This is a genomic window from Bacteroides sp. RTP31139st1_H2_RTP31139_211217 (assembly GCF_040227615.1).
In the GTDB taxonomy this organism is placed as follows: Bacteria; Bacteroidota; Bacteroidia; order Bacteroidales; family Bacteroidaceae; genus Bacteroides; species Bacteroides uniformis.
Map to the genome: position 1 here is coordinate 1 of NZ_JBCNZM010000004.1, position 57,671 is coordinate 57,671.

The 57,671-nt window shown below is 47.4% G+C and carries 33 protein-coding genes (1 of these 33 running past the window's edge); 14 read left to right on the plus strand and 19 right to left on the minus strand.

Annotated features, from left to right (window positions below; all coding sequences use genetic code 11):
- The 3 genes from ABUA47_RS01195 to ABUA47_RS01205 form a co-directional block, all read right to left on the minus strand.
- Nucleotides 1–2,198, minus strand: a 2,198-nt coding sequence (locus tag ABUA47_RS01195) for a glycoside hydrolase family 2 TIM barrel-domain containing protein (protein ID WP_349831385.1), incomplete at its 3' end; no start/stop codon positions are given.
- 22 nt (nt 2,199–2,220) lie between these two features.
- Entirely contained in the window at nt 2,221–6,288 is a 4,068-nt protein-coding gene (locus tag ABUA47_RS01200) for a hybrid sensor histidine kinase/response regulator transcription factor (protein ID WP_005833940.1), read from the minus strand.
- Nucleotides 6,289–6,448: 160 nt separating this feature from the next.
- Nucleotides 6,449–8,398, minus strand: a complete 1,950-nt coding sequence (locus ABUA47_RS01205; protein WP_005824831.1) for a glycoside hydrolase family 97 protein — start codon at nt 8,396–8,398, stop codon at nt 6,449–6,451.
- 331 nt (nt 8,399–8,729) lie between these two features.
- On the opposite strand from ABUA47_RS01205, the gene ABUA47_RS01210 reads away from it, so the two are divergent.
- The 10 genes from ABUA47_RS01210 to ABUA47_RS01255 all read left to right on the plus strand — a co-directional run bounded on the left by ABUA47_RS01210 (nt 8,730) and on the right by ABUA47_RS01255 (nt 29,722).
- Complete coding sequence (locus tag ABUA47_RS01210) at nt 8,730–12,359, plus strand: glycoside hydrolase family 38 C-terminal domain-containing protein (RefSeq protein ID WP_035447502.1); 3,630 nt, start codon at nt 8,730–8,732, stop codon at nt 12,357–12,359.
- 147 nt (nt 12,360–12,506) lie between these two features.
- On the plus strand, nt 12,507–14,573 hold the full coding sequence (locus ABUA47_RS01215) for a beta-L-arabinofuranosidase domain-containing protein (RefSeq protein WP_005824835.1): 2,067 nt from the start codon (nt 12,507–12,509) through the stop codon (nt 14,571–14,573).
- 225 nt (nt 14,574–14,798) lie between these two features.
- Nucleotides 14,799–16,028, plus strand: coding sequence for a glycoside hydrolase family 76 protein (locus ABUA47_RS01220; RefSeq protein ID WP_034529194.1), 1,230 nt, complete (start codon nt 14,799–14,801; stop codon nt 16,026–16,028).
- 19 nt (nt 16,029–16,047) lie between these two features.
- Nucleotides 16,048–17,511, plus strand: a complete 1,464-nt coding sequence (locus tag ABUA47_RS01225; protein WP_005824841.1) for a glycoside hydrolase family 125 protein — start codon at nt 16,048–16,050, stop codon at nt 17,509–17,511.
- A 142-nt stretch (nt 17,512–17,653) separates the two neighbouring features.
- Nucleotides 17,654–20,830, plus strand: coding sequence for a SusC/RagA family TonB-linked outer membrane protein (locus tag ABUA47_RS01230; protein WP_005824843.1), 3,177 nt, complete (start codon nt 17,654–17,656; stop codon nt 20,828–20,830).
- 15 nt (nt 20,831–20,845) lie between these two features.
- Nucleotides 20,846–22,456 (plus strand): RagB/SusD family nutrient uptake outer membrane protein, encoded by a 1,611-nt coding sequence (locus tag ABUA47_RS01235; protein WP_005824845.1) that lies wholly within the window; start codon nt 20,846–20,848, stop codon nt 22,454–22,456.
- A gap of 33 nt (nt 22,457–22,489) precedes the next feature.
- Nucleotides 22,490–23,638, plus strand: a complete 1,149-nt coding sequence (locus ABUA47_RS01240; RefSeq protein ID WP_347774426.1) for a SusE domain-containing protein — start codon at nt 22,490–22,492, stop codon at nt 23,636–23,638.
- Between the two features lie 14 nt (nt 23,639–23,652).
- Entirely contained in the window at nt 23,653–24,786 is a 1,134-nt protein-coding gene (locus ABUA47_RS01245; protein WP_005824849.1) for a glycoside hydrolase family 76 protein, read from the plus strand.
- A 142-nt stretch (nt 24,787–24,928) separates the two neighbouring features.
- Nucleotides 24,929–27,079 (plus strand): GH92 family glycosyl hydrolase, encoded by a 2,151-nt coding sequence (locus ABUA47_RS01250; protein ID WP_005833933.1) that lies wholly within the window; start codon nt 24,929–24,931, stop codon nt 27,077–27,079.
- 15 nt (nt 27,080–27,094) lie between these two features.
- The gene (locus ABUA47_RS01255) at nt 27,095–29,722 is read left to right on the plus strand and encodes a glycoside hydrolase family 78 protein (protein ID WP_117959165.1); all 2,628 of its coding nucleotides are present in this window, start codon (nt 27,095–27,097) and stop codon (nt 29,720–29,722) included.
- 111 nt (nt 29,723–29,833) lie between these two features.
- On the opposite strand, the gene ABUA47_RS01260 is transcribed toward ABUA47_RS01255, so the two are convergent.
- From ABUA47_RS01260 to ychF, 6 genes are all read right to left on the minus strand, one after another.
- Entirely contained in the window at nt 29,834–32,011 is a 2,178-nt protein-coding gene (locus tag ABUA47_RS01260; protein WP_118274253.1) for a glycoside hydrolase family 3 C-terminal domain-containing protein, read from the minus strand.
- 34 nt (nt 32,012–32,045) lie between these two features.
- Nucleotides 32,046–34,382 carry an alpha-xylosidase gene (locus ABUA47_RS01265; RefSeq protein WP_347774420.1) on the minus strand — a complete coding sequence of 779 codons (2,337 nt, stop codon included), beginning with the start codon at nt 34,380–34,382 and terminating at the stop codon, nt 32,046–32,048.
- A 101-nt stretch (nt 34,383–34,483) separates the two neighbouring features.
- Nucleotides 34,484–35,389, minus strand: coding sequence for a prolipoprotein diacylglyceryl transferase (gene lgt / locus ABUA47_RS01270; protein WP_009037471.1), 906 nt, complete (start codon nt 35,387–35,389; stop codon nt 34,484–34,486).
- Nucleotides 35,390–35,476: 87 nt separating this feature from the next.
- The gene (locus tag ABUA47_RS01275; RefSeq protein ID WP_211475566.1) at nt 35,477–36,397 is read right to left on the minus strand and encodes a ketopantoate reductase family protein; all 921 of its coding nucleotides are present in this window, start codon (nt 36,395–36,397) and stop codon (nt 35,477–35,479) included.
- Nucleotides 36,398–36,411: 14 nt separating this feature from the next.
- Entirely contained in the window at nt 36,412–37,224 is an 813-nt protein-coding gene (locus tag ABUA47_RS01280; RefSeq protein WP_005824864.1) for a carboxypeptidase-like regulatory domain-containing protein, read from the minus strand.
- 77 nt (nt 37,225–37,301) lie between these two features.
- Complete coding sequence (gene ychF / locus ABUA47_RS01285) at nt 37,302–38,405, minus strand: redox-regulated ATPase YchF (protein WP_008662190.1); 1,104 nt, start codon at nt 38,403–38,405, stop codon at nt 37,302–37,304.
- 252 nt (nt 38,406–38,657) lie between these two features.
- Between ychF and ABUA47_RS01290 the strand changes: the two genes are divergently transcribed.
- Nucleotides 38,658–40,274: a family 43 glycosylhydrolase gene (locus ABUA47_RS01290; protein WP_118274247.1), complete on the plus strand. Its 1,617-nt coding sequence runs from the start codon at nt 38,658–38,660 to the stop codon at nt 40,272–40,274.
- Between the two features lie 270 nt (nt 40,275–40,544).
- Here the strand turns inward: ABUA47_RS01290 and ABUA47_RS01295 are convergent, their stop codons facing one another.
- Together ABUA47_RS01295 and ABUA47_RS01300 are read right to left on the minus strand one after the other, a co-directional pair.
- Complete coding sequence (locus ABUA47_RS01295; protein ID WP_211475567.1) at nt 40,545–41,168, minus strand: HD domain-containing protein; 624 nt, start codon at nt 41,166–41,168, stop codon at nt 40,545–40,547.
- 106 nt (nt 41,169–41,274) lie between these two features.
- A complete protein-coding gene (locus tag ABUA47_RS01300; protein WP_349831386.1) occupies nt 41,275–42,690 on the minus strand; it encodes a calcineurin-like phosphoesterase family protein in 1,416 nt (471 codons plus the stop codon).
- A gap of 215 nt (nt 42,691–42,905) precedes the next feature.
- Here ABUA47_RS01300 and ABUA47_RS01305 point away from each other — a divergent pair, with 215 nt between their 5' ends.
- Together ABUA47_RS01305 and ABUA47_RS01310 are read left to right on the plus strand one after the other, a co-directional pair.
- Complete coding sequence (locus tag ABUA47_RS01305; RefSeq protein ID WP_005833923.1) at nt 42,906–45,956, plus strand: SusC/RagA family TonB-linked outer membrane protein; 3,051 nt, start codon at nt 42,906–42,908, stop codon at nt 45,954–45,956.
- Between the two features lie 56 nt (nt 45,957–46,012).
- A complete protein-coding gene (locus ABUA47_RS01310; protein WP_005833922.1) occupies nt 46,013–47,800 on the plus strand; it encodes a RagB/SusD family nutrient uptake outer membrane protein in 1,788 nt (595 codons plus the stop codon).
- Nucleotides 47,801–47,953: 153 nt separating this feature from the next.
- Here ABUA47_RS01310 and ABUA47_RS01315 read toward each other — a convergent pair whose 3' ends face one another.
- Nucleotides 47,954–48,346: a DUF3836 domain-containing protein gene (locus ABUA47_RS01315; RefSeq protein WP_005826180.1), complete on the minus strand. Its 393-nt coding sequence runs from the start codon at nt 48,344–48,346 to the stop codon at nt 47,954–47,956.
- 278 nt (nt 48,347–48,624) lie between these two features.
- Nucleotides 48,625–51,480, minus strand: coding sequence for a DNA polymerase I (polA, locus tag ABUA47_RS01320; protein WP_347774418.1), 2,856 nt, complete (start codon nt 51,478–51,480; stop codon nt 48,625–48,627).
- A gap of 87 nt (nt 51,481–51,567) precedes the next feature.
- Here polA and ABUA47_RS01325 point away from each other — a divergent pair, with 87 nt between their 5' ends.
- A complete protein-coding gene (locus ABUA47_RS01325; RefSeq protein ID WP_008662178.1) occupies nt 51,568–52,542 on the plus strand; it encodes a polyprenyl synthetase family protein in 975 nt (324 codons plus the stop codon).
- Between the two features lie 84 nt (nt 52,543–52,626).
- On the opposite strand, the gene deoC is transcribed toward ABUA47_RS01325, so the two are convergent.
- The 6 genes from deoC to mnmG all read right to left on the minus strand — a co-directional run.
- Nucleotides 52,627–53,529 carry a deoxyribose-phosphate aldolase gene (gene deoC, locus ABUA47_RS01330; protein WP_009037467.1) on the minus strand — a complete coding sequence of 301 codons (903 nt, stop codon included), beginning with the start codon at nt 53,527–53,529 and terminating at the stop codon, nt 52,627–52,629.
- Nucleotides 53,516–53,854, minus strand: a complete 339-nt coding sequence (locus ABUA47_RS01335; RefSeq protein WP_009037466.1) for a nucleotide pyrophosphohydrolase — start codon at nt 53,852–53,854, stop codon at nt 53,516–53,518. Before ABUA47_RS01335 ends, deoC begins: the two co-directional genes overlap by 14 nt.
- Nucleotides 53,854–54,306, minus strand: a complete 453-nt coding sequence (dtd, locus tag ABUA47_RS01340) for a D-aminoacyl-tRNA deacylase (protein WP_005826171.1) — start codon at nt 54,304–54,306, stop codon at nt 53,854–53,856. The genes ABUA47_RS01335 and dtd overlap by 1 nt, the downstream gene beginning before the upstream one ends.
- 80 nt (nt 54,307–54,386) lie before the next feature.
- On the minus strand, nt 54,387–56,207 hold the full coding sequence (uvrC, locus tag ABUA47_RS01345) for an excinuclease ABC subunit UvrC (protein ID WP_117703750.1): 1,821 nt from the start codon (nt 56,205–56,207) through the stop codon (nt 54,387–54,389).
- Nucleotides 56,208–56,329: 122 nt separating this feature from the next.
- On the minus strand, nt 56,330–56,854 hold the full coding sequence (locus ABUA47_RS01350; protein ID WP_005826167.1) for an adenine phosphoribosyltransferase: 525 nt from the start codon (nt 56,852–56,854) through the stop codon (nt 56,330–56,332).
- A 56-nt stretch (nt 56,855–56,910) separates the two neighbouring features.
- Nucleotides 56,911–57,671 carry the 3' end of a tRNA uridine-5-carboxymethylaminomethyl(34) synthesis enzyme MnmG gene (mnmG, locus tag ABUA47_RS01355; RefSeq protein WP_117945471.1) on the minus strand. Its footprint extends 1,114 nt past the window's final position, so the window shows 761 of its 1,875 coding nt (coding positions 1,115–1,875); the start codon falls outside the window, past its right edge — the gene reads right to left on this strand; the stop codon is at nt 56,911–56,913.

Genomic DNA, 57,671 nt, shown 5'->3' on the forward strand with positions numbered 1-57,671 from the left:
GCTTTTGCCCATTCGGTATCTCTTTTTTGGCAGAAACTGAAATTGATAAAGTATTCTGCTCCGGGTACCTTCGTTGCGGGTATGTCTGGCAGGGTGATGACTTTGCTTGCCTGTGCTTCCAGCTTCAAATCTTCCAGATTGCCTGAGCAGACGGTCCTTCCATCTTCCGTTATTTCGTATCTCCCGTAGAGGTCTTCCATATTGGCATGGAATCGCTTGTTGCTGATTCTATATTTGCCATTCCCTAATGCTTCTATGCGGATGGGTTGATGTATCTTCTTCATTTCATAGGATTTGGCAGATAATGTACGGTCGGAGAAGATGACGCCGTTGGTACAGAAGTTACCGTCGTTGGGCTTGTCACCAAAGTCACCGCCTACGGCCATGTAGAAGCCTTTGCCGTCGGGAGTGGGCATACGCAGGCTTTGGTCCACCCAATCCCAAATGAAACCTCCGATGAGTGCCGGATAGCGTTCGTAGGTTTCCCAGTATTCCTTGAAGTTTCCTATGGAATTTCCCATGGCATGGGCATACTCGCATACTACGTGAGGTTTCACGATCTCGCCCTTTTGTATTTTCTCCAATCGTTCACGGCCTACGTTTTCCAGCCAGTCCACACTTGGGTACATGCAACTGGTCACGTCGCAGAAGGAACTGTTTCCCTCGTAGTGGGTGGGGCGGGTAGTATCCAAACGTTTGATGGCCTTTTCAGCAGTGGAGAAGTTGTTTCCGTTTCCCGATTCGTTGCCCATGGACCACATTACGATGGAAGCGTGGTTACGGAAACGTTTCACTTGGTTCTCGTTGCGCTCGGTGAATGATTTTTCCCACTGTGGCTCGTGTGAGAGACGCATTTCGCCGTGGCACTCTACATTGGCTTCTGCCAATACATAGATGCCATAGCGGTCGCATAGGTCGTAAAAGTAAGGGTTGTTGGGGTAATGGGAGGTACGGACAGCATTTACGTTCAGCGCTTTCATTAGTTGTACGTCCTTTTCCATCTCTTCTTTGGAGACGGTACGGCCATTCAATGGGCTGTGATCGTGGCGGTTGACACCTTTGAAAAGAGTGGGTTTGCCGTTAATCAGCAGTTGTCCGTTTTTGGCAAACTCTATTTCGCGGAAGCCTACCTTTACACTACGTAGGTCTGTCACTTTTCCTTTCTGTTTTAGGGTCAGGGTCAGGTTGTAGAGGCTGGGTGTTTCGGCTGTCCATTTCAGTGGGTTCTTCACATCGAATTCCAGATGGGTACTACCTATTTTTGTGGCGTGGATAGTGCGTGATAGCACTTCCTTTCCTTCTGTGTCGGAGAGCTTCACTATGAGTTCGGCAGAACTTTTCTTACCGGTGATTTCCACGTCCAAAAAAACTGTAGCATTACGATAATCTCCGTCCAAGTCGGTTCGGAAGAAGAAGTCCCTAATTTGCGTGCGTGGTGCTGACCATAGGAATACATCGCGGAAGATACCGCTGAACCGCCAGAAATCTTGACATTCAAGAAAACTTCCATCGGTGAAACGGTACACTTCAACTGCCAATGTGTTTTTTCCTTCTTGTAAATAGGGAGTCAGATTGAACTCGGCAGGTAAGTAGCTGTCTTCTGAATAGCCCACTTTTTTACCGTTCAACCAAAGATAGAAACCTGCTTCCACTCCATTGAAGCGAATAAATACATCTCTGTCCTTCCAAGATGTGGGCAAAGTGAATTCACGTCGGTAACTGCCTACGGGATTGGGCATGTTGGCAAAAGTATAGTCTGCCGGGCGAGGTTGGATGACGTTGGGCCATTGTACTCCTTTACTGTAATCACAGAAAGGGTAAATGGTATTACAATACAAAGGCTTGTCCCAGGGCTTATTATGGCGTACAGCCTCTATCTGCCATGTGGCGGGCACTTTGATGTTATCCCAGCCACTTACGTCGTAGTTGGGCTTGAAGAAATCCTTCGGCCGTTTTTCGGGATCGGCCACCCAATGGAATTTCCATGTACCGTTCAGAGTTTGATAATAGGGGGATTCCTCGATGCTCAGGCGTAGGGCTTGTCCTTCGTCGGCAAAGGGAATAGCGGTTTGGCATGCCGTTTCTTTGTTCACTCCCGAAATGTTCAGGTCATTCCATTCGGGTTGTTCGTGAGTTTGTGCTGTTGCGGTAGCAAGCAGCCCGGTGAATGCGATACTCAAAAAAGAGCTTCTTTTCATAAATACAGATGGTATAAGATGATTAAGTATTAGTGATTTCCTGTCCTTCCTTCACGTTCTTCTTTTGCTGTTCGCAGTATTGACGGGGTGGCATTCCGTAACGTTGTGAAAAAGCTTTATAGAAAGTGCTTCGGTTGGTGAATCCCGTGCGGTCCATCAGCTCTTCGATGGTGAAGTTGCTGGAGACTAACAAGCGTTCCGCCGTGGAGAGGCGGTATTCTTTGATGATGTCGGCAGGCGATTTGTCAGTAAGTGGTTTCAGTTTGCGGTAGAACTGCCGGCTGCTGTAGCCCATTTCCTTACTCAAAAGTTCTACTTGCAGGTCTGGATTGGCTAAGTTCTTTTCAATGACTTCTGTCATTTTCTCTAAGAATTCTTGTTCTTCTTTGTGCAAGCAGCTTCCTTCTTTCCAGGTAAAGGTGCTGAGTGCCGAACTATAATATTCCTTCAGGTTTTCTTCGCGGCGGATGAGATGATAGACCATCTTTTCCAAATATTTCACATTGAAAGGCTTGGTGACATAGGCATCCGCCCCCGATTCCAGTCCTTTTACTTGGTCGTCTTCGTGATGCAGTGCTGAGAGCAGGATTAGGGGAATATGGCTCCACAGCTTGTGTTGCTTGATGGTGGAGGTGAAGGATAACCCATCTATATCGGGCATCATCACGTCTGAGATGATGAGATCTGGCTGTCGTTGCTCCAGGCTGTCTAATGCCTTTTGGGCATTATTGAAAGAGAGTACGTTGTATTTCTCTGTGAATATTTCGGATACGAACCACAGCATGGAAGGGTCATCATCTATCACCATGACCGTCTGCTTGTTTGCGTCGAATTCTTGGGTGTATTTTTCGGGCAATTCTTGCACTTCTTCGGTGGGAATGCTTGGAGAAGCCGCTTCGTATGCAGTTTGCGGTACTTCTTGTCCGTTTGGGGGGAGCGAGGGAAGGCTTACAGTGAAGGTGGTCAGTTCGCCCGGTGTGCTTTCGATGTTTATGTCTCCTTCCAACAGGGTCACCATGTTTTTGCAGATGGCCAACCCCAGTCCGTTTCTTGAGTTTTTGCCGTTCATCTCCACGGAGTCGAGAATCTTATAGCGGTCGAATATCTTTCCGAGATTTTCCGGTGTGATGCCTTTGCCGGTATTGGCTATCTTCAAAATAAGACGTTCGTTTTTCGTGTACAATGTTACGCTGATGTTCCCCTTGTCGGGTGTGTACTTGAAAGCGTTGGATATGAGGTTTCCGGCTATTTTGTTGAAGCAGCTCAGGTCGGTGTTCCATGTCAGTTCGGGGGCTATGTCAAGGCAGTAGTTCATTTCTCTGTTTTCCGCCATGTCACCGAAGGATTCGGCGATGTCCCTTAACTTTTCGGAAACAGGTTGCGGCTGTATGGAGAGCATTTTGTTTTCCGTTTCCAGTCTTCTGAACTCCAGCAATTCCACAATGAGACCATTCAGCTTTTCCACATTTTGCTGAATCATCTTGGCGTAGCGGTGCGTGTAGATATCTGTCTCCTTGTGGGTGAGTATCTTCTCGCACGGTCCCTGAATCAGGGTGAGGGGGGTGCAAAACTCGTGGGTGATGTTGGTGAAGAAGCGTAGTTTTGATTCATAGACTTCCTCTTTTTTCTGTCGTTCCATTTTCTTCATCATGTGCTGCCGCTTCAGGCGGTAGGTATAGAATGCATAGGCGACTATGCCTGTACATAATAGTAACCCTAACAAAAAGTAGCCCACATAGGCCCAGGTACTGAGATACCAGGGAGGAACGATGTAAATGGTGAAGGCTTGCGGATGGCTTTCTTTACCGTTGATGTTGTTGCGGTATTTCACAAACAGAGTATATTCTCCGGGGGAAAGGTTGGAGAAGATGGCATTGGGTGAAACTCCGTTTTCTATCCATTGGTCGCTTGCTTCCTTTAGTTTATAGGAGTAGAAATAGTCGTTTCCGTTAATGTAGTCTGTTATCCGGAAGTTGAGCTGGAAGAAGTTGTGTTTGTAGTCCAGTTGTAGCACGGGCTTCCCGTTTTTGTAATGTAAAAAGTCATGCAGGTTGTATTCCTTACCGAAGATGGAAAGTCCTTTCAGGCTGATTTCGGGCATATAGTCCGTGGTGATGTAAGAATCGGGCTTCACGGTGACGAAGCCGTTTACACCTCCAAAGAAAAGGATTCCCGTAGCATTGTCTTTGTAGAAGGCTCCATCACTAAATTCGGTCACGGCCAGTCCGTTTCCGTTGTTGTAGGTCTGCTTGGTCTGTTCTTGGGGATTGAGTCTCATTAATCCTTGATTGGTACTCACCCAGAGATTGCCTCGGTTGTCCTCCAAGATACCATGTACGGTGCTGTTGGTGTAGAGCTTTGCACTGATGCTGTCTGGGTTTCCGTCTTCGTTTGAGTAGAAGCGGAGAAGCCCTGATCCAGTGCCCAGCCAGTAGCCTTGCTCGTTTTTGTGTATGGCGAACACATCGTTGGCGGTTTGGCTGTTTACCAAGTTGTTGAAGCGGAACTGTGCCATTTCTCCAGTACGTACATCAATGCGGTAGGCTCCGAGCCCTCTGTTCCCGAACCACAGCGTAGAGCTGCTTTCACGGTAGGAGGTGAAAAAATAGTTTGATGCCATATGTCCGTTACTCACCAAAGTCCGTGTAGCATGCTTCACAATAGGATCTTTTCTCTGATTTTCTAGTGTCACCTTTACGATTCCTTCGCCCACGGTGGAAATCCAAAGTGTACTGTCATTGGTTTGATCAATGGAGTGCACATATTTCACTTTGGTTCCATTGGCTTGTACCGCCAGTTCTTTCAATTGGTGGGTAGAGTAGGAATAATAATTGATTCCGTTTTCCGTACCTATCCAAAGTCGGTCTTTTCCACCGGGTGCAAAACAGTAGACGGAGTTGTCGGTCAATGTGCTGTTACCGGTGATGAGACGATCATGTTTTTCGGGTGTATTGTTGACAAGATAATTCGGTATACGCAATATGCCACTGCCTTTGGTTCCTATCCATAAGGTTTGCTGTGGGTCGAGGTAAAGGCTGCGTACCGGGTTGTTCACCTGATATGCGGGAGTGTTGAGCAGGGTGTTGGTCATGGTGAATGTGTCATTGTAAAGCATGTATAACCCTTCTCCGTCGGTAGCTACCCATACGATATCTTGAAATTTGTCTTTCATCAGACAGAAGATGCCCGACTGTATTTCAGTGTATTCTATACGGTATTTAATCTTTTGGTTTGCTTCATATTTCAGTACTATCAAGCCGCTGCTTTTGAAACCGATACAGAAGTCATTTTCTCGTTTGATGATGGAAGATACTTCACCTCGTTTTTCTATTTCGTCTTTCAGGTCGGCAATGTAGTAACACTGTCGGTTGCTGAAACTATATTCGTAGAGGGCATAGGTTTCATCAATGAAGTAGGCTGAATCTTCTCCGATGAAGGCATGCTTCAAGCCGTGATGTCCAAATGGCTTTTCCGGAATCAGTGTCACGCTTTTTCCCGTGTGGTTCAGACGATAGCAACGAGTGTTGTTTCCAGTTGCGAATATCCAAAGCAGGTTGTTGGAATCAATGGTCATGGACAGTACTTTATTAAAATCCATGGAAGAGATGTTTAACTGGAGAAATTTCTGGTTCTCTTGTTGGTAGTGATACAGATTTCCGTCATCTTTCAGCACTAACATGCACTTGTTTTTGCTTCGTGCCAAGAAGATGTTGTCCTTGAATTCGGTAAAGGTCCGGCAGGTCTGTCGGTATGTATCCAATCTGTCTAACCCGTAGTTGGTTTGTAACCACAGTATGCCTGGCTCTGATTCTACGATCTGGCTGATAATGTTGCCTGACAATAGGTTGCGTGACACATCAACGGGCGTATATAGGTGGATATTGTTGCCGTCAAACACGTTCAGTCCGTCGCATGTTCCTATCCATAGTACACCTTGGCTATCTTGGTAAAGGGATTGGATGGCACTATTGGAAAGACCGTTTTTATTGGAGAATTGCCGTAGGCTGTAAGCGTACACAAAATCCGGAAAACAGCATAAGAGGCTGATAAGCAATAAAATCGTATGGCCTTTCCAGTATATGTCTTTCATGTGGCTTGTTGTATTGATTTTAAGTTGCAAAGATATATTTTAAGGTGGAAACAGTCAATATTTGCAATATATTTCTTTAGTTGTAGGCTTACAGTTTGCTTTGTATCTGCTCCGTATCCTTAGAAATGTATTTGTACGGAGCAGATAGGTATGGATATGATTAGCGAATGACCGCAGCGAATCCACCGTTGCGTGCCAAACGGACTGTGATATGGTTGCCTTTCTTCAAGGATTGTTCTTGCTTGCGATAGTCCATGGCTTGGTGGTCAGCGTTGATGCCGTCTTCAAAAGAGGTCATGAGATAATTTTTTCCTTCTTGCAGGAAATCAAGGGAGATGTTAAAGACCCGTTCACGTTCGCGGTTGTTGGTCATGCCTCCTATATACCATTGTTCTCCTTTGCGTTTGGCCACGATGGCATATTCTCCTGCTTTGGCTTCGAGAGCGATGGTTTCGTCCCATGTTTGGGGTACTTGGGTGATGAAACGTGTACACTCGTCGTTGCGATAATAGAGGGTAGGATTGTCTGCCATCATCTGCAGGCCGGTTTCAAAAAGAACAAAGAGTGCCATCTGATAGGCACGTGTGCCGATGCTGGCAGAATTGGGACGTTCGGAATGGTAGACTTCAGGCTGCATGCTAAGCATGGCGCCGGGAGTATAGTCCATGGCTCCTACTGCGTTGCGTATGAAGGGGAAATAGACACTGTTGTCGGGACGGCATCCGCCCATTTGCTCCATACCTCTTACGCCTTCGTAGGAGAGTACGTTTGGGTATTTGTATTCTAATCCGGCAGGTTTGAAAGCACCGTGAAAGTCAACGAAGAGATGGTGTTTGGCGGCTTCATGTGCTACGCGTTCATAGAAGTTTACCATCCATTGGTCGCTACGATCCATGAAATCTATCTTTACGCCTTTCACACCCCACTTTTCGAAAGTTTCGAATAGGTCAAAGTGGTTTTCTACCGTAAGCCAAGTGAGCCATAACACAATGCCTACGTTTTTTTCTTTGCCGTAGCGGATGAGTTCGTGTATGTCTACCGAGGGATTGGGTTTATAGGGGTTGCGGGTGTTCATGGCCCAGCCTTCGTCCATTACTATATATTCTACGCCGTAGTGGGATGCGAAGTCGATGAAGTATTTGTAGGTGTCAAGGTTGCAACCTGCTTTGAAGTCCACGTCGGGGCCGTAGGGTGTGGCTCCGTTCCACCATTCCCAGCTGGCTAGTCCTGGTTTAATCCAAGAGGTGTTTTCTATGACATTCTTTTCAGCGAGGCGATAGGATAGAGTGTTTTCTATAAGTTTGCGGTCATCGTCGGTAATGACGAAGTAACGCCATGGATAACTGCGCTTGCCTGCGGTACGGGCTATGCAGTTGGCTTCTTTCAGAATCTTGAGACTGCGGTCACCGTCTTCTCCGAATTCAAGAGGCAGACGGGGGAAGACGGCGGTAATGCCGCCTTGTCCATCGTTTTTCAGAAACATGGCGGGATAGTCTGTCAGATTGGTTTCACTCATGAGGATTTTGTCACCTTTGGGTGTGCTGGCTAAAAGGGGAAGCAGAGCCATGCGATTGGAGTTTTTCCACTCGCTGCTTGTTTGGTGGCGATATTCTTCTTCATAGGAAGTCTTAAAGCCGTCAGGTTGCTGAAGATGTAGCAGGCAATCATCCACAAAGTTCAGGCGGAGGATTTCATTCATTATTTCTTGCTCGCCTTTCAGGTCAGTAAGGAAGCGGTAGGCGAATCCGTCATCAAAGGCACGGAACTCTACTGAATAGCCTCCTTTAAACTTCAGTAGCAATTGGTTGTAGCGGTTGGTTATAGTAGAGAATTTCAGGGGTACGATGGGAGTCAGTTCCTCGTTTACATTTTGGCGTACTACTTTGTTTAGTTTAGGATGGATGCCCAGCTGGTGGTTGGCAGTTTCCAGACCAATGACACAGTTGTCCATCAGTGTTTGATTTCCTTGGGTTACATCATATTGGATTTGATCGGTCAGCTCCACCGAGATGCGGATGTTTCCGCTGGGTGAGGCCAGTTGATGTACTTTCTGTCCGAAAGCGGTCAGTGAGAGGCAGAGAACTGCCGAGAGTAGGAATTGTTTTTTCATGTTCTTAGCTTTTGGATTTTTACAATATACAAAAGTAGTTTGTATTCTGTAGGAAATGTATGCTATTTATGACATAAATATATAAAATCATGCCACAGACGACTTTTTACATATCTATGTCGCGAATCTGTACAGTATGAGAGTGAAGGATGGGCTATTTTTGTTACCAACATTCCACATGTCAGAAAACTATTGTTGCCGGATGGAGGCTAAAGAGAGAAGGTGAAAGAGCGGTTTGCGGTTAGAGGAGGCAGCACATTTATAACAAAGAATGCGGTGGTTTATATCGAATTGACATTATCTTTTACGAAAAAACAATAATAACAAAACCATGAAAAAGAGACGAATACTGATGGGGAAGACCCATCTGATAGCGGGAGCCGTGATGTTGGCCGTTGCAGGAGGACAATTATCGGCTCAGACCGTTGCACCGAAGAAAGCAAAAGCGTACATGGTGGCAGATGCCCACTTGGACACGCAGTGGAACTGGGACATTCAGACTACTATTAAGGATTATGTTTGGAATACCTTGAATCAGAACCTTTTCCTTTTGAACCAGTACCCCGACTATATCTTTAATTTTGAAGGTGGAGTGAAATATGCTTGGATGAAGGAATATTATCCTCGTGAATACGAACTGATGAAGGCTTTTGTAAAGGCAGGTCGATGGCATGTGAGTGGGGCCAGTTGGGATGCTACCGACACTTTGGTGCCGTCTGTTGAATCGTTTATTCGCAACATTATGCTGGGGCAGGAGTTCTATCGTAAGGAGCTGGGGGTAGAAAGTACCGACATCTTCCTTCCCGATTGCTTCGGATTCGGTTGGACATTGCCTACTGCTGCTGCCCATTGTGGACTGATAGGTTTCTCTTCACAGAAGCTGGATTGGCGTAACAATCCTTTCTACGGTAAGAGCAAGCATCCCTTTACCATCGGACTGTGGAAAGGAGTGGATGGAGCGTCCGTCATGCTGGCTCACGGATATGATTACGGTCGTCGTTGGGATAATGAAGACCTTTCAGAAAATAGATATTTGATGGAACTCTCCAAATGCACTCCCCTGAATACCGTTTACCGCTACTATGGAACAGGTGATGTGGGCGGTTCACCTACCATCGCTTCTGTGGCTTCCGTGGAGAAAGGTATCAAGGGAGACGGTCCGTTGAAGATTATCAGTGCAGCCAGTGACCAGTTGTTCAAGGATTACCAGCCCTATGGCAGCCATCCCGAGCTCCCCGTATTTGACGGTGAATTGCTGATGGACGTTCATGGAACCGGCTGCTACACATCACAGGCTGCTATGAAACTCTATAATCGTCAAAATGAACTTTTGGGTGATGCCGCTGAACGTGCTTCTGTGGCTGCTGCCCTTTTGGGGGTTGCCGAATATCCTGGCAAGAGTCTGACGGAGTCTTGGCAGCGCTTCATATTCCACCAATTCCACGATGATTTGACTGGTACCAGCATTCCCCGTGCCTATGAATTTTCTTGGAACGATGAACTTCTCTCTCTGAAACAGTTCTCCAGTATCCTGACTCATTCTGTGGGAAGTGTGGCAGGCAAGCTTGATACTCGTGTCAAGGGGATTCCCGTAGTGCTCTATAACGCTTCGGGCTTCAAGGCTACAGATGTGGTGACCATCGAAGTGGAGGCTTCTCGTTTTCCCAAAAGTGTGGCTGTATATAACGAACAAGGCAAGTTGGTGGTTTCTCAGTTGGTTTCATATACTGATGGAAAGGTCCGCTTGTTAGTAGAAGCCACTGTACCCGCCAATGGATACGCAGTTTACGATGTCCGCCTCTCCGGCGAAGGAAAAGAGATGTCTGCTGTTGAAGCTGCAAGTGTTGAAAATTCGTTCTACAAACTGACATTGAATGAGAACGGTGACATTACTTCACTGTTCGACAAGAGAATCAACAAGGAATTGGTAAAGGCTGGTAAGGCTATTCGTTTAGCCCTCTTCACTGAAAACAAGTCATTCGAATGGCCGGCATGGGAGATATTGAAAGAGACTGTGGACGCTACTCCTATCTCCATCACCGAGGATGTGAAAGTGACTCTTTGCGAAAACGGTGCATTACGTAAGACTCTCTGCGTGGAGAAACGTCACGATGATTCTTTTTTCCGCCAGTACATCCATTTGTATGAAGGTGTATTGGCCCACCGCATTGACTTTACTAACGAAGTGGACTGGCAGTCTACCAACGCTCTGTTGAAGGCTGAGTTTCCCCTCAATTTGAATAATGAGGTGGCCACTTACGACTTGGGCGTAGGCAGCGTGCAGAGAGGAAACAACATCTTGACCGCTTACGAAGTATATGCTCAATATTGGGCAGATTTAACGGACGCTAACGGTTCTTATGGCGTTTCCATCATGAACGACAGCAAATATGGCTGGGACAAGCCTGATAACAACACCCTGCGTCTCACTTTGCTGCACACTCCGAAGACAAAAAAGAACTATGCTTATCAAGATCGTCAGGACTTCGGTCACCATACCTTTACTTACAGCTTGGTAGGTCATGTGGGCGCTTTGGACGTAGTTCAAACCCGCGAGAATGCTGAGTTGCTGAACCAGCGCATCAAGGCGTTCGTTGTTGGAAAGCATCGCGGCGAATTAGGTAAGAGCTATTCATTGGCTTTTTCCGATAACCGGAATGTACTTATTAAAGCCTTAAAGAAAGCCGAAAGTTCAGATGAATATGTGGTACGCGTGTATGAAGCCGCAGGCAAGCAGGCGCAGAAAGCCTCGATTGTCTTTGCCGACAACCTTGTGGCTGCTGTAGAAGCAGATGGTACGGAAAAGACCATCGGTAAGGCTACATTCAGTGGAAATCGCTTGGAAGTGTCAGTCAATCCAAACAGCATTAAGACCTACAAGGTACGTTTTGCTTCCAATAAAAAGGTGCAGACGGTGGCCGAACCATTGCCCCTTGTTTATGATAAGAAGTGCTTCAGTTGGAACGAGTTCAAGGCTGCTGCCAACTTTGAGTCTGGTTATTCTTATGCTGCTGAATTGATACCTGCCGAGATGAATGTGCATGGAGTGCCTTTCAAATTGGAGACACGTGAAGAGCTGAATGGTATGGCTTGCAAGGGCAATGTACTGAAACTGCCCGCCGACTGTACTTATAACAGACTCTATATCCTTGCTGCTGCCGCTTCTGATAAAGATGTGAAGGGGATATTCCGCGTAGGCAAGTATGTGCAGGAAGTCATTGTTCCTTCTTATACTGGCTTCATCGGTCAGTGGGGGCACACCGGACATACGGAAGGTTATCTGAAAGATGCTGAAGTTGCCTATGTGGGTACGCACCGCCATTCCGGTGAAGGCGATCAGCCGTATGAGTTCACTTACATGTTTAAGTTCGCAATAGACCTGCCAGAAAAGGCTACTGAGGTGGTATTGCCCGATAATAAGGATATTGTTATTTTTGCCGCCACTTTGACTGATGTTGCTGCTACTTCTGTTTGTCCCGCTTCCGAACTGTTCCGTACGGCAAACAAGTGCAATCGCTATCAGACGGAAAGCTCCACAGAGAGAGTGAACATTCTGAAGCAGGACATGGTAATGGGCTATTCAAGCTATGTGAACGAGAAAGAGAAGCCGGCTTTCATGGTAGATGGCGACGAAAACACAAAGTGGTGTGCTATTGCTGAAATGCCCCACTACGTAGACTTTGATTTGGGCGGTGAAAGAAGCATTAATGGCTGGAAGTTACTGAACGCTGCCGGCGAAAACCATTCCTACGTCACTTCCTCCTGCTTTCTGCAAGGTAAGAGCGACAAGAATGGTGAATGGCGCACACTGGACTATGTTTCTGGTAATGGTAAGAATGTACTGAATCGCACGCTAAATAAGTCTGAAAGTGTTCGCTACCTGCGTCTTTTAGTGACACAGCCCATGCAATCGGCTTCTGGTAAAGATGTGCGCATTTATGAAATGGAAGTATACGAATAAACAGTTATTATATTCCCATTTTTCAGATCCTTGTGTCTGTCACCACAGACACAAGGATCTGATGATTCTCAGGTGTAAGTGCTTAATGTGAGTAAGTTAACAACTCTATTGAAGTAAATTTATTGGAAATAACAAATACCTTGAAAAATGAAAATTAAAATATTTGCTGTTGTATGTTTATTAGCTGCTAATCTCTTTACAATATCTGCTCAAAAGTGGTTTACGCCTGAGGCGGAGAAACAAGTGGATGCTCTTTTGAGCCAGGTAGTAGAAGGAAACTACAAGAATAATCGCTATCCTCTACTCCGTAAGCCCTTAATGGAACTTCCTTTAGGCAGTATCAAACCTAAAGGCTGGTTGCACGAAATGCTGGTTCGTCAGAAAAATGGCGCCAGTGGTCAGATGGATGTTCTTTACCCTTCGGTTATGGGCAAACGCAATGGTTGGTTAGGTGGTGATGGAGACCAGTGGGAACGCGGTCCATACTGGATAGACGGTCTACTTCCTTTGGCGTATATACTGGATGATGATGTCTTGAAAGCCAAAGTGCAACCTTGGATAGAATGGGCTTTGCAGAGCCAGCGTGAGGACGGATTCTTCGGTCCTGAAAAAGATTATCCGGGAGAGCCTGGACTGCAACGTGATAACTCGCAAGACTGGTGGCCGCGTATGGTCGTGCTGAAAATCCTACAGCAGTATTATTCGGCAACGAACGATAAGAGAGTCGTCGCTTTTATGACAAAATATTTCCGTTATCAACTGAATACCTTGCCGCAAAAACCTTTAGGACACTGGAGCAGTTGGGCAGAATTCCGTGCTTGTGACAATTTGCAAGCTGTATATTGGCTTTATAATCTTACGGGGGAGGATTTTTTGCTTGAATTGGGGCATTTGCTGCACCGGCAGAGTTTCAGTTTCATAGATATGGTAGATAGGGGAGACTTGCGCAGACCCTGCACTATACACTGTGTTAATTTGGCACAAGGCATCAAAGAACCGATTATTTATTATCAGCAAGATACCGACCGGAAATATATTGATGCTGTCAAGGAAGGCTTTCGAGATATTCGCCGGTTCCACGGACAGCCGCAAGGCATGTATGGAGGCGATGAGGCTTTGCATGGAAACAATCCTACACAAGGCTCGGAGTTGTGTTCGGCCGTAGAGTTGATGTACTCGCTGGAAAAAATGGTGGAGATTACAGGAGACATAGACTTTGCCGACCATTTGGAACGCATTGCTTTTAATGCTTTACCAGCCCAAATATCCGATGACTTTATGACTAAGCAATATTTCCAGCAACCGAATCAGGTGATGGTAACACGCCATCGTCGCAACTTCGACCAGGATCATGAAGGGACAGACCTTGCTTTTGGCACTCTGACCGGATACCCATGTTGTTTTTCGAATATGCACCAAGGTTGGCCAAAATTTACACAGCACCTATGGTATGCCACACCTGATAACGGCATTGCAGCCATTGTCTATTCTCCGTCGGAAGTAACAGCCAATGTGGGTGATAATGTACCGGTGGTTATCAGTGAAGATACTTACTATCCGATGGATCATCAGATAACTTTTACCATTAAAGAGGTGAGGAATAAGGTGAAACAAGTGAAATTTCCATTTCACCTGCGTGTTCCGAAGTGGTGCAAGCAAGCTGAAATACGGGTAAATGGAAAGATGGAGCAAACTGTCAAAGGTGGGAAAATAGCTATCGTAGACCGTATATGGAAGCGGAATGATAAGATTGAACTGTATCTGCCCATGGAGGTCTTTACTAGCACTTGGTATGAAAACGCAGTATCTATTGAAAGAGGTCCGTTGGTATATGCCCTGAAAATGGAAGAAAATTGGGAAAAGAAAGAGTTTAAGGATAGTTGGTATGGTTCTTATTATTATCAGGTGACTTCTTCGGATCCATGGAACTACGGATTGGTGGATTTTGACCGTAACAGAATGAACGAGGTGGCCCAAGTAAGTATCAATAGCCAAAAACAGCAATTGGACTTTCCTTGGAATCAGGAAAATGCACCGGTTGAAATAAAGATGAAGGCTCGTCTTATCCCTACTTGGACAGTATATAATGAAATGGCAGGGCCCCAGCCTTTCTCTTTCTGTGGCAGTGCCGAAGGAGGAGAGCAAGAAATCACGCTGATACCCTACGGTTGTACAACCCTGCGTATTTCAGAATTTCCAGTTGTTGGGAAATGATGTTTCCGAAGTATGGGGGAAACGGTGTGTCTGTTTTGTGACAAACTTGTTTTAGAATTCTGCCATGTCCGGAATGTGGACGGTTATGTCACGGATTTATAGTTGGCTTTTAACCTTACTGTCTATTTTTGCAATCGTTTTTAATAGGGTTTATATATTATATAAAAGAAGACTCCTGCAACGGAGTGAAAAACAAGTCGAACAATTTAATGCCGTAGAAAAAAGATGAAAAATTCCAAGAAAGCACTCCTCTGCCTATTGGCATGCGCCTTGGCAGTAACCGGATGCAAGACACAGAAAGAACCGGCTGTGGCAGACAACGCAATGCTGGTCAGATCTACACAAACACTTGATTCCTTATATGCTCACTATTCCGCACCGGGCACTTGTCTGTTGCGTGAGAATTATCCTTCGGACGTGGAAGGCTATACCGCTACTTATCTGGCTTCCGAGGAACAGAAGAACCGTCCCAATCTTTACTCTTATTTGTGGCCTTATTCCGGTACCTTCTCCGCAGTGAATGCGTTGATGGAGGCCACTAAAGATAACAAGAAAGATTTCGGGAACTATCAGAAGTTGCTTGATGAGAAAGTGCTTCCGGGACTTGCTGAATATTTCGATACTCGTCGTATGCCCAAAGCGTATGCTTCTTACATCAAGGACGCTCCGTTGTCCGACCGCTTTTACGATGACAACGTGTGGCTCGGCATTGACTTCACAGACGTCTATCTGATGACTAGCCAAGAGAACTATCTGCAGAGCGCCAAGCTTATCTGGAAGTTTATAGAAAGCGGTATGGACGATTGTTTGGGAGGAGGTATCTATTGGTGCGAACAGAAGAAGGAATCAAAGAACACTTGTTCCAACGCCCCTGGTTCCGTCTTTGCCCTGAAACTTTTCAAGGCTACGCAAGACAGCTCCTATTTTGAGAAAGGGAAGAGTTTGTACGAGTGGACTAAAGCAACATTGCAGGACACAACAGACTGCCTTTACTTCGACAACATGCGTTTGGACGGTGAGATAGGACGTGCCAAATTTGCCTATAACAGCGGTCAGATGATGCAGTCGGCTGCTTTGCTCTATCAGCTTACCGGTAATGGGCAGTATCTGAAGGATGCGCAAGCGATTGCTGCTGCTTGTCATAATTATTTCTTCATGGAATTCACCCCCGGACAGGGAGAACCGTTTCATATGCTGAAGAAGGGTGATGTGTGGTTCACCGCCGTTATGTTGCGTGGTTTTATGGAACTCTATCAGGTGGACGGTAACAAGGTTTATCTTGATTCCTTTGCCCGCAGTCTGGACTATGCTTGGACGCATGCCCGTGAAGAGAACGGCCTTTTCAATACTGATTTCACCGGCAAGAGCCGCGACAATCGTAAATGGCTGCTGACACAAGCCGCCATGGTAGAGATGTACGCGCGTTTGGCCGTGTTCGCTAATCAGTCTTTATAATTAAAACGAATCAGACCAAATGAAAAAGAGAAACATTACCTTGTGCGCTGTTGCCATGCTCTGTATGCAAGGCTATGCTAAGGCAGACACTTTTATCCTGAAAGGTGACAACACTTGTGTGGAGAACTATGCTCAGATGACTGCTGCTTACAAGAGCAATCGTCCAAAAATGAAGAAACGCCTTTTCACCTCAAAAGCGGTGGAAGCTGAGATTGTTCGCGTGAAGAAACTGCTTACCAATCCTAAGTTGGCGTGGATGTTTGAGAATTGCTTTCCTAATACGCTTGACACTACTGTACACTTTCGCATGCTGGACGGTAAACCCGATACTTTTGTTTATACCGGTGACATCCATGCTATGTGGCTGCGTGACTCCGGTGCGCAGGTGTGGCCATATGTGCAGTTAGCCAACAATGATGCGCAATTGAAAGAGATGCTCGAAGGTGTCATTCGCCGTCAGTTCCTTTGCATCAACATTGATCCGTACGCCAATGCTTTCAACGACGGACCTACGGGTGGCAACTGGATGACTGACTTGACAGATATGAAGCCCGAACTGCACGAGCGCAAATGGGAGATAGACTCTCTTTGTTACCCGCTTCGTCTGGCTTACCAGTATTGGAAAGTAACTGGTGACAGCAGTATCTTCGACGGTGAATGGATGAAGGCAATTACTGCTATCCTGAAGACTTTCAAGGAACAGCAGCGTAAGGACGGTGTAGGCCCTTACCGTTTCCAACGTAAGACGGAACGTGCTCTGGATACGCTGAATAACGACGGCTTGGGTGCTCCGGTCAAACCGGTGGGACTGATTGTTTCCGCTTTCCGCCCATCGGACGATGCCACTACGCTTCAGTACCTGGTCCCTTCCAACTTTTTCGCTGTCTCTTCTCTGAGAAAGGCTGCTGAAATTCTGACGGAAGTAAACAAGGAAACATCCTTGGCCAAAGAATGCACCGATTTGGCAGCCGAAGTGGAGGCAGCCCTGAAGAAATATGCCACTTACAATCATCCTGAGTTTGGGACAATCTATGCATTTGAAGTAGATGGATTCGGCAATCATCTGTTAATGGACGATGCCAATGTACCCAGCCTTCTTGCTATGCCTTATTTGGGTGATGTGGACGTAAACGATCCTATCTATCAGAATACACGCCGCTTTGTGTGGAGTGGCAGCAACCCTTACTTTTTTAAAGGTAAAGCCGGTGAAGGTATCGGAGGTCCGCACATTGGTTATGATATGGTATGGCCTATGAGTATCATGATGAAGGCATTCACCAGCCAGAATGATGAGGAGATAAAGATTTGTATCAAAATGCTGATGGATACGGATGCCGGTACGGGATTCATGCACGAGTCTTTCCACAAGGATGACCCCACTAACTTTACCCGTGCATGGTTTGCTTGGCAGAATACGCTGTTTGGAGAATTGATTTTGAAATTAGTGAACGAGGGTAAAGTGGATTTGCTGAACAGCTTGTAAAAACAGGAATTATTTAAAATCAATAAAGTGCGCTGGAAGGAGGATTAGGATACAAATTGCATGAATTGGTTGTTCGTTGGTATTATTTGTGTTCTTTTCCTTTTTTTATCGTGATTTATTATAATGTTTAATCTTAAAGAATATGAAAAAGAATCGAGTGTACACAGTAAATTCATTGCTGGCTCGGATAGGTGGGAACTATAAGTTCTGGCTTATTGCCTTGCCTGCTGTGACTATGCTGGCGCAGGCTCCTGCGGTTTATGCACATGCGGAGACTATTACTGTGGTGCAGCAAAACAATGCCACGGTGAGAGGTTCCGTTAAGGATGCCACAGGTGAAAGCCTGATTGGAGTGAGTGTTACTGTTAAGGGTAAAGAAGGTGTGGGTACCATTACAGATGTGGATGGAAACTATTCCATTGTTTGTAGTGCCCAAGATGTTCTCGTCTTTTCCTATGTGGGATATGCCACTCAGGAAATTGCTGTGAAAAATCAAAAACAATTGAATGTTGTCTTAAAGGAGGATACCAAGGTGCTGGATGAAGTTATTGTCATCGGTTATGGTACTACTACCCGCAAGAGTGCCGTAGGTGCTGTAGACCAGGTAAAGGCTTCCATGATCGAAGACCGTCCCGTGGCTAACATGACAGATGCTTTGCAAGGGGCTGCGCCCAACGTGGTTATCCAGCAGCGCAGTAGCAATCCTAATGATCGTAAGACTAACTTTAATATCCGTGGTATCAGCACTGTGAATGACAATAGTCCGCTTTTTGTCATAGACGGATTGGTAGCTGATGGCGGTAGTTTCGATAAATTGAATCCCAATGATATTGAGAACATTTCCATCTTGAAAGATGCCGGTACAGCTGCTATTTATGGTTCACGTTCTTCCAATGGTGTAGTTTTGGTTACTACTAAGAAAGGTAAGAAGAACCAGCGTGCGACAGTTCGGTTAAGTGGTATGATGGGATGGCAGAATCCGGATATCTTGTTTTCTCCGGTGAAAGGCTATCAGAACGCTACTTTGCGCAATTTAGCTGCCACCAATGCTGGAGAGGCTCCTTTGTATACACCCGATCAAATCCGTGACCTGGCTGCCCATCAAAATGAAGAAAGCTGGTTTTTTGATCAGATAGTCCGCACAGCCTTACAGCAGAATTACAATCTAAGCGTATCTGGAGGTAGTGATAAAACTACTTACATGGTGTCCATGGGTTATTATGACCAGGAAAGTAATTATGTGGGCAACAGTGATTTTGGCGTGCAGCGTTATAATTTTCGTACCAATGTTAGCACGGAAGTGGGACGTTTGAAACTGAATGCTATTTTGGCTTATACACGTAATAATAGTGTAAGTACCACCGGTGGGAGTTTGGAAGTGGATGCCGCCCGTGTACCTACTTATTATTATTACAAAATGAAATCGGAAGATGGAAGATATTTGTTAAATGATGTATTGACTGAATTTAACCCATTGGGAGCATTGGAAGCTGGTGGCCGTAACAAGTATCGTAACAATTATCTGAACGCTAATGTCAATGCTGAATTCCGGCTTATTGACGGATTGAAGTTGCGTGGAGTGTTGGGTGCGGATGTGATAAACGACATGCGTTCTACCCGCAATTTGGGCGTATCCTATTACTTGAATGAAGAGGCTACCGAACCACGTCCAGTGAAAGATACTGACTATCGGACCAGTAACTGGAATCATACGGCTTACCTTATTAATAGCCAACTTTTGTTGGATTACAACAAGACATTCGGTAAACACAATGTCAGCGGGCTTTTTGGAGTAACCAATGAATCGTTTACTTCGTCTAGCAATGAGATTGAGAAGAAGGGGGTAGATCCCGACTTGGGTATCGGTACAGACATTACCAATAGTACTGTGGGAAACATCACAGGAAAAACATTTGTAGATGAATCCAACCGTACCAGTCTGACTTCTCTGTTGGGACGTGTGGGGTATTCTTACGCTGACAGATATTATACAGAATTCAGCTTCCGTTATGACGCTTCTTCCAAGTTTCATAAAGACTACCGATGGGGTTTCTTCCCCTCTGTTTCATTAGGCTGGCGTTTGAGCGAGGAGAACTTTATGCAGGCTTACAAGGAACGTGTGGGTGACTTGAAACTGCGTACTTCTTTTGGTATCTTGGGTAACCAGTCTATTGGTACTTATGACCGTTTTACTGTTTACGAACTGTACAACAACTCTTACGCATATAATAACCAGACAGTATCAGGCGCAGGTTTTAAGTTAGGTAAGGATAATTTGACTTGGGAAAAGACCAAAACCTTCAACGTGGGTGTAGACGCTTCGTTCTTCAATAACGCTTTGAATGTGACGTTCGACTATTTCTACAAGCGTACGAGCGACATTTTAATGAAGCCCCTTGTGCCTTCGGTATTCGGTACGGATATGGCGATGGACAACATTGGTGAGATGCAGAATCAAGGTTGGGACCTCTCTATCAACTATCGTTTGAAAACGGGAGCCGCAAATCATAACTTCAACTTCAATCTTGGTGACTCTTGGAATGAAGTGCTGAAGTACCCTGGTCACGAAAGAATCTCACAAATAGAGGAGTTGAGCCGTATCACCCGTGAAGGATGTCCGTTGGAGTCTTACTACGGTTACAAGATGGACGGCTTTTTCCAAAGCTACGAGGAGATTGAGGCATCGGCTATTCCTGTAGGTGGAAAGGTACAGCCGGGTGACGTGAAGTTTGTAGACCGTAACGAAGATGGTGTCATCGACTCGAAGGATAAGTTTATCTTGGGTAATGCCTTCCCTCGTCTTACTTTCGGTTTCAACTACAATGTAGAATGGAAAGGATTCGATTTCGGTATGTTCTGGCAGGGTGTGGGCAAGCGTGACATGATGCTTCGTGGTGAATTGATTGAACCGTTCCACGCCAATTACTCTTATAATATCTATAAGCATCAACTGGATTTCTGGACTCCTACCAACACCGATGCACGTTGGCCGAGACTTACTGCTCCGGGTTCTACTTCCAACAGAAACAACTACGGAAACGGACAAGGTTCCGACCTATTCTTGATGGATGGAAAATACCTGCGTCTGAAGAACTTGCAGATTGGTTACACATTCCCTAAAACATGGAGCCGCAAGGTGGGTATGGAAAAGGCACGTATCTATGTCAACGGACAAAACTTGCTGACTTTCAGTAATAACTCGTTTATTGACCCTGAATCTTCTGAGTTCGACTCTAAGATGGGTAATAGTGGCGCCAATTCTGGTAGAAACTACCCGACGCTCCGTTACTATGGTTTCGGTATAGACATTGAATTCTAAAAACAACAGATAACTATGAGACTAAGAAAATATATAGCTTTTGCCGGAATGGCTGTTCTGATGCTTTGCAGTTGCAACGAGATGGAGAACGCACCGACAAACAAATTTACGGATAACTCTTATTGGACTTCCACCACCAAAGCCCAGTATGTGGTGAACATGGCTTACAGCCAGATGTACAATGCAGGCCGTATGTGGAGCGATGAAAGTTTGAGTGACAATGCTTACGACGGTCGCAGTGTGGACGACCAACGTGCCATTCGCAAAGGTATGGCTACTCCCTCGCTCGACATCTTCAAGAATGAATGGAAAGACCTTTACGGAGGCATAAAGACCTGCCACGTGTTCCTTGAAAAGGTGGATCTGGTACCCAACATGGACGCATCTGTTAAAGCACGTATGATTGCCGAGATACGCTATATCCGTGCAAGCCTCTACTTCCGTCTGACTAACCTTTATGGTGCAGTACCTTTCTTTACGGAGGACATCACGCTGGAAGAATCGCGGAGTGTAAGTCGTACAGACCGCGAAACCATTATCAGCTTCATTCACCAAGAATTGGAAGACATCAAGGATGCGCTTCCCACTCGCGACCAATTGCCCGAAGAAGACAAGGGCAAAATTACTAAAGGTGCCGTTTGTGCTTTGCAGGCTCGTGTCTACTTGATGGATAGCGACTGGAACAATGTGATGCTTTATTGCGACAATCTGATGAACAAACAGGGCGAATATGGTACTTATGCCTTATTTCCTGATTATGCCGGGCTTTTTGATGAAGCCAATGAGTATAATGAAGAGATTATCATGGACCGTTCTTATGTACCCAATTTGATTACTTGGGGTGAGATGGTAGACATGATTCCTTTGTCAAGAGGCGGACGTGCCGTGAACCGTGTGCCGCAGCAATCGTTGGTAGACACTTATCTGATGCTTAGTGGAAAGACTATCAGTGAAGCCGGGACAGATTATAACCCTGCTTATCCTTACGACAACCGTGACCCACGTCTCACCGCTACTATCATTTATGATGGCTATGACTGGAGTGGCAATGTGGACGATGGCAGTAAAGACGTAGTCATCAACATTCGTCCGGGTTCGGGAACCGATGCCTACGATGGTGGTGGAAACGGCACTTCTACCGGTTATTTCACCCGTAAGTATTATAATCCGCAGGCTTCCGGTGATCAGAATTCCGGTATGAACATCATCACTATGCGCTATGCTGACATCTTGCTGATGTATGCTGAGGCTGTTCACGAAACAAGCGGTATGACTGAAGCGGTATGGAACAAGACCATCCGTCCCATCCGCGAACGTGCCGGATTCACTGCCGATGCAGCCTTGAACTTTCCTGCCGGAAAGAGCAAGGAAGAGATGAGGCAGATTATTCGCGACGAACGTCGTGTAGAAATGGCGATGGAAGGTTTGCGCTGGTATGATATTAAGCGTTGGAAGGCTGGCAACGAATACTTGTCGGGCAAGGTGCGCGGTGCAAGCTTCGTGGACGAGAATAAGCTTGACACTCGCAAGTTCGAAGAGGCAAGAGATTACCTTTGGGCAGTTCCTATCAGTGAAATCAATTTGAATCCCAATCTGGCGCCTAACAATCCAGGATATGGAAATTAACGTGTATCTAAACTCATTAAAAACAATAGAACAATGAAAACAATATTCTCAACAATAGCTCTTTTTTCGGCAGTCCTCTTTGCTACGTCTTGTACGGAAGACATGGAATACAAGGATTCCAAAGTTTCCTCAGTAAATCAGTTGTATGAACCCACTGACGGCAAGGAAGTAGTCTTGCAATCGTCGGCCAGCGCCGGCCTGTTCTTTGAATGGGAGTCGGCCAAGGCTGAAGATAGCGGTGCCCCTCTTTATGAAGTGGTATTCGATAAAGAAGGTGGAGATTTTTCTAAGCCTATTTACAAAGTGCTTTCTGACAATGGCGGTTCTTTGAGCTATGCTACCATCAGCCACAAGACATTGAACAAGGTTGGTGCGGCTGCCGGATTGAACAGTGGTGAGACGGGTACACTTGTTTGGACAGTAATGGCTTCCAGAGGTTTGAATTCTGTAATGGCAAAGGAAAGCAAGAAGCTCACCATCACTCGCTTGGTGGGATTTGAAGAGATTCCGGCACAGCTTTACTTGACCGGAAGTGCTACTGAAGGTGGTATGGATGCTTCTAAGGCCGTGGCGTGTGCTTCACCCGAAAAGGATAAGTTCGAAGTCTTTACGAAGTTGGAAGGCGGAAAGACTTACAAACTGGTAGATAGAGCAGCCGAAGGTGCCAAGGTGTTTTATATCAATGGCAATAAGATTATGGAAGGCGAAGGCGAGACAACCGTAGAAAAGACGGGAGTTTACCGCATTGAGATGGATTTCTCCATTGCATCTGTAACCGTCAGGGAAGTAAGTAAGATGGAATTCTACTTCTGTCCGAGTGGTGCCGCAACTTTTGAATTGCCTTATGTTGGAAACGGTGTGTTCTGCGGTCAGGATAAAATTGAGTTCAAGCAAGAAGGATGGGGGCGCGACCAACGCTATAAGTTCTTGATGACTTATGCTGATGGTAGTATACAGTATTGGGGAACCAAGAATACTACAGACTCTAATCCTGGTGCGGCTACTCCCGAAGATCCTTATTTCTATATTATGGAGACTCCTGATAACCAATGGGATCAGAAGTGGAAACTGAACGATGAATTCGATGGTGCGGCCGATGGCCACAATCCGGGTGCCATCACCAAGATTAGTGTGATATTCAATGTGGAGAACTATACTCATAAAGTGGAATTGGCCAACTAATTTAAGGAGAGATTATGAAAAAAATATTATTTTGTCTGCCCCTGCTTCTTTTGGCACTTCAATCGTGCGAGATAGAAGATGAGTATATGTATGATAAGGGGCTTTACACCATAGATTGGGATGCGGCTGCCGATAGCAGTTCTGTGACCCTGATAGATCGTTTCTGGAATACGGAAGAGAATTATTTCAACTACGGGAATGACGGTTCAATCAAGGATTTCCATTATTGGCCGCAGGCTCATGCTATGGATGTGATGATAGATGCTTACAATCGTACCGGAGATAGCAAGTACAGCGACTTGTTCGACAAATGGTATGTCGGTATCAAGGCAAAGAACGGTGGCAGTTATTGGAACAACTTTTATGATGATATGGAGTGGATTGCTCTCACCATGATTCGCTTGTACGAAGTTACTGATGAAAACAAGTATCTGGAAACTTCTCAAGAGATGTGGAATGAAATCAAGACCGGTTGGAACGATTACGCAGGTGGTGGCATTGCTTGGACTCACGACCAGCTATGGAGCAAAAATGCTTGTTCCAACGGCCCTGCTGCTTTGATTGCTGCTCGTCTTTACCGTATTAACGGGAATCAGGAGGATTTGGATTGGGCTGTCAATATTTATAAATGGGAGCGTGAAAATTTATTTAACCCTGCTACCGGCGCCATCTATGATAATGTGAACGGTGAGACGGGTGAGTTGAGTACACTTTCTCTTTCTTATAACCAAGGTACATTCTTGGGTGCTGCTTACGAACTGTATAAGATCACAGGAGAAGAGTCCTATTTGAAAGATGCTCGTAAGGCTGCCAATTTCGCTATCAGTAATAGCAGCATGATAGATACTGGAAATAATTTACTTCGTGATGAAGGCGATGGGGACGGAGGTTTGTTTAAGGGTATTTTCATGCGTTATTATGTGCAGCTGATTATGGAACCGAATTTGGACCCCATATATAAGAAGAAATTCATCACTTTCTTTAACAATAATGCTGAAATCTTGTGGCGAAAGGGAATCAATAAACTTGATTTGCTGTATAATACTAACTGGGCAATGAACAATAGCGGCAACAACCATCTGACTACGCAGACAAGTGGTTGTACTTTGATTGAAGCCAAAGCTCTCTTTGAAAAGAGCCTGAAATAAGTTAGCAATTAAAAGTGTGTCGAAACTCAATCTGGTTATTGGGTTTCGGCACATTTTTTTTTAGAGCCAGTTTTAATTGGCAGTTATTTTGGAAATAATGTTTTTAGAGACAACAGTTTTTTATATAAAATAAATACAAAAGATGAAACAGAATCAATATTTATTTCTACTGTTCGCCCTGATTGTTCTGACGGGCTGTGGCGGTACGCAGAAGAAATTAACCGAATATGTCAATCCTTTCTTGGGTACGGCTACTTTGTGGGAGCCTGAGGACTTAGGGTATACGCGCAAAATAAAGTCACGTACATGGGGTGCGGAAACTTATCCGGGTGCTACCTTGCCCAACGCAATGGTGCAGCTCAGCCCCGTTACACAGTTTCGTAGCGGTGCGGGCTATCAATATGAGGACACTGTGATTTATGGTTTTTCACATACAGCTAAAGGGCATTGGAACTTGTTGCATGTCCCCATGTTGCCAGTGGTGGGAACTATCGCTCCGGGTAATTATTGCTCCGGGTTTAGTCACGAGAAGGAATCTGCGCATCCGGGGTATTACCAGGTTTATCTGGAACGCTATAAAGTGAACGCCGAGTTGACCAGTACCTTGCGTTGTGCCTACCATAAATATACTTTCGGCAAGGGCGACGATAAGTCATTATTGGTAGACATCCGCCGTTCTAATAATGATGTCCGTGATTGGAAGATTGAGAAGGTTGACGATAATACGTTCACGGGTTATCAAGATGGCGATGGTAAAATCTACTTTTACGCTAAGACCAACTATAAAATAGGCCAAGTGGAAATGGTAAAAGACGACAAACATGAGGTGGCTGTGCTGCGTTTTATCGACAGCAAAGGTGTTGAACCTTTGGAAGTGAAGGCTGGTTTCTCGTTTGTGAGTATAGAGAATGCTCAAATGAATTTGAAGGCCGAAATGTTGAACAAAAGTTTTGCACAAGTGGCAGAAGAAGCCGATGCGGCTTGGGAAGCACTCCTCTCCAAGATTCAAGTTGCAGGTGGCACGGAACGTGAAAAGAGATTGTTTTATTCTACTTTCTTCCATGCTTTTAAATGGCCGGCTTTGCGTAGCGATGTGAATCATGAATATACTGATGTCCGTGGCGAAGTAGTGAATAACGGCTTCCACTATTACACTGACCCTTCTTTTTGGGACGATTATCGCAACAAACTGGTACTCATAGGTATGATTTCTCCCGATGTGACTACTGACATCATTAGGTCTATTATTGACAAAGGTGAGAAGCGTGACGGCTACATGCCCACCTTCTTCCATGGTGATCACGCTTCCACTTTTATTTCTGGTTCTTGGTTGCGTGGTTTGCATGATTTCGATCTGGAGCGTGCTTATAAGTTGATTCTGAAAAATGCTACGGTGCCCGGTAAAGGAGGACGTCGCTATTTGGATGAGTATATGGAGCGAGGTTGGATTGCTGAAAAAGACACAGTGAATGTACCCACATGGGACGAATACAAAGGGGCTGTCACCAAGACCCAGGAATATGCTTACGATGACTATGCCGTAGCCTTGGTAGCCAAGGAGCTGGGAGATGAAGCCAACTACAAACTGATGATGGAACGCTCCAACAACTACAAGACGCTATTCGACCCCTCTACCGGCTTTTGGAGAGGTAAGATTGACGATGGTAGCTGGATTCAGGATTTCGATCCGTATTATCCCTATTACCAGTACATGTACCGTGAGGCCAATGCATGGAACGCCCTCTTCTTCGCCCCCCACGACCCCGAAGGCATGATTAAGCTCTATCCCAGTAAAGAGGCGGTGGAGGCTAAACTGGATTCCTTATTCAGCGAACCGTGGAGAGGTTACGAGGCCCACAACCTGACCGGATTCATCGGAAACTATTGCCACGGAAACCAGCCGGGACACAGCATTCCTTACACCTATTATTTCATAGACAAACAAGAGAAAGCCCAATGCATTCTCGACAGCCTGATGAACCACTACTATGACATGGGTGCCGACAAGCTGGCTTATGCAGGGATGGATGATGCCGGCGAGATGTCTTCGTGGTATGTGCTCAATGCTATTGGACTTTACACTTATTCGCCTGCCGATCCTGAATATATTGTTACTGTTCCCTTGTTCGATAAAGTGACGTTCAATCTGAATGGTCGTCCCTTTACGATTGTGAAGAAAGGAAGCGGCAAGAAGATTATTGACATTACTTATGACGGTAAAAAGATTGACGGTTACTTTATCACCCATGACCAACTGAGGGAGGGCAAGGAACTGGTGATTACTACGGAATAGATAAACAATGGAGTTATGAAAAGAAATATACTGCTTCTATTCACATTCTTTGCTTGCATTACTGTACAAGGGCAGACTCCGGTTCGTTTGGTTGATCTGAGGAGCGAACATCTTGACAGACCTATAGGTTTGGATAATCCCGTTCCACGCCTTTCTTGGCGGATGGAAGATGGTAGGCAGGGAGCTGTGCAGACTTCCTGGCGGATTGTGGTAGACGAAGACTCGTTGAATGTGGTCAATGGCTGTGGCAGGATGTGGGATAGTGGAAAGAACGATTCCCGTAATCAGCTTGTGGCCTATGCGGGCAAAAAACTGCAGCCTTTCACTAGATATTATTGGAAAGTAATCTGCAGCGACATGGAATATAAGGAGACTGCTTCTCCTGTCTCTTACTTTGAAACGGGCATGATGGGGATGCAACATTGGCAAGGTGCTTGGATTGGCGATGGCAAGGATATTCATTATGGGCCTGCCCCTTACTTCCGAAAAGAGTTCAAGACCGGCAAAAAGGTAAAGTCAGCGCGTGCTTATATTGCCGCTGCTGGACTATATGAGCTTTACATCAATGGCGAGAAGATAGGAGACCACTGCCTTGCCCCTCTCTATACCCGCTTTGATCGCCGCAACTTGTATGTGGCTTATGATGTGACTTCACAATTACAGAATGGTGACAACGCTATTGGCGTACTTTTGGGTAACGGCTGGTATAACCATCAATCCAAAGCAGTGTGGGACTTCGACCGTGCCCCTTGGCGCAACCGTCCCACTTTCTGTCTGGACTTGCGCATTACCTACACCGATGGAAGCGTGGAGACTATTCCCACCGATCTCAGTTGGCGGACAGCGTCGGGTGCAATCACTTTTAATAGTATCTATACTGGCGAGCACTACGATGCACGTCTGGAGCAGAAAGGATGGAGCACTCCGGAATTCGATGATTCCAAGTGGCGCGGAGTAGCCTATCGGAGTGTACCTTCTTCCAATGTCACTGCCCAGCAAGTACATCCCATCCGTAATGTAAAGATTTTCCCCGCCGTCTCTTTCCGCAAAGTGGACGAGAAAACATACATCTATGATTTCGGGCAAAATATGTCCGGTGTGACTTGTATTCATGTTTCGGGTGAACGGGGAACGGAGGTCAGAATCAAACATGGCGAACGCTTACATCCAAATGGCCGCCTCGATCTCTCGAACATTGATGTCTACTTTCGAGGCGATAAGGAGAAAGACCCTTTTCAGACGGACATTCTCATTCTGAGTGGAGAAGAGGATGAGTTCATGCCCCGATTTAATTACAAGGGATTTCGTTATGTGGAGGTAGTGGCAGATAAGCCTATTGAGCTTGACCAAAACAGCTTGATTGCTTACTTCATGCACAGTGATGTGCCGGCAGTAGGTAGCTTGGAATCTTCGAGCCCACTGATAGGCAAGCTGCTCCATGCTGCCAATCACTCTTACCTTTCCAATCTGATGGGCTACCCCACCGATTGCCCTCAGCGCGAGAAGAACGGTTGGACTGGTGACGGTCATTTTGCCATTGAGGCAGCATTTTATAACTTTGATGGAATTACCGTTTACGAAAAATGGTTGGCCGACCATCGTGACGAACAGCAGCCCAACGGAGTGCTGCCCGATATTATTCCAACTGGTGGATGGGGATATGGTACAGACAACGGGCTGGACTGGACTAGTACTATTGCCATCATCCCTTGGAATATCTACCTCTTCTACGGTGATAGCAAGCCCTTGAGCGATTGTTACGAGAGCATCAAACGTTATGTGGATTATGTGGAGCGTATCTCTAACAATCATCTCACTACGTGGGGGCGCGGAGACTGGGTGCCGGTGAAGTCAAAATCCAATAAAGAGCTGACTTCCTCGGTCTACTTTTATGTAGATACCAAGATTTTGGCCGCTGCTGCCAAACTCTTCGGCAAACAGGCCGATTACGAATATTATAATGCCTTGTCGGAGGAGATAAAGCAAGCTGTCAATGATAAGTTCCTGAATCGAGAAACAGGCATCTATGCCGAAGGTTCACAAACCGAATTGAGTGTTCCCTTGCAATGGAAGATTGTGCCCGAAGAGTTGATAGGAAAAGTGGCAGCTAACTTGGCACATAAGGTAGAGGAGGACGGTTTTCACTTGGATGTGGGTGTATTAGGAGCTAAAGCTATTCTGAATGCACTCAGCGAAAATGGTTATGCTGAAACAGCTTATAAGGTGGCTGTACAGGACACTTATCCTTCATGGGGTTGGTGGATGGTGAACGGTGCCACTACGCTGCTCGAGAACTGGGATTTGCAGGCTACTCGTGACATCTCGGACAATCATATGATGTTCGGTGAAATAGGTGCTTGGTTCTACAAGGGGCTGGGAGGTATTTTCCCTGATCCCGCGCAACCTGGTTTTCAAAACATTCTGCTCCGTCCCCATTTCATAAAGGGATTGAAACGGTTTGAAGCTCGTCATCGGTCACCTTACGGTGAAATTGTTTCTCGCTGGGAATGGAAAGGGAAATGTGTGCATTATGAAGTTACAGTGCCCGCTAACAGTACAGCTACACTCACTTTACCTGACAAGGCCGAGAATGTACGGGTGGTGGAACTGGCGGCAGGAAGATATGAGTTTATTGTAAAGTGACCTTGTACTTCATTTATGCTTGCAAATATGTAATTAGCGGGTTTGCCACGTTGTTGTGGCATAACTCGCTAATTTTTATAGTCGGTATGTTAAGGGATGGCTTTTTCATTCTTATAGCCTGATCTTTCCCTCCAACCGTATATCTTCCGATGAAGCCCCTATCAGCAGCTTCACCGTTCCGGGTTCTACAACGAACATCTGCTTTTCTTCGTTCCAATAGCCGAGCTCCTCCTTGGGAACGGTAAGCGTCACTTCCCGGCTTTCACCAGCCTTGATGGGGATACGCTTGAAGGCGCGCAACTGCTTGGAGGGACGTTCCACTTTGGAGTCCGGATAGCTGGCATAGAGCTGCACAACTTCTTCCCCGTCGCGTCCGCTTGTATTCTTCACTGATACCGTCACGCGGATGTTCTTCTTGTCTTGCTTGACGGATTCAATCTTCTCGTATGCAAAGTCGGAATAGCTCAGACCATAGCCGAAAGGATAGAGCACCGGGCCCTGGTGGTACATATACGTGCGTCCGTTGCGGATGTCGTAGTCCATCATGTCGGGTAGGTCAGTGATGTCTTTCACCCACGTCTGTACGGTACGTCCGGCTGGATTCACCTTGCCGAAGAGTACGTCGGCCAGTCCGTTGCCCTGCTCCTGGCTGCAGTGGGTGATGTGGACGATGGCAGGCACGTGCTCCTGGCTCCAGTTGATGGTGTAGGGGAAACTGCTGACGAGCACCAGTATGGTATTGGGATTGGCTTTGAACACCAGCTTCACCAAGTCTTCATCGGGCAACATCAGCGATTTGCGGTCCACGGCTTCGCGGCCGTCACTGGGGACGGGAGAGAACTTCCAGTCCGCACGCGTGCCGTAAGGATGGTTTCCTACACATACGATGGCGATGTCGGCGGCTGCGGCTGCCTTTTCCGCCTGGCCCATGCGGTTGTCTTCGGCGTGGATGATTTCGGTTCCTTCTTTCACAGCATTGCGTATGCCACTCAGAATCGTTGTTTCGTAAGGCGGGGTACCACTATACCAATCTTGCACGATTTTGTCCGAATACGGGCCTATAACGGCTATTTTACGCAGCTTTCCGGCATCGAGTGGCAGGAGTTTTTTGTTTTTCAATAACACCACAGACTTGGCGGTGACTTCCCGTGCCAGCCTGTGGGCTTCTGCTGTCATGAAAGGCGGTGTCTCCGTACTGTTCTTTCCGATAGAGAGATAAGGGTTACGTGAGTTGTCCCCGTCCAGCAAGCCGAGCTTGAGGGCGACGAAGATGTTCCCGCGGATAGCCTTGTCGATGTCGACTTCGGTCAGTAATCCCTTTTCCAGCGCTTCCTTGACGTAAGGAACGTATGCGTCGAGAAATTGTCCTGTGGTGGCTTTTACTACGGCAGCGGCACCCTCCGCAAAGCTCGGAAAACTCTTGTGCGCTTCAATCAGCAGTTTCAGGGCACCGCCGTCCGTACAGATGATACCGTTGTTGCCCCACTGCTTGCGGGTAATCTCTTCGAGGCAGGGATGGATGGACATGGGGATGCCGTTCCAACTGTTGTAGGCGGCCATGAAGGCACGGCTGCCTCCCTCGGTGATACCTTTATAGAAAGGATAAGCGTAGTATTCATGGAACAGCCGCGTGTCGAAGTCGGAGGAAGTGCTGTCCCGTCCGTCCTCGTTACTATTAGCAAGGAAGTGTTTCATCAGAGAGGCAGTTTTCCAGTAGCGGGGATGATTGCCTTGCAGGCCGCGTACGCTGGCAATGGTGAGTTGGGCGGTGAGGAAAGCATCTTCTCCGAAACTCTCCTCGGTACGTCCCCAGCGCGGGTCGCGGGCAAGGTCGGCATTCGGAGCGCGCATCACGAGGGCATGACGCTTGTTACCGGTGGTCTGCATGTAGTAGCGGGCTTCTTCAGCGGCTTGTTCCGCTACTTTCTGCACCAAATCGGTGTCCCATGTGGAGCCCAGACCGTAGGACTGGGGGAATATGGTGGTGGGGCAGTCGGTAGGGACTACTTTCCCGTCTTCCGTTCTTTGGCGTCCACCCCACATGGCAGGACCGCCGAGGGTCAGCCCGTGCAGTCCTTCGTAGTGTCCGCAACGGGGAATGTTGAAGCGGGGGACACCGAGGTCGGTGGAAAGAAGGTTTATCTTTTCATCCAATGTCAGGATGGAGAGAAGATGTTCCACGCGCTGTTCGTCACTGAGCGTGGTATCTTGAAAGGCTTGTGTGTGTTGTGCGCTTGCCTGTAAGCCGAATAGCAGGGGCAAGGCGAGGAACAATAACTTGTTTCGCATGGGGTATTAGGGTTTAATGTGTTTGATATACCGGTTATGGGATTGATATCCGTTGTAACTGTCCGTCCTGCGGCAGGCAGAGCAATCCTTCAGCTTTCTTTTCGTCTGCCAGATACTTCTTCCACGTAATCTTGTCCCATTTCATCTGGTCTGTGCATTGTGCCACGGGGATATGGGGGATGGCCGAACCGTCCTTTACAAGAATGACGATGGGCAGGGTGCCGCACTCGATATGGTTCCATCCCGGAGCATACACCTTTCCGGTCTGGTAGTCTATCCATTTCTGCCGTCCGGGGAGGTAGACATCCCGTCCGCTGCCCTCTTCGAGCATGGGTGCCACGAGGAGGTTGGAGCCGAACATGTACTCGTCCTCTACCAGCCATGCACCCGGGTCGTCGGGATACTCCAGCAGCAGGGCGCGGAGCATCGGCCAGCCGTTCTCGGTGCACTCTTTGGATTGTGCATATACGTAGGGCATCAGTTTGTACTTCAGTTCGGCACAACGGCGGAAATAGTCTGTGAACTCTTTCCCGTAGTACCACGGTTCGGTGGGAGGTGCTCCGTGCACGCGGCTGTGGCTGGTGAGGAAGCCGAAGGGTAACCAGCGGCGGTAGAGGCTTTCGGGGCTTTGGGTCACGAAGCCGCCTATGTCATTGCTCCAGAAGCAGAATCCGCTCAGTCCGATGGAGAGGCCACTGCGGATGGTTCCCTCGAAACCGGTTTCGGTAGTTGCGGCATCACCGCCCCAGTGCAATGGGTAGCGTTGTGAGCCTGCCCATGCGGAGCGTGCCCAGATGATGTTTTCGCCGTGCAGCTTCTTGATGATGTCGGCCACGGTCTTGTTGTAGCGCAGGGGATAGAGGTTGTGTTCGTATAGTCCGCTACGGCCGTTGGCATAGATGGCATCCAGTGGGGCACCTTCGCCGAAGTCTACTTTGATGGCACCTACACCCATTTCAATCAGATTGCCGAGCTTCTCTTGATACCACTGCACGGTTTCGGGATTGGTGAAGTCCAGCACCACGTCCTCGTAGGGAAGCTGTCCTTTGCCGTTGCGTACGTACAGACCGCGTTCCACCAGCTCGGGGAAGAACTTATTCTTCGGGGTAAAGTAGGGGAGTTGCCAGAGGCAGGTACGGAAGCCTTGTGACCTTAGGTCGGTGAGCATCTGCCGGGGATTGTCGAAGCGGTCGGCGGCAAAGGCGTAGTCGCATTGCCAGTCCACGCCGAACCAGCCGGTATCGAAGTGGATGACGTCGCTCGGTATCTTGTTCTCACGCAGTTTCCGGGCTACGTCGCGGCCCTCTGCTTCGCTGAAGTAGGTGATACGGCTCATCCAAGTGCCGAAGCTCCACAAAGGGGGCATTTCGGGCCGTCCTACCAGTGCGGTGTATTCGCTCAGCATCTCCTTTGGCGAGCCCAGAAAGATGAAGATGTCCATCGCCTCGTCTGCCATAAAGAGTTTGGTGGCTCCGATGTAGGAGCGGCCGAAGTCGCAGGTCACGGGGGCGGAAGTGTGCATAAACATGCCGTAGCCACGGTTGCTGAAGAAGAAGGGGATGGGCTTGTACATATCTGGGGTTTCGGGCCCTTGTGGGTCGGTGACAAAGAGGTTGACCTTCTGTCCGGCTTTGTTCAGTGCGGTGGCGGACTCGCCGCAACCGTAGATTTTCTCGTTCGGCGCGAGGCTGAATACGGGATTGATGCTGCGTGAGTTGTCCGAGCCGCGCTTGATGAAGCTGAATGGAGGTACCTTGACCTGCGTGGAGTCGTTGTCGCTCCAGCAACGGGTCTGTGTCAGCAGGCGTCCGTCGGCGTCTTTCAGTACCAGGCGCCAGGGATAGTTCTGGATGAGCAGGCTGCCGTATCGGGAGGTGTACAGCGTACCTTTGTCCGTCTTCTCGGCTTTCCAGAAGGAGCGTCCGTCGGCAGGCTTTCCTATGAGCATGGGGTCGTCGGCATCTTCTTTCGGTACGATGGGCGAGGTAAGCATATGGATGCGGAGGGTACGTTCGCTGACCGGTTCGACGGTGAACGTCAATTGCGGATTGTTGTCGTAGGCCGTCTCCGGGAAGTCCAGCGACTGGAGGGGCTGGTGCAGGTAGGTGTTTGCATTGAATGCCTGGCGGGGCATCAGTTGCTGGCGTTTCCATTGGACAGTCCCCTTGCCGGTGGAGGTGTCGAACGATACCAGGCTGTCGGCAAAGAAATAGGTGTTGCTGAAGTCCAGAAAATCCTGGCTCATGTCTTTCGGCTGGGAAAGCAAGTATTGCACGCCGGCATTTGTTTTCAGTTGGGCATGTGCGGGCGGGATGGCAGTTGCTGCCAGCAGCATAAAAGCTGCCCCTTTCATCAGTTGTCTCTCTTTCATGATAAATATATGATTTACGGTTACTGTTTCGATGCCGTAAAAGTAGAGAAATCTGCACGGATGAAAGGGGTGGGTATGTTGCTTATGTAGGGCTGAAATGTTTATTTGGAAGCTTTCTTTCCGTAGAAACACATAAAATACACTCCGATAATCACAAACGGGATACTGAGCCACTGGCCCATGTTCAGCGTCATGCTGTCCTCAAAGTTCACCTGGTTTTCTTTCAGGAACTCGATGAAGAAGCGGAAGGTGAATATTTCCGTCAGGCAGAGTCCGAAGAAGAAACCGCGGTGATAGGGCAGGGAGGCTTCGGCCTGCACGGCGGTTGATTTCTGCTTGGTGGTGCTGAAGTCTGTTTCAAGTTTGGTTTCTTGTTTTTTCTGTCCGCGTTTGTATAGCCAGACCATCCCTAAGAAGAAGATGAAGTAGGCGATGGCTTCATAGAGCTGTGCCGGATGGCGGGGTAGCATGTCTTCTCGTTCAAAGATGAATGCCCAGGGTACGTCGGTCGGTTTGCCGATGATTTCGGAGTTCATCAGGTTGGCAAGGCGGATGCAGCAGGCGGTGATGGGGGTGGCAACGGCTATCATGTCGAGCACGTCCATGTAGTGCATCTTCGTCTTGCGGCAGTACATCCAGAGGGCGATAATCAGGCCCAGCGTGCCTCCGTGGCTGGCAAGGCCGGTGTAGCCCGTCATTTTCCAACTGCCGTCCGGCAGGATTTTTATGGGGAGAATCATCTCGAGGAAATGGTCCTGGTAGTAGGCCCAGTCGTAGAATATGCAGTGGCCCAGTCGTGCGCCTATCAGTATGCCGAAGAAGCAATAGAAGAAGAGAGGTTCGAATTTCTTTTCGTCTATTCTGCGGTCGCTATACTGGCGTTGCACGATGAAGTAGGCAAGAGCAAGACCGATAATCCATAACAGTCCGTAGTAGCGGATGGATATGCCGAAGAACTTGAACAGTTCGGGGTCGGGATTCCAGTTGATGGTGAGTAATGATAACATATTTATTGAAGAATTAAATTACTGAATTACGGGGTTGTTCGGGACAAAGGTATGAAATTATCTTGTTTGGCAGTTCATCGTGGCAGTTTATTTGAACTTCTCCGCCACCATCCTATACGTCGGCACCTCAATCCCTTGTTCCTCTGCAGCCGCAATCATGTCGAAAAGCAAGCCTTGTACTTCGCTCTCGTGTCCTTTTGCCATATCTTTCTGCATGGAAGCAGTGCTTTCGGGGGCGAGTTTGTCTATTACTTTGAGGTTATACTCTACTATGTCTTCTTTGAATTCTATATCCAATTTCCTACCCAAAGCTGCGCTCTCTTGTGATAGTCCGATGAAGGTATCGCGCACTTTGCCCGGTTTCTGAACTTCGCCCATAGGTACGTCGTAATAGGCTCCGGTGACGGCCATAGCAGAAATGAAGGACCACTTGACGAATGTGTCCCGGTTGATGTCGTCGGAGATTTCGGCTTTGATGCCGCTTTCCTGCAAATCGCGTTGCACGGCTTCCAATGTTTCACGGGAAACAATCGTGCTGCGGTGTGCTCCGTAGACGAGCCGGAAAATCTTTCCCATCTGCGTGATTTCTCCCCGTCCGGATACGAATCCTACGATGTAGATGCAGCCGTCGAGCACCGTGACGCCGGGGACCAACCGCTGGATACGGGGACCGGTTCCGTAAACATTCAGGATGGGGATTACCACTGTACGCTCGTGTGAGGCACGTTTGATGAGTTCCGTAATGGAGTCTACGGAATAACCTTTGACGCAGACGAAGATAACATCCGCTTTGCCTTGGAATTCTTCTGCGGTAAATGCCGCCACTTTCAGACAATGTTCACCTTTCAAATCGGAGTGCAGTTGCAGACCGTTCCCGCGTATGGCGGCAAGGTGTTCGCCACGTGCAATGCAAGTGACGTCTTTGCCGGATAATGAAAGAAAGGCGGCGATGCTTCCACCTACGCCGCCGGTACCTGCTATGAGGTATTTCAGATTACTGTTTGCCATTTGTTGTGTATGGTTTATTGAACGTAGTTTTCCTTTTCCATATAGTAAAGCCCTTCGCCCCGGTCACCGTTTTCCATGTCTTCCAGCTCTACTTTGAAGATACGGTAGGGAAGGTCTTTTTTGGGATGCTTGGGCATGTCTACTGTCAATAGATAGGCGTTGCCATATTCGTTGCTGTCGAAATATTCTTTTATTTCCTGCTTCATCAGCACGGGGACTTTCTCGCCGTCTATCCAGACGGTGACTTTCAGTTGCCCGGGCCGGGGAGCCATCTGGCATTCTCTGGCTTCTTTGTTTTGTTCTTGTTGCTCAATGTCACTCAGGTTTTCACCGTGTACCAATGACTCGGGCTTTGTTTCTTTCATCCATTGGTAGGTACGTGTCAAGCTCATGGGACGGACGTATATCTGATAAGTAGGCATGGCTCCGGGGATGCAGAAAGCACGCAGGCCATAAGCTTCCATACGATGATAACGTATGTCGAGTGTAGTGTCGCGGTCGGCGATGAAATCCCAGGCCCAGAACTCCAGGCGGTGTTCAGTCTCGGGCAGCCCGCTTTTCATGGCAATGTGCGCATAGGAGGGCAGATAAATAGAGGCTGCACTTTGATATTTCCCTTTGGGTATACGGGCCGTGTAATGCCCGTCTTTGTCGGTTATGGCTTCTATGATGTCATTGAACTGCGGGTTTTGCCACCAGACGCTGGCACTGTCTATCGGCTGTCCGTTGTAATCAGTCACCCGTCCGTGAATGGTTACCGAGTCTTGCTGTTGTGCATAAACGGCAGTACAGGACAATAAGAATAAAAGGAAGATAATCTGTTTCACAGTATTGTTATTGTATGGAGTTTATTAGAAAATGGCAATGTACAAAGAAAGTACATTGCCATCTGGAATGAATATCATTACACATTGAACCTGAAGTGCATGATGTCCCCATCCTGCACCACGTATTCCTTACCTTCCACACCCAACTTTCCGGCTTCGCGCACGGCTGCTTCGCTGCCATACTTGATATAATCCTCATACTTGATGACCTCTGCCCGGATGAATCCCTTTTCAAAATCCGTATGGATAACGCCGGCGCATTGTGGAGCCTTCCAGCCCTTGCGATAGGTCCATGCTTTTACTTCCATCTCTCCGGCAGTGATGAAGGTTTCGAGGTTCAGCAGGCTGTAGATAGCTTTAATCAAACGGTTGCAGCCGCTTTCTTTCAGTCCCAGGTCTTCGAGGAACATCTGCTTTTCTTCGTATGTCTCCAGTTCGGCGATGTCGGCCTCGGTCTGGGCGGAGATGATGATAAGTTCGGCATCCTCACCCTTGATGGCTTCACGCACCTGCTCTACGTACTGGTTGCCGCTGGCGGCACTGACGTCATCCACGTTGCAGACGTAGAGCACGGGTTTGGTGGTGAGCAGGAACATCTGCTTGGCACATTGTTCCTCGTCGTCGTTCTGTGGGATGACGGTGCGGGCGCTTTGTCCTTGTTCCAGGGCATCCTTGTAGCGGAGCAGGAGTTCGTACTCTATCTTTGCCGCCTTGTCGCCACCCACTTTGGCAATCTTCTCTACACGCTTGATGCGGTTTTCCACCGTGTCGAGGTCCTTCAGTTGCAGCTCTGTGTCGATGATTTCCTTGTCGCGCACGGGGTTCACCGAACCGTCCACGTGGACGATGTTGCCGTTGTCGAAGCAGCGCAGCACGTGAATGATGGCGTCGCACTCGCGGATGTTGCCCAAGAACTGGTTGCCGAGTCCTTCACCTTTGCTGGCGCCCTTCACCAGTCCGGCAATGTCTACGATGTCGCACACGGCAGGTACGATACGCCCCGGGTGAACCAGCTCGGCGAGCTTCGTCAGTCGTTCGTCGGGTACGGACACTTGCCCCATTTGGGCGTCGATTGTACAGAACGGGAAGTTTGCCGCTTGTGCCTTTGCGCTGCTCAAGCAGTTGAAAAGAGTGGATTTTCCTACGTTGGGAAGGCCCACGATACCAGCTTTTAATGCCATAGTGTTATCTTGTTTTTTAGTTATTGTTCAGTTAATTGGATGCAAAGATAGTGCAAACCGAAGGCAGAATGAAATGAACGCGTTCATTTTTTATGCTGAGGTGCAGCCTATCTTCACTTTTTTAAGCAAAGATAGTACTTACCGGGGAAAGTGGGTATGTTAATTTGCATTAAAAGCACGAGAGTAAAATGATAAATTGATAGTTTTGTCGCAATTATAAATTTAAGTATCATTCTATAAATCAATGCGATTATGAAAAACAAAGTAAGAAAAATTCTGATGATTTTCTCATGTCTCATCGGTCTGTCTTTTACATTATCTGCACAGAATCCTTATCTGCCGCTTTGGGAATTTATTCCTGATGGTGAGCCCTATGTGTTTGAGGATCCTGACTGTCCCGGCAAGTACCGTCTTTATATTTATGGTTCGCACGATAATCTCAAGTGGATGTATTGCGGACGTGACCAGGTGGTGTGGTCGGCACCCGTAGAGGACCTGACCCGTTGGAGATATGACGGCGTGATATTTAAAGTCAATGAGTTGCCCGAACTGTATAAACTGAATGCTGATGGAACCGACGACGTGCTTTTTGCCCCTGACGTGACAGTAACTACCGATGCCGATGGTAAGAAAACTTACTACCTCTTTCCGAATAATCAAGGTGGTGGACGCAATTCCATGATTGCCAAAAGCGACCGTCCCGATGGCCCGTTTACGGTATGCAACTGGCATAAGGAGCGTCCTCGCGAGACTTTCGGTTGTTTGGGATTCGACCCCGCAGTGTTTGTCGATGATGATGGACGTGTGTATGGTTATTGGGGATTTGGCATTTCGCATGGCGCGGAGTTGGACCCTGCTACCATGTGCACGGTAAAGCCGGGTACCGAAGTGGTGGAGAACATGATTTCAGGCTATCGGCAGGAAGGTATATTCCGCTTCTTTGAGGCATCCTCCATCCGCAAGATTGAGGATAAGTATGTGTTTATCTATAGCCGTACTACCGCTGAGGGTGAAGATGGCTTGCCGAACGCCAGCAACTATACGCTGGCATACGCTTATAGCGAGCATCCTCTGGGTCCCTGGACCTATGGCGGAACAATCATCGATGCCCGTGCGCGCGAGTATGATGAAAAAGGCAATGTGATAGCTTCGGCCATGCCCGGTGGAAATACGCATGGCAGTATCTGCAAGATAGGAGGGCAATGGTACGTGTTCTATCATCGCCAGATAGGTACTGATTGCTATGCACGCCAGGCTATGGTGTCGGCCATTGATGTAAAGGTGGAAAAAGGAAAAGGTGGGAAAGTCGTGATTTCGCGCGGGGAATTCAACTCTGAGGGTTTCCTTCTTGAAGGGCTCAATCCTATGCAGCGCATCTCGGCCGGGTTGGCTTGTTGGCACACCAATCCCGGAGGTATCAAAGAGGTCTATCCCCATTATGTCTACACGGGGTCTTACATCCGGCCTGTGTACCGGGATAATAATCCCTATGCCGGCGATAACAACCACAAAATCCCGTTCGCTCCGGTGGTGAATAATACAAGTGGGTCGATTGTAGGATATAAATACTTGAATATGAATGCCGTTCCGCGAGATAAGTCTTTGCAGATGCAGTTAAGGTTGAAGGCTGAAGATACCGACGGACGCATCCGCATCATGCTGGGTAGCCCTTGGACAACAAAAGGCGGTGTAGAGATAGGACTTGTGGATGTGAAGGCTGGCAGCACTTGCAGGGAGTTCTATGCTCCGCTCTCTATTCCGGCAAAGCTGCATAAGGGAAAGCAGCCGCTCTTCTTTGTCTTCGAATCAGAAACCGAAGGCCAGTCCATCTGTGAGTTTTATGATTTCCTCATGTTGGCACGCCCATAAGTCTTTATACTTATGGAGGCGGATACTTATCTTGTGAGACCTTCTAAATAGAGCTATTGTATTAGTTCACAGTACTGAACACTTTGTTACACCCCGTCGGAACAGATTGTTTCTCTTGTATGAAACGACTTGTTTCGACGGGATAAAACGATTTGTTCCGTTATAGGAAACACTTTGTTTCCTTATAGAGAACACTCTGTTCCATTATAGGAAACAAACCGTTTCCATAGTCGGAAATGAAATGGGGCATATGCTTCATTGATACCGCTATTACTTTTCCTCCTCGAATATTCGGTTGAAAACTTGCCGCAGTCGTCCTTCGTCTGCGATAATGGCTTGGAGCTTCTTCAGCTGTTCCGCATTCTTCCCCTCGGGAAACCAAAGCTTCAGATAACCGCCGGGTGCATACTTTGCCATGAGATGCTGATGGAACCGTTGGTAGTGCCACTCCTTGTCTGCGGCAGGATTCTGTTTCAATCCGTACTGCACGGTGCGGCGCAGGGTGATGTCCGGGTCGATGATACGGTCCGCTTCGGCAACAATCTTGCCGTAGATGCTACGAGGTTCGTGGTCTGTAGAGGCGCGGTGGTCTTCTACGGCTTCTTTCATGAGGAGGATTTCCGTGTCGGAGAACCATTGCCGCAGGGTAGAGTCCGCCATCAGTATCTCGCCGGAGACAAGGTGGTGGGTGGCGCGGTCGCGGCACAGTCCCGTGTCATGGTAGGCGGCAATGACGTATGCCAGGCGTTCGTCCGCTTCGGGATATTGCCGGGCGAGGGCAAGGCTTTCTTCGATGACGGTGCGGACGTGTGAGAGGTTGTGTGCTTTGTCAAACTCCTTGTAACGGGGGATGATTGCTGTCTCGATGTAGGTAATGAGGGGCTTGGGTATCATGTGGCATTCCTTTTTCGGGTAAAGGTACGAATAATAACCGATAGCTGAATAACGAGGAGCAGGGAATGGCCCATAATCAGGTACCGATTACTATCTGTCTGTTTACTTAATGTTCCAAAGACTGCTCGTAGCTTTTCCCGTTGGCGTCAGTCACCACGATTTTTATTTTCTTTGCTTTATCGCTCGGTTTTGTAGAGAAAAAGAAATAAGCATTCTTGTTAGCTTGGCGACCACGTTCCTTCATATCCTTTCCCTCTGTGACAGCTTTGCGCTGCAGGAAGAAATCATAATCAGGATCCATGCCTTTATACTGCTTCATTTCGCCTTTCAACTTCCCGTCTTCGTAGTATTCCACTTTCCAGCGGTTATCCCAATTCCATACCTTGACGCAGAGTTCGTCTTCATGGCCGGGTACTGTACCCACGGGATAGTAACGGAACTGATAGTCACGGTCATGTCCTAATGACTTGAAATAATTTGCAATTCCGTTCTTGCCGGATTCGAATACTTGGTAGCCAATAGGGGTACCGTCTTTGCTATAGATGCCGTCCCATAACCACCACGCGCCTCCGATGGAGGCGATATTGTACTCACGAATGTTGTTTCTGATTTGTGTGTTGCATTGTACATGAGTGTGACCACTGAGAATATCTACCTTATAACCCTCGAAAAGGTCGAGTAACTCGGCTACGCGTCCCAACTTGTAGTTCTCGTTATAGAAGTATGCCGGAGCATGCATGCAAACAAACAGATGAGCCCCTTTGGGGACGTACTGCAGATAGCTCTTCACCCAATTGAGCTGCTGATCATTGAGCCCCACTTCATACTTCTTGTTTCCTTTATAAAGGATATTGTCCAAAACGATATAATAGTCTTTTCCAGCATTGAACGCATAGTAAGTGGGTCCAAAGAAATGCCGATAAAGATGTGCACTGGCATCATCGTCGCTCACCTCCTTGTCGTGGTCGTGGTTGCCGATAACCGGATAGATGGGAATTTGGATCTTTGCTATCTCTTGCTTGATGTGGGGAAACATTTCCAGGTTATCCCATAAGATGTCGCCCAAGAAGATGGCGAAAGCAGGAATATTCTGGCTCATATATTCAAAGCCCACTAGCTTGAGGTCGGGGAAAGCTTCCGTTTCAAGCCGATGGAATGCGTTCTCTCCGCGCGGTTGTGTATCGGCTGCTGCCATCATGGCGTATTTGCCTCCTACTGTTCCCCAGCGATGGAGCTGGAAATCGTGGCTGTTCTCGTTCAGAGTCTTATAGAAGACGGGAGTACCCCCGTTGCAAGGAGCCATATAGCCTGAAGGTGTCACTACATAGATAAAGTGGGCCTTCTCATCAGCATCAATCATATAGCTTCCGTCTTCACTGGTAAGAGCGAATGCGGTGCCATCGGTTACTACAACTTTGGCCAGCCCCTTGCCGTCGGCCATGACTTTGCCTTTAATCTCTTTAGCTTCTGCCCCTATTGCCATAAGCAGCAATGCGGCGTAAAAAATGTTCTTTTTGTTCATTGCTTTTCTCTTTCAATTATTTGTTGTTTGAATTGAGAGCAAAAATAGGTGAGTGAAATTACTTCGTCGTTTCTATGGGGTTACGTTCAAGTTACATATGTCGGGCTCTCATCCGGTGTCATATCAAAATCACAGAAGTGACACAAGTCTGTAATACAGCATCCATTCTTTTGCAGCCGAAATTAAAATCATCATAGAAACTAATGAAAACAAGAATGATTAAATCCTTTGTGTGTGTATGTGGGCTGCTTGTTTCGTTGAATGTAGTCGCAGCTTCACTGAAACCCGTCAAAGGTAAAGTGGTGGACCGGTTCAATAATCCACTTCCCGGTGCTACAATTCAAGTGACCCATTCTCCCGAGAAAACCATTACCGATGTGGACGGCAACTTCAATTTTGAAACCATCGAAGACGCGGAACTCATCGTATCCTACATCGGCTTCCGTACCCTCAAGCTGAAGACTGCAGGGGAGAACTTCATTCATGTGGTACTGGATGAAGACTCACAATTGCTTAACGACGTGGTAGTGGTAGGTTATAGCACTAACAAGAAGGTTAATCTGTCAGGCTCGGTTTCTTCGCTTAACAGCGAGAAGCTTGCAAGCCGTCGAGTATCAAACGTATCTTCGGCTCTGCAAGGCATGGCTGCAGGTGTAACTGTCACTACACAGAGCGGTGAGCCAGGCGGCAATGGCGGTCATATACGTATACGTGGTATCGGAACCTTCGGTGGTGATAGTGCCGCCCCGTTGGTGTTGGTCGATGGCGTAGAAGGAACCATAGATGAAGTGGATCCTAACATCATCGAGTCAGTGTCCGTCTTGAAAGATGCTGCATCTGCATCCATCTATGGCTCACGTGCTGCCAATGGTGTCATTCTGGTGACTACCAAACGGGGTGGCAGTCAAGACAAGTTCAGCATATCCTATAAAGGATATTTTGGATTCCAAGGCGCAACGATGCTTCCTCAAAAAGTGGATGCATTGGAATATATGCAATTGGAAAATGTGGCAGCAGGTAACGACGGATCCGACCTGCCCTATAGTGATGAATATATAAGGGAATATGTGGCTGGCATGGCTACTGACCCGGACATCTATCCTAATACAGACTGGCAGGACTTGATTCTTACAGAAAACGGATTCAACCATGGGCATACGCTTACTCTGACTTCTTCATCAGAACGTATCAAGACACTTACTTCTATAGGGTATCTGGACCAGACGGGTATAGTGGTCAATTCCTCTTACCGTAAAATCTCTGTACGCAACAATATGGACATCAAGCTTAGCGACCGTCTGGACATGAAGTTTGACATACAAGTAAGCAATGCCAATAAAAATAGTTCTCCCTACGAAGGACATGCCTTCAATTATATGAACACCCGAACCCCGAACATTGTCAATCAATTTACTACTGGTCTTTATAATGGGGCAAATGGTCTGATGGGCAATAACCCCGTGCTGTTGTTGCGTGAAGGCGGTATTGTGAAAAACAATGTTATCCGTGCTACCATGGCGATGGCTCTGACCTATAAGATTCTCGATGGATGGAATGTGTCAGTTCAAGCCACTCCACGTTATATCACCAAGAATAACCATAACTATAAGAATTCTGTCACCACGTATGGTGACCCGGAAGGTACTACCAGCTTCAAGAGCGGCGAAACCTACAACTCGCTTACAGAATCGGCCTATCGTTACTTCTACTGGAACACACAGGCACTGACCAACTATGAGAAACAGCTGGATGACCACTACTTCAAAGTAATGGCAGGTATGGAGTGTCAGACCTATACAGAAAAGACTCTTTCTGCCTATCGTCAAGTATTCAACTTCCCTCAATATGACCAAATTGATGCCGGTAACATTGAGAACATGAACAATGGAGGAGGGGAGTACCAATGGGCCATCAACTCCTTCTTTGGCCGCTTGAATTACAACTACAAGGAACGCTACCTTGTGGAGGCCAATATCCGTACCGACGGTTCTTCCAGATTTGCAGAGGGTAACCGATATGGCGTGTTCCCTTCATTCTCTGCAGCATGGCGCATCAGCGAGGAACCCTTTATGGAATCTATACGCGATAGAGTGGATAATCTGAAATTACGTGCCTCTTGGGGCAAACTGGGCAACCAGAATATCGGAAGTTCCTATTATCCCACTACTCAGCAACTCTCTACGGGCTCTATATCTATGGGAGGTAATCTTTACACGACCTCTGCTGTTACCTCGCTCTCCAATAGGGACCTTACATGGGAGACTTCTACCATGACTGACTTAGGCATAGATCTTTCACTGTTCGGCTGTATCAACATCACTGCCGACTGGTATAGGAAGATAACGGATGGTATCCTGATGAAGCTGGACATCCCCAACCACATTGGTATGGGTGCTCCCTTCCAGAATGCCGGCAAGGTAAGAAACCAGGGATGGGAGCTAAGCGTAGGCTACAGCAAGAAGCTGACGAGGGACTTTTCGCTGGATGCCGCCCTTACGCTGAGCGACGTGAAAAACACCATCACCGACATGCGGGGCACAAGCAGCACAAGCGGTGATATTCGTAACCAAGAGGGGTCTTCCATTAACTCCATTTACGGATTGATATGCGACGGTTTCATCAATTCACAAGAAGAAGCGGACGAAATCAATGCCAACTGTCCCCAATTCGGTACAACCGTATATCCCGGTGACCTGAAATACCGGAATGTCAGCGGAGACAACAAAATTACTACAGATGACAAGACGATTATCGGAAGTACAGTTCCACGCTATAGTTATAGCTTTAATTTAGGAGTGGGATACAAAGGAATTCGTCTTTCGGCTTTCTTGCAAGGAGTTGGCAAGGCCGACGGTTATCTCAATTCCTACTACGTGATGCCTTGCTATCAGGGAGGAACCTACCGCAAGGAACACCTTGACTATTGGACGGAGCAGAATCATGATGCATCCACGCCTCGCCTCTCTTATAAGAGCAGTAACAACACCTATACATCATCCTTCTGGATGAAGAGTGCCGCTTACCTGCGTCTGAAGAACCTGCAGCTGGGTTACGACCTGCCCTCCAAGTGGATGAAAGCCATCGGACTGAAGTCTGCCTACATTTATGCCAATGCTGAGAATCTCTTGACTTTTACTGACTTTTGGGATGGCTATGACCCCGAAGTCAACTATAACGCATCAGCAACAGATGGGGTATCTCTGGGTGCGGCAAACAATTATCCCCAGACGAAAGCCTTCACTTTTGGCGTTGACATCAAATTCTGATTAGCCGGAATAGGGAAACCGTCTGTATTCAAGAAGACATAAAAAGAAAAAATGATATGAAACGAAACAATATTTATACAGCACTCCTTTCGCTGTCTCTATTAGGTCTCGGTGCTTGTTCACTCGACCTTGAACCACTCACTTCACCGTCTTCTTCCTCTTATCCTTCGAGTATGGAAGAGGCGAATTTCGGTTTGAACGCTGTTTACTCATCTCTGACAGCTTATAGTGCCAGCACCACCACCTGGTGGAAGGTGACAGACAATATTACCGATATTGGTGCTACACGTGTCAACACGGCTATGTATACGGAATTAATCACCTCCGGAGCTTCTGCTGAAAACGCGGTGGCAAACAAGCTTTATAATTGCGTGTATAAGACCGTGGCACGTATCAACCAGCTTCTCGATGCGCTGGATAATCTGCGTGGCACAGCCTCTGATACGGATATAGAGAGTATACGGGCAGAGCTGCTGTGCATACGGGCATTCTGTTATGATCAAGCTTGCCAGCACTATGGAGACTTGCCGTATGTGGTCCACACAGCGGGTATAAATGACAGCCAGACCCCACGTACACCGAGAGAGACCATTGTAGAGAATCTGCTTTCGGATCTTAGCGACGAGTGTTTGGCTAACCTTCCACTCCGCCATAAAGCAGAAAGCTATGGCAGTGCACGCATCGGACGGGTAGCAGCGTATGCGTTACGTGCCCGTATTGCCTTGAATTGGAAAAAGTATGACTTGGCTGCCAGTTCGGCCAAACAAGCCTTGAATTTGGCTAAGGAGGCAGGCTTTGAATTGGAATCCATCAATACACAGTATTGTGGAGAAAGTCATGAGGCAGGAGAGCCAACCGGTCAGACGGCTCTGTTTGGTTATGACGGTGAGGCAAGCAATGAGTGGCTCTGGTCCGTGCAGTATGATGCGGTAATATCCAGTAATAAAACCAAGGAGGCATATTACATGGCTCCACGTACACTGGGAGGATGCGCCTATTTTGGTCCTACACAAACATTTGTTGATATGTTTCAATGCAAGGATGGCAAATCGATTACGGAATCTTCTCTGTATGACTGGCAGAACCCTTGGCAAAACCGGGACCCTCGTCTGGATCTTTTCTGTTTGCGACCTGGTTCACGCATATTCAATCTAGAATTCCAGACTTCCACTACCAGTAAAAAGATTCACGACTATAGCACGGGCAAGGACGTGACAAACATGGAGTCACAGGGAACCAAGGGCGTATACGGTGCCAATGGCACTAAAGGTCCTGCTGGATATCTCTGGAGGAAATATTTGGATATAGCCGAGTTGGAAAGAGCTGCAATCTCCAACCATGAAACCAGTGATCTTAATTGCGGCTTGATGCGTTTAGCAGAGGTTTATCTAATAGAGGCAGAAGCCAATATTGAAATGGCTGATGGCAATCTGGAGTTAGCACGAACGGACATCAATATAATTCGTAATCGTGTAGGAATGCCCGATGTGGTAGTTACTTCGCAGAGCGGACTCCGAAAGGCATTACGTTACGAACGTACTGTTGAACTTTGTAATGAAGGTTTTCGTTGGTTTGATCTCCGTCGTTGGGGTATGGCTTCTACAGTGATGACAGGTAAGATTTATGCTCCCAATCAAAAAGGGCTTATGTCCAATGCCAAGCCTTCATTTGATGACAACTGGCATCCGGCATATTCAGAGGGTAGTTCTTGGGATGGGAAAGCACTGAATCTCCGTGTGTATAACACGATGAAGTATATCAAAGGAAAGGATGAACTTTGGCCGCTTCCCCAAAGTGAGATTGATACAAACAGTGCCATTATAGAAAACAATCCAGGATACTAATCGTGTAAGGTTATTGGTATCTGACGGAAAGGATTTGTTTTTCAAGATATAATAAAAGAGCCGGAATGTGCGAATCATTCCGGCTCTTTTATAAAAGGTTTCGGTTATTGTTGTTAGGAATAAGATTTCTTACTTTAAGAGAGAGTTTGTCAATTACATGTTAGGGTTGTCCATGATTACTGTCATCTCGGGAACCAGTATGTATTCGCCTTTCTTGTTGTTCCATTTGTAGTATGTGGTAGTCATCGTCTTGCCTTGGTATGCATAGCGGATGCACATGTCCTTGCCCCATGTATTCTTGGTGCTGTTCCATTTCAGGGCTTCGCTTTCCGTCATGCGGTTCTGGTCGTCGTACTTATAATTGTACTTCATATAGTTGGCAAGCGTGTTTCCGTCCATCTTGTATACGGTCTCTGCCACTTTCATGCCATTTACTTCTTCCGAATTGTAAATGAGGTTGCTCTTATTGTCGGCTGAGGCATTTAATCCGCAAACTAAGAGAAGTGCTGAAACAATCACTGTTTTTAAAGATACTTTTGCTTTCATGGTTTTATGTCTTTTTTAGTTTAACTTTCTATTTTCTATCAATATGTCATTGATTTCGCTGCAAAGGTACGTATTAAATTGACATAAATATAAATATCATATTAAATTTTATCAATATGTCAGTAGTGAGGGCTTCGGTATGCTTTCTTTTTGGCAAGATTGGTGAATAAAAAATATCCGGCAGTGAGGTTGCCGGATATTCTGATGAGCAAACTGTATTTCGAAAGGATTGCTTCTGTTGCTTTCTGATTGTAAGTTAAATAAAGTTATTGGGTGGTTTAGTGTGCCTGCAACCAGTTGTTTCCCCACCCACAATCGGCTTTCAGAGGTACTTGCATGCGATATGCTTGCTCCATCTCTTCGATTACGATTTTCTGTACAAGTTCCTTTTCAGCCTCTGGAACGCTGAAATTTAGTTCGTCATGGACCTGTAAAATCATCTTTGCTTTCAGATTGTAAGCTTGGAAGCGCTGATAGATGTGTGCCATCGCTACTTTTATGATGTCGGCGGCACTTCCCTGGATGGGGGCGTTGATGGCATTCCGTTCGGCATAGCCCCGTACCACCCCGTTTCTTGAGTTGATGTCCGGCAGGAAGCGCTTGCGGTGGAAGATGGTTTCCACGTAGCCCTGCTCGCGTGCCACCTGGATGCTTTTGTCCATATACTCCTTCACTTGCGGGTAGGTTTCAAAGTAGCCGTCTATCAGCTCTTTGGCTTCTTGGCGGGAAACGCCCATGCGTTCGGCAAGCCCGAAGACGGAGATGCCGTAGATGATGCCGAAGTTTGCCGTTTTTGCCTTGCGGCGCATGTCGGCGGTTACGTCGTTTATGTCTATCTTATATATCTTGGCAGCGGTGGCGGCGTGGATGTCGTGTCCGCTGAGGAAGGCTTCTATCATGTTCTTATCTTCGCTGAGGTGTGCCATGATGCGCAGCTCTATCTGCGAGTAGTCGGCAGAGAAGAACTCGCAGCCGGTGTCGGGGATGAACGCCTTGCGGATTTCCTTTCCGTCTTCGTCGCGGATGGGGATGTTCTGCAGGTTGGGATTGCTGGAGCTGAGGCGTCCGGTAGCGGTCACTGCCTGGTTGAAGGAGGTGTGGATGCGTCCCGTGCGTGGGTTGATGAGCTGGGGTAGGGCATCTATATAGGTGCTCAGCAGCTTCTTCAGTCCGCGGTATTCCAGTATCTTCCCGATGATGTCGTGCTTGCTGCGGTAGCTCTGCAGCACCTCTTCGGAAGTGACGTATTGTCCGGTCTTGGTCTTTTTGGCCTTCTCCACGATTTTCAGCTTGTCGAAGAGCACTTCGCCTACCTGCTTGGCGGAGCTGATGTTGAATGTCTCGCCAGCCATCTCGTAGATTTCCTTCTCAATCTCCTGCAGACGGACGGTGAAGTGTTGGGACGATTGCTTCAAGGCTTCCGTGTCGAGCAGCACTCCGTTGCTCTCTATATTGACAAGTACGGGGACGAGCGGCATCTCTATTTCGTAGAACAGATGTTCGGCACCTTGCTCCTTCAGTTCCTTTTCCAGCACGTTTTTCAGTTTGAGGGTGACGTCCGCATCCTCGCAGGCATAACGGTAGACATCTTCGGGTGGAAGGTCGCGCATGTTCTTTTGGTTTTTGCCTCGCGCTCCAATTAGCTCATCGATGTGGATGGTCTGGTAGTGCAGGTAGATTTCCGCCAGATAGTCCATGTTGTGTCGCAGTTCGGGTTGAAGCACGTAGTGGGCAAGCATGGTGTCGAAAAGTTTGCCTTTCACCTGGACGCCGTAATTTTGGAGGATAATCATATCGTACTTGATATTTTGTCCCACCTTCATGGATTTCTCGTTTTCGAAGAGGGGACGGAACTCGTTTACAATTTTTAAGACTTCCTCTCGTTCGGCGGGAACGGGTACGTAGTATGCACGGTTTTCGGCATCGCTGAAGCTCATTCCTACAAGTTCGGCGTCCATTGGCTCGGTTCCGGTAGTCTCGGTATCTATTGAGAGAATTTCGCTTGTAAGTAACTTTTGAATAATTTCTGCTCTTTTATCTTCTGTATCAATGAGTTGGTAGTCTACATCGAGCATTTCTAACCGCGTCAGGTTTGAATTTTCAGAAACGCCCGTCCCCTCGCCCGCAAAATTTGCAAACAAATCGCCTTGAATCGGGGCGCTGTTTTCGGGAGTGGAGGTTTGCGGCTGGGCAAACAGAGTCCCGGCAAAGAGGTCGGGTACCGGAGAGGTTGGAGTAGGGGAGGACGAATTGCCGCTTCCCTTTTTGAGTACCCGATCGATGAGTGTGCGGAATTCCAACTCCTCGAAAATCTTGCGGAGTTCCTCTTCGTTCGGTTCTTCGCGGACGAGCGAATCCATGTCGAGCTGAATGGGAACATCTGTTTTGATGGTGGCAAGGAATTTGGAGAAGGTTATCATCTCGCGGTTGGTTTCCACTTTCGTTTTCAGTGCGCCTTTCAGCTGGTCGGTATGTTCCAGCAGGTTTTCGATACTGCCGAATTCGGCAATCAGTTTCTGTGCGGTTTTCTCGCCCACACCCGGACAGCCGGGGATGTTGTCGGAAGCATCACCCATCAGTCCCAGCATGTCGATGACCTGCTCGGTGGTCTGTATGTTGAACTTGGTTTTTACTTCTTCGGTACCCATCACTTCGAATCCGCCGGTGTGCTTGGGGCGGTACATGAAGACGCGGTCCGATACCAGTTGCCCGTAGTCCTTGTCGGGAGTCATCATATAGGTGGTGATGCCCTGCCGTCCGGCTTCGGTGGCGAGCGTGCCTATCACGTCGTCGGCTTCGTAGCCGGATACTTCGAGGATGGGAATGCGGTAGGCGCGGATGATGTCCTTTATAATAGGTACGGAAAGGCGGATGGCCTCGGGTGTCTCCTCGCGCTGTGCCTTGTATTGCTCGTAGGCCTCGTGGCGGAAGGTGGGGCCCGACGGGTCGAAGGCTACTCCTATGTGTGTGGGATTCTCTTTTTTGAGCACTTCTTCCAGGGTGTTTACAAAGCCCAGAATGGCCGAAGTGTTGAATCCTTTTGAATTGATTCTCGGGTTCTTGATGAACGCGTAATAGGCTCGATATATCAGTGCATAGGCATCGAGCAAAAACAGTTTATCGATTGAATTCATACATTTAATCCTTTTTTTCATGGTAAAAGTACAAAAAAATACCGTATTAACCGTTTTATTACTATTTTTGTAGGCAAATAGCGATGCATGGACAACTCATCATTGATAAAATCTCCGATTTCTGAGGAATTGGAGGACTTCAAGAAGCTTTTTGAAAGTACCCTCTCCAGTTCCAACCTTTTGCTGAACAGCGTAATTGCGCATATCCGGCAGAAGAACGGGAAGATGATGCGCCCCATTCTGGTGCTTCTGGCTGCGAAGCTTTTTGGCAAGGTATGTCCTGCAACCCTGCATGCTGCGGTTGCGTTGGAACTTCTTCATAATGCCAGCCTTGTGCACGATGATGTAGTGGACGAAAGTACTGAACGCCGTGGACAACTCTCCGTTAATGCCATTTTCAATAATAAAGTAGCCGTACTGGCAGGCGATTATCTGCTTGCAACAGCGTTGGTGCAAGTGGGCATGACCCGTAACCATGACATTATCGACATCGTCTCCTGCCTGGGGCAGGATTTGGCAGATGGTGAACTTCTGCAGCTTTCCAACGTCAGCAATCTCCATTTCTCCGAGGAAGTCTATTTCGACGTTATCCGCAAGAAGACGGCCGTGCTCTTTGCAGCTTGTACGAAGGCGGGCGCTCTCTCGGTGGGAGCCAGCGATGAAAAGGCGGAATCTGCGCGTCTGTTCGGTGAATATATCGGGCTTTGTTTTCAGATAAAGGATGATATTTTCGATTACTCCGAGAGCAAGGAAATAGGCAAACCTACCGGAAATGATATGGTGGAGGGGAAGTTGACTCTGCCTGCGCTTCATGTGCTCAATACCGTGAAGGATAAAACAGCGGAAGAAATTGCCGTAAAGATAAAGAATGGGGAGGCAACGCCTGGCGAAATAGCCCATTTAATCGAATTTACCAAGCAGAATGGTGGTATAGAGTATGCTTCGCAAGTGATGTATGACTATAAGGAAAAGGCTCTTTCTTTGCTGGCTTCTTTGCCCGATACGGAGGTAAAAGTAGCGCTAGCCGGGTATCTGGATTATGTGGTAGAACGGGAAAAATGACGGACTGTTTCCAGTTGATAATATGAGAAAGCCTGATGGAACCCACTCCATCAGGCTTTATTTATAGGTAAATGCAGCTTCCTCTTAAAAGAATTTCATTTCCTCGCCCTTGATTTCCGAAAGCAGCAGGTTGGCAAGACGACTGGTTCCCAAGCGGAACAGTTCGTTGTTCAGCCATTCTTCGCCGAGCACTTCCTTGACGATGGTGTAATAAATCAGTGCATCGTTCACGCAGTTGATTCCTCCTGCGGGCTTAAAGCCTACCTTGATACCCGTCAGCTCGTGATATTCCTTGATGGCCTGGCACATAACCAGGGCGGCCTCCGGCGTGGCGGCAGGCTGCTGCTTGCCGGTGGAAGTCTTGATGAAATCGGCACCCGAATACATGGAAAGGATGGATGCTTTTTTGATGTTCGAAGCCGTCTTCAAAGCTCCGGTTTCGAGGATTACCTTCATGTGGTGCTCTTTGCAGGTTGCTTTGAGTTCTTGTATCTCCTCGCACATGCCTTCATAGTCTCCCGCCAGGAACTTGCCCACCGAAATAACGATGTCTATTTCATCGGCGCCTTCCATCAGTGCCATGGCAGTTTCTGCCACTTTCACTTCAATGAAAGTCTGGGAGGAGGGGAAACCTGCTGATACACAAGCTATTTTTACATCTTCCACTTCCAGCGTGTCTTTTACGACTTCTGCAAAATTGGGGTATACACAGATGGCTGCCACATTCTTCAGGTCGGGGAACTCTTCGTCGAATTTATTCACTTTCTGGGTGAATTTCATGACGCTTTCATCGCTGTCTTCACTCTTCAGGGTGGTAAGGTCAATGCAGTTGAACAGGAATTTCTTTACCTCCGGTGTATTGTTTGCCGGTACTTTCTCTGCAATGATTCTGGCAGCTTGTGCAGCTATTTCTGCATCATCCAGTTGGGTGTTGTACTTTGCCAGGGCGGCGTCATACTTACTCTGGGTAGGCTCATTCTTCTCCATGGTTTTTCAATTTAGGATTATTGATATGTCTTGTCTGGTCACGTCTGGTTTTCTTCTCGAAGTTGCGGCAGAAGGCGTCTGTCAGGTTCACTCCGGTCTGGTTCGCAAGGCAGAGAAGTACCCAAAGAACATCTGCCATCTCATCGTCGAGATTGTCTTTTTCTCCTTTCTTGAAGGATTGGTCGCCATACTTGCGTGCCATGACGCGGGCGAGTTCGCCCACTTCTTCGGTCAGTATCGCCATATTGGTGAGTTCGCTGAAATAGCGCACTCCGTATTCCTTTATCCAGGAATCCACTTGTTTCTGTGCTTCTTCTAACGTCATTATTCCTTGTTTTTTGTATCTATACAGATGGTCACGGGACCATCGTTCATCAGTTCTACTTTCATATCGGCACCAAATTCGCCGGTACCTATTTCTTTACCTAATGCTAAACTCAGTTCCCGGCAGAATTGTTCGTACAGCGGGACGGATATTTCCGGCCGTGCTGCCCGTATGTAGGAGGGACGGTTGCCTTTCTTGGTGGAGGCGTGGAGGGTGAACTGGCTGATAACCAGTATCTCGCCGTCTGCTTCAAGAATGGATTTGTTCATTACGCCGTTTTCGTCATCGAAAATGCGCAGGTTGACTATCTTCTTGCAAAGCCAGTCGATATCTTCTTTTCCATCGGATTCTTCGATGCCTACGAGTATCATGAGGCCCTTTCCAATGGAGGCTTTGCAGGTTCCGTTGATGGTGACGGAAGCGTGTCCGGCACGTTGTATCACTACTCTCATGTTATTCTTGTCTTTTTGAGGGAACAAAGTTACGAATTAATTCGTTGTGTGCATGGCTTTACAGACGGATTTATCAGTTATTATTTCTCTGAGAAATAGGTCTGGATGATTTTGGCTTTCGCTTCTCCCACCACGGCGGCAAGCTCCTCGGCAGATGCTTCGCGGATACGCTTCACGCTTTTGAACTCCTTGAGCAATGCGCTTTTCGTCTTTTCGCCGATGCCTTTTATCTCGTCCAGTGCAGAGGCAATCTGCCGTTTGCTGCGCTTGTCGCGGTGGAAGGTAATGGCGAAGCGGTGCACTTCATCTTGAATCTGCGTCAGCAGTCGGAAGAGGGGGGTGTTCTGTTTCAATCCGATGGTCTGGGGAGGGTAGCCATACAATAGCTCGGAAGTGCGGTGTTTGCCATCTTTGGCAAGTCCGGCGATGGGGATGTTCAGGCCAAGCTCGTCTATCGCCTCTTTTACGGCGCTCATTTGCCCTTTTCCGCCGTCGGTGATAAGAAGGTCGGGCAGGGGTGCTTTCTCTTCTATAGCGCGCTGATAGCGCCGTTTTACGACCTCTTTCATGGAGGCATAGTCATCCGGTCCCTCTACGGTCTTGATATTGTACTTGCGGTAATCCTTCTTGGAAGGTTTCCCCTTGACGAAGACCACGCACCCGGCCACGGGGTCGGAACCCTGGATGTTGGAGTTGTCGAAACATTCTATCTGCATGGGCAGGCGGTCCAGGTGCAGCTCTTGCTGTATTTCTTTCAGCAGGCGCACGGTCCGTTGCTCCGGATTCAGCTTTTCGGCTTGCTTCAGGCGGTCGGCTTTGTACTGCTTCACATTGAGGATGGAGAGTTCCAGCAGTTTCTTTTTGTCTCCCCGTTGCGGGATGGTAAAGACGACATCTTTCAGCTCCATATCCAGCTCAAAAGGCACGATGATTTCACGAGAAAGGCTCTTGTATCTTTCCCGCATTTCGATGATGCCGAGAGAGAGCAGTTCTTCTTTGCTCTCATTCAATCGTTTCTTGTATTCAAAGGTGAAAGCCTGGTTGATGGCACCGTTCGTAATGTGCAGGTAGTTGACGAAAGCGGACTTTTCATCGCTGTCTTCTTCGATGGAGAACACGTCGATATTGTGCAGCACGTTGCTTACCACTTCCGATTTCGCCCGGTAGTTTTCCAGCAGCAGGTATTTCTTCTTTATCTTCTGTGCTTCTTCAAACTTCATTTCGGCTGCCAGTTCCTGCATTTGCTGGAAAAGCATCCGTTCTATCTCCTGGGTATTCCCTTTGAGTATTTCCTTGATTTCAGCGATGTTTTTCAGATACTCTTCCTGGCTTTGCTTCCCGATGCAAGGTCCTGCACAGTTCTTGATGTGGTATTCCAGGCAAACATTGAACTTTCCGGCACGTATGTTTTCCGGAGAGAGGTTCAGGTGGCATGTACGCAAAGGGTACAGATGCTTGATGAGGTCGAGTAATGCGTACATGGAAGGTATATGGCTGTAAGGGCCATAATAGGAGGAACCGTTACGGATTATCTTCCGGGTTCTGAATACGCGTGGAAAGTATTCGTTCTGCACGCAGATGCTGGGATACGTCTTGTCGTCTTTCAACAGTACGTTGTAGCGAGGCTTGTATTTCTTGATAAGATTGTTTTCCAGCAATAGCGCGTCTTCTTCCGTATTCACCACGATATATCGGATATCTGCAATCTTGCTGACCAGCACCCTCGTCTTTCCCGGTTCGTGCTCCCGGTTGAAGTAGGAAGACACTCTTCGCTTCAGATTCTTTGCCTTTCCTACATATATAATAGTCCCTTCGGTATTCAGATATTGGTAAATACCGGGACTTTCGGGAAGGTTGGATACAATCCCTTTGAGGTAGTCGTTAGTTCTGAGTTCTTCCATAATACCGACGTTTCACCACAGATTACACAGATTAGCGCAGATTTCTATTCGATAAAACTGTGTTTTGTGGTGGATAAATAATCTGTGTTAATCTGTGTAATCTGTGGTGAAATATGAAATGGCTAAAGCGACAGCACAGCCTCCACTTCCACATCATCTCCAAACACATCCTTGCCATGAAGCTCTTTCAGCTCGATGATGAAGTTTACATACACTTTCTTGGGGTTCATCTGTTTCACCAGTTTGCAGGCGGCTTCCATTGTTCCACCGGTTGCCAGCAAGTCGTCGTGTAGCAATACTACATCGTCTTCATTGATGGCATCCTTGTGCATCTGCACGGTGTCTTTGCCATATTCTTTATCATAGCTTTCTTCAATGGTTTCTGCAGGAAGCTTTCCCGGCTTGCGGATAGGTACGAAGCCTGCCCCCAGTCTGGTGGCGAGAATGGGGCCCATAATGAATCCTCTTGATTCTATACCCACTACTTTGGTGATGCCTTTGTCTTTATACATCTCGTATAGTGTGTCCGAGAGTTCCTGCAAGGCGGTAGGCTCCTTGAACAAGGTAGTTACATCGTAGAATAGAATTCCCGGAATGGGGAAGTCGGGTATTTCTCGGATGCTTTTGGTAAGAGTTTCTTTGCTCATAATCAGTTTATTTAATACGTTTATTGAATTCTTTGTTTCACGTGGAACTTTGCGCTCTATCGTCCGCAAAGTACCAGTAGCACGTTGATGTCGCTTGGAGATACTCCCGGAATCCGACTCGCTTGGGCTATTGTTTCCGGATCTATCTTCATCAGCTTCTGTCTAGCTTCGGTAGAAAGGGATTGAATGGAATTATAGTCAAACTTACCTTTTATCTTGATGCTTTCCAATCTTGCCAATTTATCCGCAATAATCCGTTCGCGTCCGATGTATCCCTCGTACTTGATGAGTATTTCTGCAGCTTCTACAATTTCTTCCTTTCTATCGGATATTTTATCCAGTTCTCGTTTAAAGGCACTGACGTGTTCGGCAATGTTCTCAATCGTTATCTGCGGACGGTTTATCAAATCTATCAATTTGCATCCCTGGCGCAGTGGAGTTGTGCCGAGCTGCTCCAATACCGGATTGATTAATGCCGGTTTCATCGAGTAATTCCGCGCGAAGTCTATAATTCGGTTCACGGCTTCACGTTTTTCTGTCAGCAGCTTGTACCGCTCTTCCTTGGCGAGTCCCAGCTTCCAGGCTTTTTCCGTGAGTCGCATGTCCGCATCATCCATACGGAGCAGGATGCGATATTCGGCACGGGAAGTAAACATACGGTAAGGCTCGTCCACACCTTTTGTTACCAAGTCATCGATTAAAACGCCGATATATGCTTCATCCCTTGCAAGGGTGAACGGTTCTCCGCCGTGGCAATTGATGTGGGCGTTGATACCTGCCATGATTCCTTGTCCAGCTGCTTCCTCGTAACCGGTTG

Coding starts and splice junctions, on each gene's coding strand:
- ABUA47_RS01200 (WP_005833940.1), bottom strand. CDS start 6,288: ATGAAAGACATATACTGGAAAGGCCATACGATTTTATTGCTTATCAGC.
- ABUA47_RS01205 (WP_005824831.1), bottom strand. CDS start 8,398: ATGAAAAAACAATTCCTACTCTCGGCAGTTCTCTGCCTCTCACTGACC.
- ABUA47_RS01210 (WP_035447502.1), top strand. CDS start 8,730: ATGAAAAAGAGACGAATACTGATGGGGAAGACCCATCTGATAGCGGGA.
- ABUA47_RS01215 (WP_005824835.1), top strand. CDS start 12,507: ATGAAAATTAAAATATTTGCTGTTGTATGTTTATTAGCTGCTAATCTC.
- ABUA47_RS01220 (WP_034529194.1), top strand. CDS start 14,799: ATGAAAAATTCCAAGAAAGCACTCCTCTGCCTATTGGCATGCGCCTTG.
- ABUA47_RS01225 (WP_005824841.1), top strand. CDS start 16,048: ATGAAAAAGAGAAACATTACCTTGTGCGCTGTTGCCATGCTCTGTATG.
- ABUA47_RS01230 (WP_005824843.1), top strand. CDS start 17,654: ATGAAAAAGAATCGAGTGTACACAGTAAATTCATTGCTGGCTCGGATA.
- ABUA47_RS01235 (WP_005824845.1), top strand. CDS start 20,846: ATGAGACTAAGAAAATATATAGCTTTTGCCGGAATGGCTGTTCTGATG.
- ABUA47_RS01240 (WP_347774426.1), top strand. CDS start 22,490: ATGAAAACAATATTCTCAACAATAGCTCTTTTTTCGGCAGTCCTCTTT.
- ABUA47_RS01245 (WP_005824849.1), top strand. CDS start 23,653: ATGAAAAAAATATTATTTTGTCTGCCCCTGCTTCTTTTGGCACTTCAA.
- ABUA47_RS01250 (WP_005833933.1), top strand. CDS start 24,929: ATGAAACAGAATCAATATTTATTTCTACTGTTCGCCCTGATTGTTCTG.
- ABUA47_RS01255 (WP_117959165.1), top strand. CDS start 27,095: ATGAAAAGAAATATACTGCTTCTATTCACATTCTTTGCTTGCATTACT.
- ABUA47_RS01260 (WP_118274253.1), bottom strand. CDS start 32,011: ATGCGAAACAAGTTATTGTTCCTCGCCTTGCCCCTGCTATTCGGCTTA.
- ABUA47_RS01265 (WP_347774420.1), bottom strand. CDS start 34,382: ATGAAAGAGAGACAACTGATGAAAGGGGCAGCTTTTATGCTGCTGGCA.
- lgt (WP_009037471.1), bottom strand. CDS start 35,389: ATGTTATCATTACTCACCATCAACTGGAATCCCGACCCCGAACTGTTC.
- ABUA47_RS01275 (WP_211475566.1), bottom strand. CDS start 36,397: ATGGCAAACAGTAATCTGAAATACCTCATAGCAGGTACCGGCGGCGTA.
- ychF (WP_008662190.1), bottom strand. CDS start 38,405: ATGGCATTAAAAGCTGGTATCGTGGGCCTTCCCAACGTAGGAAAATCC.
- ABUA47_RS01290 (WP_118274247.1), top strand. CDS start 38,658: ATGAAAAACAAAGTAAGAAAAATTCTGATGATTTTCTCATGTCTCATC.
- ABUA47_RS01295 (WP_211475567.1), bottom strand. CDS start 41,168: ATGATACCCAAGCCCCTCATTACCTACATCGAGACAGCAATCATCCCC.
- ABUA47_RS01300 (WP_349831386.1), bottom strand. CDS start 42,690: ATGAACAAAAAGAACATTTTTTACGCCGCATTGCTGCTTATGGCAATA.
- ABUA47_RS01305 (WP_005833923.1), top strand. CDS start 42,906: ATGATTAAATCCTTTGTGTGTGTATGTGGGCTGCTTGTTTCGTTGAAT.
- ABUA47_RS01310 (WP_005833922.1), top strand. CDS start 46,013: ATGAAACGAAACAATATTTATACAGCACTCCTTTCGCTGTCTCTATTA.
- ABUA47_RS01315 (WP_005826180.1), bottom strand. CDS start 48,346: ATGAAAGCAAAAGTATCTTTAAAAACAGTGATTGTTTCAGCACTTCTC.
- polA (WP_347774418.1), bottom strand. CDS start 51,480: ATGAATTCAATCGATAAACTGTTTTTGCTCGATGCCTATGCACTGATA.
- ABUA47_RS01325 (WP_008662178.1), top strand. CDS start 51,568: ATGGACAACTCATCATTGATAAAATCTCCGATTTCTGAGGAATTGGAG.
- deoC (WP_009037467.1), bottom strand. CDS start 53,529: ATGGAGAAGAATGAGCCTACCCAGAGTAAGTATGACGCCGCCCTGGCA.
- ABUA47_RS01335 (WP_009037466.1), bottom strand. CDS start 53,854: ATGACGTTAGAAGAAGCACAGAAACAAGTGGATTCCTGGATAAAGGAA.
- dtd (WP_005826171.1), bottom strand. CDS start 54,306: ATGAGAGTAGTGATACAACGTGCCGGACACGCTTCCGTCACCATCAAC.
- uvrC (WP_117703750.1), bottom strand. CDS start 56,207: ATGGAAGAACTCAGAACTAACGACTACCTCAAAGGGATTGTATCCAAC.
- ABUA47_RS01350 (WP_005826167.1), bottom strand. CDS start 56,854: ATGAGCAAAGAAACTCTTACCAAAAGCATCCGAGAAATACCCGACTTC.